The organism is Caulobacter sp. GW822-FHT01G02 (assembly GCF_058802865.1).
This window is the reverse complement of record NZ_JBXAON010000001.1, coordinates 340,272-396,495: the sequence shown is the minus strand read 5'-3', so window position 1 is coordinate 396,495 and position 56,224 is coordinate 340,272. Positions and strand designations below refer to the sequence as shown.

The 56,224-nt window shown below is 66.6% G+C and carries 52 protein-coding genes (2 of these 52 only partly in view); 35 read left to right on the top strand and 17 right to left on the bottom strand.

Annotation, left to right across the window (positions count from 1 at the left end; genetic code table 11):
• The 14 genes from infC to AC1RNC_RS01685 form a co-directional block, all read left to right on the top strand.
• Window positions 1–346, top strand: partial view of a translation initiation factor IF-3 gene (gene infC, locus AC1RNC_RS01750; protein ID WP_099580303.1) — the 3' portion only. The gene continues 176 nt to the left of window position 1, outside the view; 346 of the gene's 522 nt are visible here — the last part of the coding sequence; the start codon falls outside the window, past its left edge; the stop codon is at window positions 344–346.
• A 138-nt stretch (window positions 347–484) separates the two neighbouring features.
• Window positions 485–2,416 carry an alpha/beta hydrolase family protein gene (locus tag AC1RNC_RS01745; RefSeq protein ID WP_492883209.1) on the top strand — a complete coding sequence of 644 codons (1,932 nt, stop codon included), beginning with the start codon at window positions 485–487 and terminating at the stop codon, window positions 2,414–2,416.
• A gap of 110 nt (window positions 2,417–2,526) precedes the next feature.
• Window positions 2,527–4,575 (top strand): alpha/beta hydrolase family protein, encoded by a 2,049-nt coding sequence (locus AC1RNC_RS01740; RefSeq protein WP_492883207.1) that lies wholly within the window; start codon window positions 2,527–2,529, stop codon window positions 4,573–4,575.
• Window positions 4,572–5,804, top strand: coding sequence for an MFS transporter (locus AC1RNC_RS01735; RefSeq protein ID WP_492884368.1), 1,233 nt, complete (start codon window positions 4,572–4,574; stop codon window positions 5,802–5,804). Before AC1RNC_RS01740 ends, AC1RNC_RS01735 begins: the two co-directional genes overlap by 4 nt.
• 130 nt (window positions 5,805–5,934) lie before the next feature.
• Window positions 5,935–6,135 (top strand): 50S ribosomal protein L35, encoded by a 201-nt coding sequence (gene rpmI / locus AC1RNC_RS01730; protein ID WP_018061454.1) that lies wholly within the window; start codon window positions 5,935–5,937, stop codon window positions 6,133–6,135.
• A 15-nt stretch (window positions 6,136–6,150) separates the two neighbouring features.
• Entirely contained in the window at window positions 6,151–6,510 is a 360-nt protein-coding gene (gene rplT / locus AC1RNC_RS01725) for a 50S ribosomal protein L20 (RefSeq protein ID WP_099580311.1), read from the top strand.
• A gap of 120 nt (window positions 6,511–6,630) precedes the next feature.
• Window positions 6,631–7,704 carry a phenylalanine--tRNA ligase subunit alpha gene (gene pheS, locus AC1RNC_RS01720; RefSeq protein ID WP_492883204.1) on the top strand — a complete coding sequence of 358 codons (1,074 nt, stop codon included), beginning with the start codon at window positions 6,631–6,633 and terminating at the stop codon, window positions 7,702–7,704.
• A 123-nt stretch (window positions 7,705–7,827) separates the two neighbouring features.
• Window positions 7,828–10,266, top strand: coding sequence for a phenylalanine--tRNA ligase subunit beta (gene pheT, locus AC1RNC_RS01715; RefSeq protein WP_492883201.1), 2,439 nt, complete (start codon window positions 7,828–7,830; stop codon window positions 10,264–10,266).
• Window positions 10,267–10,553: 287 nt separating this feature from the next.
• Window positions 10,554–10,700, top strand: a complete 147-nt coding sequence (locus AC1RNC_RS01710; RefSeq protein WP_492883199.1) for a hypothetical protein — start codon at window positions 10,554–10,556, stop codon at window positions 10,698–10,700.
• A gap of 123 nt (window positions 10,701–10,823) precedes the next feature.
• Complete coding sequence (locus AC1RNC_RS01705; protein ID WP_125156234.1) at window positions 10,824–11,120, top strand: hypothetical protein; 297 nt, start codon at window positions 10,824–10,826, stop codon at window positions 11,118–11,120.
• On the top strand, window positions 11,105–11,392 hold the full coding sequence (locus tag AC1RNC_RS01700) for a hypothetical protein (RefSeq protein WP_492835177.1): 288 nt from the start codon (window positions 11,105–11,107) through the stop codon (window positions 11,390–11,392). The genes AC1RNC_RS01705 and AC1RNC_RS01700 overlap by 16 nt, the downstream gene beginning before the upstream one ends.
• 55 nt (window positions 11,393–11,447) lie before the next feature.
• A complete protein-coding gene (gene msrA, locus AC1RNC_RS01695; RefSeq protein WP_492883197.1) occupies window positions 11,448–12,038 on the top strand; it encodes a peptide-methionine (S)-S-oxide reductase MsrA in 591 nt (196 codons plus the stop codon).
• 76 nt (window positions 12,039–12,114) lie between these two features.
• Window positions 12,115–13,509 (top strand): DUF4139 domain-containing protein, encoded by a 1,395-nt coding sequence (locus tag AC1RNC_RS01690; RefSeq protein ID WP_492883195.1) that lies wholly within the window; start codon window positions 12,115–12,117, stop codon window positions 13,507–13,509.
• Window positions 13,510–13,511: 2 nt separating this feature from the next.
• A complete protein-coding gene (locus AC1RNC_RS01685; RefSeq protein ID WP_492884366.1) occupies window positions 13,512–15,089 on the top strand; it encodes a DUF4139 domain-containing protein in 1,578 nt (525 codons plus the stop codon).
• Here the strand turns inward: AC1RNC_RS01685 and AC1RNC_RS01680 are convergent.
• Window positions 15,086–15,826 (bottom strand): DUF1134 domain-containing protein, encoded by a 741-nt coding sequence (locus tag AC1RNC_RS01680; protein ID WP_492883193.1) that lies wholly within the window; start codon window positions 15,824–15,826, stop codon window positions 15,086–15,088. The genes AC1RNC_RS01685 and AC1RNC_RS01680 overlap by 4 nt on opposite strands.
• Before the next feature lie 162 nt (window positions 15,827–15,988).
• On the opposite strand from AC1RNC_RS01680, the gene lepA reads away from it, so the two are divergent.
• A complete protein-coding gene (gene lepA, locus AC1RNC_RS01675) occupies window positions 15,989–17,797 on the top strand; it encodes a translation elongation factor 4 (protein ID WP_492883191.1) in 1,809 nt (602 codons plus the stop codon).
• Between the two features lie 62 nt (window positions 17,798–17,859).
• Here lepA and AC1RNC_RS01670 read toward each other — a convergent pair whose 3' ends face one another.
• Window positions 17,860–19,383: an anti-phage dCTP deaminase gene (locus tag AC1RNC_RS01670; RefSeq protein WP_492883189.1), complete on the bottom strand. Its 1,524-nt coding sequence runs from the start codon at window positions 19,381–19,383 to the stop codon at window positions 17,860–17,862.
• A 284-nt stretch (window positions 19,384–19,667) separates the two neighbouring features.
• Here AC1RNC_RS01670 and AC1RNC_RS01665 point away from each other — a divergent pair, with 284 nt between their 5' ends.
• The 4 genes from AC1RNC_RS01665 to AC1RNC_RS01650 all read left to right on the top strand — a co-directional run bounded on the left by AC1RNC_RS01665 (window position 19,668) and on the right by AC1RNC_RS01650 (window position 23,061).
• Window positions 19,668–20,084 (top strand): very short patch repair endonuclease, encoded by a 417-nt coding sequence (locus AC1RNC_RS01665; RefSeq protein WP_492883187.1) that lies wholly within the window; start codon window positions 19,668–19,670, stop codon window positions 20,082–20,084.
• Window positions 20,081–21,244 carry a DNA cytosine methyltransferase gene (locus tag AC1RNC_RS01660; protein WP_492883185.1) on the top strand — a complete coding sequence of 388 codons (1,164 nt, stop codon included), beginning with the start codon at window positions 20,081–20,083 and terminating at the stop codon, window positions 21,242–21,244. Before AC1RNC_RS01665 ends, AC1RNC_RS01660 begins: the two co-directional genes overlap by 4 nt.
• Before the next feature lie 47 nt (window positions 21,245–21,291).
• Complete coding sequence (locus tag AC1RNC_RS01655; RefSeq protein ID WP_492883183.1) at window positions 21,292–22,071, top strand: Eco29kI family restriction endonuclease; 780 nt, start codon at window positions 21,292–21,294, stop codon at window positions 22,069–22,071.
• A 114-nt stretch (window positions 22,072–22,185) separates the two neighbouring features.
• Window positions 22,186–23,061: a hypothetical protein gene (locus AC1RNC_RS01650; protein ID WP_492883181.1), complete on the top strand. Its 876-nt coding sequence runs from the start codon at window positions 22,186–22,188 to the stop codon at window positions 23,059–23,061.
• Window positions 23,062–23,083: 22 nt separating this feature from the next.
• Here AC1RNC_RS01650 and AC1RNC_RS01645 read toward each other — a convergent pair whose 3' ends face one another.
• Both AC1RNC_RS01645 and AC1RNC_RS01640 read right to left on the bottom strand, forming a co-directional pair.
• A complete protein-coding gene (locus AC1RNC_RS01645; protein ID WP_492884364.1) occupies window positions 23,084–23,860 on the bottom strand; it encodes a protein NO VEIN domain-containing protein in 777 nt (258 codons plus the stop codon).
• A 39-nt stretch (window positions 23,861–23,899) separates the two neighbouring features.
• Window positions 23,900–24,469, bottom strand: a complete 570-nt coding sequence (locus AC1RNC_RS01640; protein ID WP_492883179.1) for a hypothetical protein — start codon at window positions 24,467–24,469, stop codon at window positions 23,900–23,902.
• 63 nt (window positions 24,470–24,532) lie between these two features.
• Here AC1RNC_RS01640 and AC1RNC_RS01635 point away from each other — a divergent pair, with 63 nt between their 5' ends.
• A complete protein-coding gene (locus AC1RNC_RS01635; protein ID WP_492836079.1) occupies window positions 24,533–24,706 on the top strand; it encodes a hypothetical protein in 174 nt (57 codons plus the stop codon).
• On the top strand, window positions 24,703–25,323 hold the full coding sequence (locus AC1RNC_RS01630; RefSeq protein WP_492883177.1) for a glutathione S-transferase family protein: 621 nt from the start codon (window positions 24,703–24,705) through the stop codon (window positions 25,321–25,323). The genes AC1RNC_RS01635 and AC1RNC_RS01630 overlap by 4 nt, the downstream gene beginning before the upstream one ends.
• On the opposite strand, the gene AC1RNC_RS01625 is transcribed toward AC1RNC_RS01630, so the two are convergent.
• Window positions 25,253–26,335, bottom strand: a complete 1,083-nt coding sequence (locus AC1RNC_RS01625; protein ID WP_492883175.1) for a D-alanyl-D-alanine carboxypeptidase family protein — start codon at window positions 26,333–26,335, stop codon at window positions 25,253–25,255. The genes AC1RNC_RS01630 and AC1RNC_RS01625 overlap by 71 nt on opposite strands.
• Window positions 26,336–26,424: 89 nt before the next feature.
• Here AC1RNC_RS01625 and AC1RNC_RS01620 point away from each other — a divergent pair, with 89 nt between their 5' ends.
• A complete protein-coding gene (locus tag AC1RNC_RS01620; protein WP_492883173.1) occupies window positions 26,425–27,513 on the top strand; it encodes a L,D-transpeptidase family protein in 1,089 nt (362 codons plus the stop codon).
• A 140-nt stretch (window positions 27,514–27,653) separates the two neighbouring features.
• On the opposite strand, the gene AC1RNC_RS01615 is transcribed toward AC1RNC_RS01620, so the two are convergent.
• Window positions 27,654–28,415, bottom strand: a complete 762-nt coding sequence (locus tag AC1RNC_RS01615; RefSeq protein WP_492883171.1) for a class I SAM-dependent methyltransferase — start codon at window positions 28,413–28,415, stop codon at window positions 27,654–27,656.
• 164 nt (window positions 28,416–28,579) lie between these two features.
• Between AC1RNC_RS01615 and AC1RNC_RS01610 the strand changes: the two genes are divergently transcribed.
• From AC1RNC_RS01610 to AC1RNC_RS01595, 4 genes are all read left to right on the top strand, one after another.
• The gene (locus AC1RNC_RS01610) at window positions 28,580–30,682 is read left to right on the top strand and encodes an acylase (RefSeq protein ID WP_492883169.1); all 2,103 of its coding nucleotides are present in this window, start codon (window positions 28,580–28,582) and stop codon (window positions 30,680–30,682) included.
• Window positions 30,683–30,775: 93 nt separating this feature from the next.
• A complete protein-coding gene (locus AC1RNC_RS01605; protein ID WP_492883167.1) occupies window positions 30,776–31,402 on the top strand; it encodes a beta/gamma-crystallin in 627 nt (208 codons plus the stop codon).
• 12 nt (window positions 31,403–31,414) lie between these two features.
• The gene (locus tag AC1RNC_RS01600; RefSeq protein WP_492883166.1) at window positions 31,415–31,825 is read left to right on the top strand and encodes a beta/gamma crystallin-related protein; all 411 of its coding nucleotides are present in this window, start codon (window positions 31,415–31,417) and stop codon (window positions 31,823–31,825) included.
• Between the two features lie 81 nt (window positions 31,826–31,906).
• The gene (locus AC1RNC_RS01595) at window positions 31,907–32,044 is read left to right on the top strand and encodes an entericidin A/B family lipoprotein (RefSeq protein WP_099580356.1); all 138 of its coding nucleotides are present in this window, start codon (window positions 31,907–31,909) and stop codon (window positions 32,042–32,044) included.
• Window positions 32,045–32,047: 3 nt separating this feature from the next.
• On the opposite strand, the gene AC1RNC_RS01590 is transcribed toward AC1RNC_RS01595, so the two are convergent.
• Window positions 32,048–32,218: a hypothetical protein gene (locus AC1RNC_RS01590; protein WP_492883163.1), complete on the bottom strand. Its 171-nt coding sequence runs from the start codon at window positions 32,216–32,218 to the stop codon at window positions 32,048–32,050.
• Window positions 32,219–32,507: 289 nt separating this feature from the next.
• Here AC1RNC_RS01590 and AC1RNC_RS01585 point away from each other — a divergent pair, with 289 nt between their 5' ends.
• The 5 genes from AC1RNC_RS01585 (at window position 32,508) to AC1RNC_RS01565 (ending at window position 37,493) form a co-directional block, all read left to right on the top strand.
• The gene (locus tag AC1RNC_RS01585) at window positions 32,508–32,903 is read left to right on the top strand and encodes a DUF983 domain-containing protein (protein WP_492883161.1); all 396 of its coding nucleotides are present in this window, start codon (window positions 32,508–32,510) and stop codon (window positions 32,901–32,903) included.
• 105 nt (window positions 32,904–33,008) lie between these two features.
• On the top strand, window positions 33,009–33,164 hold the full coding sequence (locus AC1RNC_RS01580; protein WP_099580360.1) for a DUF3309 family protein: 156 nt from the start codon (window positions 33,009–33,011) through the stop codon (window positions 33,162–33,164).
• Window positions 33,165–33,264: 100 nt separating this feature from the next.
• Entirely contained in the window at window positions 33,265–34,707 is a 1,443-nt protein-coding gene (locus AC1RNC_RS01575; protein ID WP_492883159.1) for an MFS transporter, read from the top strand.
• A 41-nt stretch (window positions 34,708–34,748) separates the two neighbouring features.
• Window positions 34,749–35,498, top strand: a complete 750-nt coding sequence (locus AC1RNC_RS01570; RefSeq protein ID WP_492883157.1) for a DUF599 domain-containing protein — start codon at window positions 34,749–34,751, stop codon at window positions 35,496–35,498.
• A gap of 705 nt (window positions 35,499–36,203) precedes the next feature.
• Complete coding sequence (locus AC1RNC_RS01565; protein WP_492883155.1) at window positions 36,204–37,493, top strand: glycosyltransferase family protein; 1,290 nt, start codon at window positions 36,204–36,206, stop codon at window positions 37,491–37,493.
• Here AC1RNC_RS01565 and AC1RNC_RS01560 read toward each other — a convergent pair.
• The 10 genes from AC1RNC_RS01560 to AC1RNC_RS01515 all read right to left on the bottom strand — a co-directional run bounded on the left by AC1RNC_RS01560 (window position 37,490) and on the right by AC1RNC_RS01515 (window position 52,007).
• Window positions 37,490–39,019 carry a TolC family protein gene (locus tag AC1RNC_RS01560; RefSeq protein ID WP_492883153.1) on the bottom strand — a complete coding sequence of 510 codons (1,530 nt, stop codon included), beginning with the start codon at window positions 39,017–39,019 and terminating at the stop codon, window positions 37,490–37,492. The two genes, AC1RNC_RS01565 and AC1RNC_RS01560, sit on opposite strands and share 4 nt — an antisense overlap.
• Window positions 39,020–39,135: 116 nt before the next feature.
• Window positions 39,136–40,173 (bottom strand): glycosyltransferase family 4 protein, encoded by a 1,038-nt coding sequence (locus AC1RNC_RS01555; RefSeq protein ID WP_492883151.1) that lies wholly within the window; start codon window positions 40,171–40,173, stop codon window positions 39,136–39,138.
• Window positions 40,174–40,183: 10 nt separating this feature from the next.
• A complete protein-coding gene (locus tag AC1RNC_RS01550; protein WP_492883149.1) occupies window positions 40,184–41,221 on the bottom strand; it encodes a glycosyltransferase family 4 protein in 1,038 nt (345 codons plus the stop codon).
• 3 nt (window positions 41,222–41,224) lie between these two features.
• Window positions 41,225–42,340, bottom strand: a complete 1,116-nt coding sequence (locus AC1RNC_RS01545) for a DegT/DnrJ/EryC1/StrS family aminotransferase (protein WP_492883147.1) — start codon at window positions 42,338–42,340, stop codon at window positions 41,225–41,227.
• Window positions 42,337–42,969, bottom strand: coding sequence for an acetyltransferase (locus AC1RNC_RS01540; RefSeq protein ID WP_492883145.1), 633 nt, complete (start codon window positions 42,967–42,969; stop codon window positions 42,337–42,339). The genes AC1RNC_RS01545 and AC1RNC_RS01540 overlap by 4 nt, the downstream gene beginning before the upstream one ends.
• Entirely contained in the window at window positions 42,969–43,946 is a 978-nt protein-coding gene (gmd, locus tag AC1RNC_RS01535; protein ID WP_492883143.1) for a GDP-mannose 4,6-dehydratase, read from the bottom strand. The genes AC1RNC_RS01540 and gmd overlap by 1 nt, the downstream gene beginning before the upstream one ends.
• A gap of 139 nt (window positions 43,947–44,085) precedes the next feature.
• Window positions 44,086–45,396 (bottom strand): HlyD family type I secretion periplasmic adaptor subunit, encoded by a 1,311-nt coding sequence (locus AC1RNC_RS01530; RefSeq protein ID WP_492883141.1) that lies wholly within the window; start codon window positions 45,394–45,396, stop codon window positions 44,086–44,088.
• Window positions 45,397–45,458: 62 nt separating this feature from the next.
• Window positions 45,459–47,189 carry a type I secretion system permease/ATPase gene (locus tag AC1RNC_RS01525; protein WP_492883139.1) on the bottom strand — a complete coding sequence of 577 codons (1,731 nt, stop codon included), beginning with the start codon at window positions 47,187–47,189 and terminating at the stop codon, window positions 45,459–45,461.
• Window positions 47,190–47,516: 327 nt separating this feature from the next.
• Window positions 47,517–49,049, bottom strand: a complete 1,533-nt coding sequence (locus tag AC1RNC_RS01520) for a methyltransferase regulatory domain-containing protein (protein WP_492883137.1) — start codon at window positions 49,047–49,049, stop codon at window positions 47,517–47,519.
• Window positions 49,050–49,184: 135 nt separating this feature from the next.
• Window positions 49,185–52,007: a beta strand repeat-containing protein gene (locus AC1RNC_RS01515; protein WP_492883135.1), complete on the bottom strand. Its 2,823-nt coding sequence runs from the start codon at window positions 52,005–52,007 to the stop codon at window positions 49,185–49,187.
• Between the two features lie 263 nt (window positions 52,008–52,270).
• On the opposite strand from AC1RNC_RS01515, the gene AC1RNC_RS01510 reads away from it, so the two are divergent.
• The 4 genes from AC1RNC_RS01510 to AC1RNC_RS01495 all read left to right on the top strand — a co-directional run.
• Window positions 52,271–52,570, top strand: a complete 300-nt coding sequence (locus AC1RNC_RS01510) for a helix-turn-helix domain-containing protein (protein WP_492883133.1) — start codon at window positions 52,271–52,273, stop codon at window positions 52,568–52,570.
• Between the two features lie 66 nt (window positions 52,571–52,636).
• Window positions 52,637–54,121, top strand: coding sequence for a hypothetical protein (locus AC1RNC_RS01505; protein WP_492883131.1), 1,485 nt, complete (start codon window positions 52,637–52,639; stop codon window positions 54,119–54,121).
• Between the two features lie 79 nt (window positions 54,122–54,200).
• Window positions 54,201–55,454 carry an FkbM family methyltransferase gene (locus AC1RNC_RS01500; RefSeq protein ID WP_492883129.1) on the top strand — a complete coding sequence of 418 codons (1,254 nt, stop codon included), beginning with the start codon at window positions 54,201–54,203 and terminating at the stop codon, window positions 55,452–55,454.
• An 11-nt stretch (window positions 55,455–55,465) separates the two neighbouring features.
• Window positions 55,466–56,224, top strand: partial view of a glycosyltransferase family 4 protein gene (locus AC1RNC_RS01495; protein WP_492883127.1) — the 5' portion only. 546 nt of this gene lie beyond the right edge of the window; the window shows 759 of its 1,305 coding nt (coding positions 1–759); the start codon lies at window positions 55,466–55,468; its stop codon lies beyond the right edge, outside the window.

Here is a 56,224-nt window from a genome sequence, read left to right as displayed (position 1 = left end):
GCCCGTCTGCAAGATCCTGGACTACGGCAAGTTCAAGTTCCAGGAGCAGAAGAAGAAGAACGAGGCGCGCAAGCGGCAGAAGGTGGTCGAGCTCAAGGAGATCAAGCTCCGGCCGAACATCGACATCCACGACTATGAAGTGAAGGCGAAAGCCATGACTCGCTTCTTCGAGGAAGGCGACAAGGTGAAGGTCACCCTGCGCTTCCGCGGTCGTGAAATGGCGCACCCCGAGCTGGGCATGAAGCTGCTCCACAAGGTCAAGGCCGACTTCGACGAAGTCGCCAAGGTCGAGTACGAGCCGCGCATGGAAGGCCGTCAGATGATCATGATCCTGGCCCCGCGCTAAGATCCGATCACGGGTAGACATCGAAGCGCCCCGGCCCCTGCGGCCGGGGCGTTTTGTTTTGGGCGCTTGTCGCTCTTCGAGCGCCTCGACACACCCGCACCCTCTGGTAGAGTTTGGCGCAGTTGGGGGAGCTGTCGCGTGTTGAAGTCCATCCTGGCCGCCGGTGCGGCCTGTTTCGTTCTGCTGTCGGGTCCGGCGCGCGCCGCCGACAAACCCGGTCTTGCTGTCTACGGCCAACTACCGACCATCGAAGGGGTCGAAATCTCGCCCGACGGCACGAAGCTGGCGGTTATCCTGACCAATGGCGAGCAGCGCTCCCTGGTCGTCCGCCAGGTCGGCGGCGGTATCCTCGCCGGCATCAATGCCGGCCCCACCAAGTTGCGCGGGGTCACCTGGGTCGGTGAGGACCATCTGCTGATGGTGGCCTCCCAGACCGCCGACGTGATGGGCCTCTCGGGTCCGGCGCGCGAGTACTACATGGCCACGGACTTCAATCTGAAGACCAAAAAGCAGACGCCTCTGCTGCGCAACCAGCCGTCGGCCATGAACGTGATCATCGGTCCGCCGATGCCGCGCATCATCGACAACGAGCCGTTCGTTTTCCTGGAGGGCATCCAGTTCATCGACAATCAGGGCGTGGACATGCTGTACCGCGTCAACCTGCGCACAAACGTGACACGGGCGCTGGATCGAGGCGCGCGCATCGACACCGACGGCTGGCTGGTCGACACGCAGGGCGAGCCGGTGGCCCAAACCCTGTACGACAGCAAGCGCGGCCACTGGTCGCTGCGCATGAAGCTGAACAACGCCTGGCGCACGGTCGACGAGGCCGACACGCCGATGGGCTCGTACGGCATCGCCGGCTTCGGCCGCGACGGCAAATCGGTGCTGGTCTGGCGGACCGACGACAAGAACAAGGACTTCCTGCGCGAATACGGCGGCGACAAGCATGTCGACCTGCCCAACGACCTCGACCTCAGCAGCCTGATCCACGATCCAGCCACCCTGGCCCTGCTGGGCGGCGTCACGCTCAAGGGCGATGACCTGACCTACACCTTCTTCGACGAGACCAGCCAGAAGGCTTGGAACGCGGTGATCAAGGCCTTCAAGGGCGACCGCGTCTCGCTCGCCTCCTGGTCAAAGGACCGCAAGCACGTGGTGGTGCTGGTCGACTCGCCCGAGGCCGGGCAGGCCTATGCCCTGGTCGATCTCAACGCCAAGCGGGCCGTTTGGCTGGGCGACGTCTACGAGAGCCTTACCCCCGCGGCGATCTCGCCGGTCCGCGCGATCAAGTACAAGGCCGCCGACGGCCTGGAGATTACCGGCTATCTGACCCTGCCCAAGGGTCGCGATCCGAAGAACCTGCCGCTGATCGTGCTGCCGCACGGCGGCCCGGAGGGCCGCGACACACCCGGTTTCGACTGGTGGAGCCAGGCCTTGGCCTCGCGCGGCTATGCCGTGCTTCAGCCCAATTTCCGAGGCTCCGAAGGCTTTGGCTGGGACTTCGTCAAGGCGGGCTTCGGCGAGTGGGGCAAGAAGATGCAGACGGACCTGTCCGATGGCGTCCGCGACCTGACGAAACAGGGCGTCGTGGATCCTAAACGCGTCTGCATCGTCGGCGCCAGCTACGGCGGCTACGCGGCCCTGGCCGGGGCGACGCTGGATCGCGGCGTCTATCGCTGCGCTGTCTCGGTGGCCGGGCCGTCGGACCTGAGGAAGATGCTGCTGTCCGTTCGCGACGCCAACAACGGCGAAACGGGCCCCTCCCAGCGCTACTGGCTACGGTTCATGGGGGCCGACGGGATAAGGGATCCCGACCTGGCCGCCATCTCTCCCGCCCAGCAGGCCGCCAAGGTCGACATCCCCGTCCTGCTGATCCATGGCAAGGACGACACCGTGGTGCGCTACGACCAGAGCCAGGCCATGGCCGCCGCCCTGAAGAAGGCCGGCAAGCCGGTCAGTTTCATCACCCTGGACGGCGAGGACCACTGGCTGTCGCGCGGCGCCACGCGCCTGAGGATGCTGACCGAGACCGTCGCCTTCGTCGAAAAGAACAACCCGCCCGACTGATCCCCACGGACAAGGCGCTCACCTCGCGGCCGGCGAGATCAACTTAAGATTTACAGATCTAGCCATTTCGCGGCACTCTTCACTCGAGTTCATGGGCCGAGGAGTTTGTGATGCTGAGGATCATCGTGGCGGCGAGCGTAGCCGCCGTTCTGAGCCTGGCGGCCCCCGCCGTCGCGGCGGACAAGCCCGACCTCGCCCTCTACGGCGCCCTTCCCAAGATCGAAGAGGTGGTCATCTCGCCGGACGGCACGAAGCTGGCGGTGGTCACCACTGACGGTGAGCAACGCTACCTGACGGTGCGCAAGACCGAAGGCGGCGGCATCGCCGGCGTCGCGCTGAAGGCCAACAAGCTGCGCAGCGTCATGTGGGCGGGCGAAGAACACGTCGTGCTGGTCGTCTCGCAGGCCTCCCAGGGCATGAGCCTGGCGGGCCCGCCCCGCGAATATTTCATGGCCAGCGACTTCAACATCACCACCAACATACTCCGGCCGCTGCTGGACGGCTCGAAGAAGACCAGCACCAAGATCGGCGTGGAGCAGACCTTCAACGTCATCGTCGGTCCGCCTCAGGTGCGCATGATCAAGGGCGACCCGGTGGTGTTCCTGGAAGGGGTCCAATACCTGCGCGGAACCGCAGCCGACACCCTGTTCGCCGTGAACCTGCGGACGGGGACGCAGCGCCAAGCCGAGAACACGCCACGCTACAGCACGGACGGCTGGCTGGTCGACGTCGATGGAAAGTCGGTCGCCCAATCCACCTACGACATCAAGAGCGGCCGAGGCGCTCTGCTGATCAAGGCCGGCGGCAACTGGAAGAAAGTCGACGAAGCCGACTCGCCAGCCGGCACGTATGGGATCTCCGGCCTCGGCCGCGACGGCAGGTCGGTGCTGGTCTGGCGGCGCGGCGACGACGACGTCCTGCGCGAATACAGCAGAGGCGGCGGGCGCGAGGCGTTGCCGGACGATCTTGATTTCGACGGCCTGATCCACGATCCGTACAGCGCCCGCCTGCTCGGCGGCTACACCCTGGACGGCGACGCGCTGCGCTACACCTTCTTCAATCCGGCCGTGCAGAGCGCCTGGTACGCCGCCATCAAGCCGTTCAAGGATGCGCGCGTCAGCCTCAAGTCGTGGTCCAGGGACTGGAGTCGCGTGATCGTGCAGGTGGATACGCCCACCGAAGGCCCGGCCTACTACCTGATCGATCTGCGGACCGGGAAAGGCTGGTTCCAGAGCCGGGTGTACGAGGATGTCAAACCCGAGGCGATCTCGCCGGTGCGCTCGATCAAGTACAAGGCCGCCGACGGCCTGGAGATCAGCGGCTACCTCACCCTGCCGCGTGAACGCCCGCCTACGAACCTGCCCCTGATCGTCCTCGCGCACGGTGGCCCCGAAGGCCGCGACGCGCCGGGTTTCGACTGGTGGAGCCAGGCCCTGGCCTCGCGCGGCTACGCCGTGCTGCAGGCCAACTTCCGGGGCTCGGCGGGCTTTGGAAAGGACTTCGTGAAGGCCGGTTACGGCGAGTGGGGCCGCAAGATGCAGACCGACCTTTCGGACGGCGTCCGCGACCTGGCGCGCCAAGGCGTCATCGATCCCAAACGCGTCTGCATTATGGGCGCCTCCTACGGCGGCTACTCGGCCCTGGCGGGCCCCACCCTGGACAAGGGCGTCTATCGCTGTGCGGTCTCGGTCAACGGCCCGTCGGACCTCAACCTAGTTCGCAAGGAGGTCATCTCGCCCAAGGAGGTCTGCATGTGGACCGGGTTGGGAACCCCGTGCCCGAAGTCGGGCGCCGGCCCGGTCAATCCAGGCCGCATGCTGTCGACGAACCTCGATGATCATGGCGCCCGCAGCTCGACCTCTCCGCGCTACTGGCTGCGTTTCATGGGATCGGACAAGAAAACCGACCTCGACGCCATTTCGCCGGTCAAGCTGGCTGACCGCGTGGATGTCCCAGTGCTGCTGATCCACGGTACGGACGACACCATCGTGCGCTTCGAGCAGAGTCAGGCCATGGCCGACGCGCTGAAGAAGGCGGGCAAGCCGGTCACTCTGGTGCCTCTGGAGGGCGAGGACCACTGGTTCTCGCGCGGCGAGGCGCGCGTGAAGATGCTGACCGAGGCCGTCGCCTTCGTCGAAAAGAACAACCCGCCCGACTGACAAGGCCGAGGTTCGGGCGTAAACCGCGCGTCCCTATGTCCGAACCCGCCCATAGTCCCCGCGCCCTGGCCGTCCTGCTCCTGGTTGTCTTCATCAACCTGGTGGGCTTCGGCGTGGTCATTCCGCTGCTGCCCTTCTACGCCAAGGCGATGCACGCCGCCCCGTGGCAGGTGACGACCATGTTCGCCGCCTACAGCCTGGGCCAGTTCTTCGGCGAGCCGTTCTGGGGGCGGATGTCCGACCGCATCGGCCGGCGGCCGGTGCTGATCGTCACCATCATCGCCAACGCCATCGCCTACCTGGCCCTGGCCTTCGCGCCGAACATCTGGATCGCCATGGCCATCCGCCTGGTCGGCGGTTTTGGCAGCGGCAACATCTCGACCATCCAGGGCTACATGGCCGACGTCACGCCGCCCGAGAAGCGCGCCGGGCGCATGGGCCTGCTGGGCTCGGCCTTCGGGGCCGGCTTCGTGATCGGCCCGTCGCTGGGCGGCCTGCTGGCCCATCCCAGCGCCGGCAGGCTAGGCTTTCAGATCCCGCTGTTCGTGGCCGCCGGCATGGCGGCGCTGGCGACGGTCGGCGTCCTGCTGTTCGTGGCCGAGAGCCGCGCGCCCTCCGCTCCGGGCGTCAAGCAGCCCGGCCGGCGCGAGGCCTTGAGCGCGGCCTCGGCCCACCCGATCCTGTCGCGCGTGCTGCTGGTCACCCTGGTCTCGACCGGCGCCTTCGCGGGCATGGAATCGATCTTCGGCCTGTGGGCCAACGCCCGCTTCGACTGGGGTCCGCGCGAGGTCGGCCTGTGTTTCGCGGTCATCGGCGTCATCGCCTCGCTGGGCCAGGGCCTGCTGACCGGACGCCTGGCCCGTCGCTTTGGCGAAGGCAGCGTGCTGACCGTGGGCCTCGTCATCATCTGCGCCAGCCTGTTCGTCTCGCCGTTCGTGACCCATCCCGTCCTGGCCATCGTCGCCGTCGGCTGCACCGCTTTTGGCCAGTCGCTGGTCTTCCCCTGCGTGGCGGCCCTGATCTCCCGCGCCAGCCCGCCGGACCGCCAGGGCCAGATGCTGGGTCTGAACATGGCCGCCGGCTCGCTGGCCCGCATCGGCGGTCCGCTGCTGGCCGGTCCGCTGTTCGGCCTCGCCATCGGCGGCCCCTACTGGTTCGGCGCGGCCCTGATGGTTCCGGCTATCTTCCTCGCCGTGACGATCGTCCACCGCGCGAAAGCGGCGGCCTGAGGCCTAAGCGCTTGCCTTCGGCGAGTCTTTCCCTTAGTAACGCCCCCTTTCCGGAACCGCCTGGCCAATTGGCATGCCATGGCGGTTCGTCTTGCTATCCCAGAGGACGGGGCGAAAGCTCCGACGCGAAATGCCTAAGTTGAAGACGAAGTCGGGCGCTAAGAAGCGCTTCAAGATCACGGCCACGGGTAAGCTGAAAGCCGGCGTCGCCGGCAAGCGCCACCGTCTGATCGGCCACAACGGCAAGTACATCCGCCAAAACCGCGGAACGAAGGTGATGAGCGAGGCTGACGCCAAGACCATCCGTTCGTACCTGCCCTACGGCCTTTAAGAGGAGCGCTGACACATGGCTCGCGTCAAACGTGGCGTCACCGCCCACGCCAAGCACAAGAAGGTTCTTGAACAGGCGAAGGGCTTCTACGGCCGCCGCAAGAACACCATCCGCACCGCCAAGGCCGCCGTCGATAAGGCCGGTCAATACGCGTACCGCGACCGCAAGGTGCGCAAGCGCGCCTTCCGCTCGCTGTGGATCCAACGCATCAACGCCGGCGCCCGCATCGAGGGCTTCACCTACTCGCAGTTTATCCACGGCCTGGACGTGGCGGGTGTGGTGATCGACCGTAAGGTCCTCGCCGACATCGCGGGCAACGACCCGGCTGCGTTCAAGGCTATTGCTGACAAGGTCCGCACCGCCCTGGCCGCCTAAGGTCTTTCTCGGGTCCGTCCCGATTGCGATCTAGAAAAGCCCTCCGGTGCGAACCGGAGGGCTTTTTGCTGCGCGCTCCCCTACTCCGCCCCGCCCGAATGCTCTAGACGGATGCCCGTCATGACCGATCTCAACACCCTCGAATCCGACGTCCTGGCCCAGGTGGCCGGCGCGACGGACCTCGCCGCTCTCGATGCGGTGCGCGTCGCCGCCCTCGGCAAGACCGGCTCGATCTCCGGCCTGCTGAAAACCCTGGGGGCGATGAACCCCGAGGAGCGCAAGACGCAAGGCGCCGCGATCAACGCCCTGCGCGACGCCGTCGCCGCCGCCGTCGCCGAAAAGAAGGCCGCCCTCGAGGCCGCCGAACTCGACGCGCGCCTGGCCAGCGAGACCCTGGACCTCACCCTGCCGGCGCCCTACCGCCGCAAGGGCAGCGTCCACCCGACCATGCAGACCATGGACGAGATGATCTCGATCTTCGCCGAGATGGGCTTCGCGGTCGCCGAAGGTCCGGACATCGAGGACGACTTCCACAATTTCACGGCCCTGAACTTCCCGCCGAAGCACCCGGCCCGCGAGATGCACGACACCTTCTTCTTCAATACGAAGGAAGACGGCGAACGTATGCTGCTGCGCACCCACACCAGCCCCGTGCAGGTGCGGACCATGGTGTCGCAGAAACCTCCGATCCGCATCATCGCGCCGGGCCGCACCTATCGCGTGGACAACGACGCCACCCACACGCCGGTGTTCCACCAGGTCGAGGGCCTGGTGATCGACAAGGGCATCCACATGGGCCACCTGAAGTGGACCCTGGAGACCTTCCTGGCGCGGTTCTTCGAGACCGACGCGGTCACGACCCAGTTCCGGCCGCACCACTTCCCGTTCACCGAGCCGTCGGCCGAGATGGACGTGCAGTGCGACCGCTCGGGCGGCGAGATCAAGATCGGCCAGGGCACGTCGTGGCTCGAGATCCTGGGCTGCGGCATGGTTCACCCGAACGTGCTGCGCGCGTGCGGCATCGATCCGGACGAGTACCAGGGCTTCGCCTTCGGCATGGGCGTCGACCGTCTTGGGATGCTGAAGTACGGCATGCCGGACCTGCGCGACATGTGGTCGTCCGACGTCCGCTGGCTGGCGCACTACGGCTTTAGCGCGTTCGCCGCGCCGAACCCGGCGTCGGGATTGAGCTAGACCTGAACCCTCCCCTCCCCCTTGCGGGGAGGGGCCGGGGGTGGGGGTGAAACACCGCCATCTCCGAGCACGCACCCCCACCCCAACCCCTCCCCGCAAGGGGGAGGGGCTTGGAGACCGAAAATGAAATTCACCCTCTCCTGGCTCAAGGATCACCTTGAGACCACCGCCACCGTCCCCGAGATCGTCGCGGCCATGACCATGGCCGGGCTCGAGGTCGAGCACGTCATCGACCCGGCGACCAAGCTGAAGCCCTTCACGGTCTGCAAGATCGTCGAGGCCGCGCGCCACCCCAACGCCGATCGCCTGCAGGTCTGCCAGGTCGACACCGTCGACGGCCGCAAGGAGATCGTCTGCGGCGCGCCGAACGCCCGCGCGGGTCTGACCACGATCTACGCCCCGATCGGCGCCTATGTGCCCGGCCTGGACGTGACCCTGGTCGAGAAGCCGGTGCGCGGCGTCATCTCCAACGGCATGCTCTGCTCGGCCGCCGAGCTGGAATACGCCACCGAGAGCGCCGGCATCATGGAGCTGCCCGACGCCTTGCCTGTCGGCACGCCGGCCGTCGACGCCCTGGGCCTGGAAGCCGTCATCGACTTCGAAGTGACCCCAAACCGTCCCGACTGGCTGGGCGTCGTGGGCATCGCCCGCGATCTCGCCGCCGCCGGCGTGGGCAAGCTGAAGGACGTGTCGATCGCGTCGATCCCCGGGACCTTCCCGTCGCCGATCACCGTCAAGGTCGACGGCGAGGCCTGCCCGGTCTTCGCCGGCCGTTACATCCGCGGCGTCAAGAACGGCCCCTCGCCCAAGTGGCTGCAGGATCGCCTGACCGCCATCGGGCTGCGTCCGATCAACGCCCTCGTGGACGTCACCAACCTGATCACCTACGACCGCGCCCGCCCGCTGCACGTCTATGACGCGCACAAGCTGTCGGGGACCGAGATCTCGACGCGCCTGGGCCGCCATGGCGTCCACGGCGACGAGCACCTGATCGCCCTGGACGGCAAGACCTACGAGCTGACGCCCGAGATGTCGGTGATCGCCGATGCGTCCGGCGAGCGCCCGATCGGTCTGGGCGGCGTCATGGGCGGCGAGAGCACCGGCTGCTCGGAAGAGACCACGGACGTCTTCGTCGAGAGCGCCTGGTTCGACCCGATCCGCACGGCCCAGACCGGCCGCGCCACCGGCATCGCCAGCGACGCCCAGTACCGCTTCGCCCGCACGGTCGACACCGGCTCTCTGGTCCCGGGCATCGAGCTGGCCACCAAGCTGATCCTGGAGCTGTGCGGCGGCGAGCCGTCGGAAGTGCTGCTGGTCGGCGAGGCCCCGGCCGCGCCCAAGCCCGTACTGTTCGACCCGGCCTATGTCGGCCAGCTGTCGGGCCTTGAGATCGAGCCCGAGCGTAGCCTGAAGATCCTGGCCGACCTCGGTTTCAAGATCGAAGCGCCCAAGGACGTCTCGACGACCGAGTTCGCGATGCACGCCGAAAGCGTGGTCTGCGTGACCCCGCCCACCTTCCGCCGCGACGTGGAGGGCAAGGCCGATCTGGTGGAAGAAGTCGCCCGCATCGCCGGCTACGGCGCCCTGCCCTCGACGCCGCTGCCGGAAGTTCCGCGCGCCGTCGGCGGCATCCTGACCGCCAAGCAGGCCCGCGCCCGCACCGCCCGTCGCGCCCTGGCGGCGGCCGGCTATTCGGAAGCCGTGACCTTCAGCTTCACCAGCCACGAGACCGCGCGGCTGTTCGGCGGCGGCCAGCCGGAGATGCTGCTGGCCAATCCGATCGCCTCGGAACTGGACTGCATGCGTCCGTCGCTGCTGCCCAACCTGATCGACGCGGCCGGCCGCAACGCGCGCCAGGGCTTCCCCGACGCGGCCCTGTTCGAGATCGGCCCGACCTTCCACGGCGAGCGCCCCAACGACCAGCGCACCGTGATCTCGGCCATCCTGGTCCCCAAGGCTCCGCGCGGCTGGGACAAGGCGGCGCAAGACGACGTGTTCACGGTGAAGGCCGACCTGCTGGCCCTGCTGGAAGAGCTGGGCGCGCCGGTGGCCTCGCTGCAGACGGCGCAGGGCTCGGCCTCGTCCTGGTGGCACCCCGGCCGCTCGGCGCGCCTGCAGCTGGGTCCCAAGGCGGTAATGGCCGAGTTCGGCGAGATCCACCCGGCGATGCTGAAGGCTCTGGACGTCGCCGGCCCGGTCTACGGCTTCGAGATCACCCTGGAAGCGATCCCCGAACCCAAGAAGAAGTCGATCAAGTCCCGCCCGGCCTTCTCGCCCTCGGCCCTGATGCCGTTGACCCGCGACTTCGCCTTCCTGGTCGAGAAGACCAAGGCGGCGGGCGATCTGGTCAAGGCCGCGGCCGGCGCCGACAAGGCGCTGATCACCGCCGCGCGCGTGTTCGACGTCTATGAAGGCCCCGGCGTGCCGGAGGGCTTCAAGTCGATCGCGATCGAGATCGTCGTGCAACCGCGTGAAGCGACCCTGACCGAAGTCGAGATCGAGGCCCTGTCGGCCAAGATCGTGACGGCGGCCGAGAAGGCCGGCGGCAAGCTGCGGTCGTAGTGCTTTGGGGGCCGGCTTGGCGCTGGCCCCCTCCACCGCCGTTCGGCGGTCCCCCTCCCCAATGGGAGGAGGAGATGCGCCCTGCCCTTCTCCGCCCCGCTTGGGGGCGGACAGACCTGCGCCAGCAGGTCAGGTGGGGGCCTGTGCTGAGTTTCCGGGCACGTCGCCTCGAACAGGGCAAAACGCGCCCCTCCCGCGACCGATCGCCCATCTCGCAGGCAAGACCTTGCGCGATGGCCAACGTCACGCTACCTGTAACAAGCGCTAACTGGACTCATAGCTTCCACATGCAATCGACCTTCGCCTTCGCCGCCTTCGTGACCACCGGCCTCGCCGCCGTGGGTGCGATGTCGTGCGTGGCGATGTGGAGCATGATTAACAACCAGATTAAAACCGTGCGAATTCGAACGGGGCAAAATCGGCGCAAGCGGTAGGAAACCTACCCTCCACACAGCCGAAGGATCGCAAGATCTCCAAAAGCCCCGCTCCCACGAGCGGGGTTTTTTGTTGCGCGGTTCCTCGGTCCTCCAAGTCTCTCATGCACAGGACCAACTCCAATGAGCTACCTGCCCTCCCCACCATCCTTCCATAGCGACCAGGAAGGCGTCACCGTCCACCAACTGCTGCTGGCCGCCCAGGACGCGCCCAGCGCCCTTGAGGCCGTCCGCCAGGGCCTGAGCGACAGCGGCGCCGAGCTGTGCGGCCTGACGATGAAGCCGGTTGGCCAGATCGTCGAAGCCAGCCTGCGCGTCCGCCATCTGGGCGACCAGGCCGCCCGCCTGCTGGCCCGCGACCTGGCCGCCTGGCCCGGCGTCAACTCGGCCTCGGTAGAGCACCAGTGGTTCCGACCGTGAGCGACCTCGTAGACCCTCCCAAACCGGACGAAGAGAAACGCCGCCTCTTCCTCGTCACCACCGACGACACGCCCGACGCCCTGATGCGGGTGCTGGGCGTGGCCTCGGTGCAGCAGACCCGCCTGCGCGCCCTGTCCGCCGCTCCCGAAGGTCAGCACATGGCCATTCGCCTCGAGATCGACGACCAGGGCGACGCCCGGGCCGAGGTGCTGGCCTCGCGCCTGGCGGCCTGTCCCAGCGTGCGTGGCGTCGGTTTCGGCTGGCGGGCGTAACCTTTCGGCGCTTCCCTGCGTATCTAGGATCAAGTCCGCTTCTGGAGAGACTTCGATGCGCCGCCTGCTCGCCCTCCTCGCCACCCTCTTCGCCCTCACCGGCGTCGGCGCATCCGCCGCCGCGACGCTTAAGACCGAGACCGCCGTGTTCGCCGGCGGCTGCTTCTGGTGCATGGAGCACGACATGGGCGGCATCCCCGGCGTCTTGAAGGTCGAGAGCGGCTACACCGGCGGCCACGTCAAGAACCCGACCTATCGCGACGTCACCAGCGAGCGCAGCGGCCACTACGAGTCGGTGCGCGTCACCTATGACCCGGCCAAGCTGGACTACGGCTTCCTGCTGTATCGCTACTGGAAGCTGGTCGACCCGACCGACGACGGCGGCCAGTTCTGCGATCGCGGCCCGTCCTACCGCCCCGCCGTCTTCGTCACCCCCGCCCAGCGTCCTATCGCCGAAAAATCCCAGGCCGAAGCCGCCAAGCGCCTGAAGTCCGGCACGATGAAGGCCCAGATCCTGCCGCTGCAGGTCTTCTATCCCGCCGAGGAATATCACCGCGACTACGCCAAGCGGCACGCGCTGGACTACAACCTCTACCGCGCGGGCTGCGGGCGGGATGCGCGCCTGAAGCAGGTGTGGGGCGGTTAGGTTTAAGCTCAACCTAGCCTAGACTCCGCCGTAATCCCGTGCTGTTTTACTTTTGTAAACACACGGGAGGACGTCGATGCATCGTCGCGCTCTGCTGGCTTCGGCTGGCCTGCTGCTGGTTCCTCTCGACGCGGCCCGCGCTCAGGCGCGAGAAGTCTCGATCACCATCTACAACTCCGACCTGGCGCTGGTCGAGGACGCCCGCCCGCTGGACCTGAGGGCCGGCCGCCAGAAGCTGGAGTTCAAGGACGTCTCGGCCCAGATCCGTCCCGAGACCGTCAGCCTTTCGGTCCCGGGCGTCAGCATCCTGGAGCAGAACTTCGACTACGACCTGCTGACTCCCGACAAGCTGATGGAAAAGGCGGTCGGCCAGCAGGTGAAGATCGTCCGCACCAATCCCGGCGACGGCAAGGAGACCACCGAGGTCGCCACCGTGCTGGCCGCCAACCAGGGCGTTGTGCTGAAGATTGGCGACCGCATCGAGGTGCTGCGCGACGACGGCGTTCCCACGCGGGTGATCTTCGACAAGGTGCCCGAGACCCTGCGCGCCCGCCCGACCCTGTCGGTCAGCATCGAGGCCGCCAACGCCGGCCCGCGCCAGGCCAAGCTGAGCTACCTGACCTCGGGCCTGTCGTGGAAGGCCGACTATGTCGCCCTGTTCGACGAGGCCAGGAACGCCTTGGACCTGCAAGGCTGGATCACCCTGTCCAACACCTCCGGCACGCCGTTCGAGAACGCCAAGACCCAGTTGGTGGCCGGCGACGTCAACCAGCTGACCTCGACCAACACCTATCGCCAGCCCCGTCGAGTCACCCCCGGCGGCGTTCCCGGCGTGGTGCGCGCCGGCGCGGAGAACGGGACCGGCGCGCGGATCGCGGACTACTATGTCTACCCCCTGCCCGAGCGGACCACGATCGCCTCCAACCAGAACAAGCAGGTCGGCTTCCTGTCGGCCCAGGGCGTCGCGGCCAGGAAGGTCTACGAGGTGCGCGAAGGCTGGTTCTCCACCCAGGCCGAGCCGGTCAAGGCCGTGGTCGCCATCCAGTTCAGCAACGGCAGGCTGGGCGGCCTGGGCAGCCAGCTGCCGGCCGGGGTCATGCGGGTCTACATGCGCGACGCGGCGGGCGATCCGAAGTTCGTCGGCGAGAACGCCATCGGCCACACGCCGGCCGGCTCGGAGCTGTCGATCAAGACCGGCGAGGCGTTCGACGTCTCCAGCCAGGCGACCCTTGTGGCCGAAACGCGGGTCTCCAAGACCCGCACCCGCTACGAGATGAAGTACCTGCTGCGCAACGCCAAGGACCAGCCGGTGACCGTCGAGCTGCGCCAGGGCGGCCTGTGGCGCGATGGCGAGGTCAAGGCCGAGAGCCTGAAGAGCCGCGTCATCGACGCCCGCACCCTGGGCTGGAGTGTGCCGGTCCCGGCCAACGGCGAGACGACCCTGACCTTCACCGTGGAGACTGGGTGGTGAGGATGCGCGCCCTGGCGGGCGCGCTCGCTTTCGCCGCCGCGCTCCCAGCCCATGCAGACACCATCGCCTCCCGCGCGCCCGAGACGGTGGCCGTCACGCTCTATCGCGACGGCGACGGACCGTTCCAGGCGCTGAACGCCTGGCAGCGCGCCCAGGCCGCTGAAAAGGGCCTGATCCTTGTCACCGAAACGCGCACCGTCGACCTGCCCGCCGGCCGCCACACGATCCGCTTCGACGGCGTGGCCGAGGGCCTGATCCCGCAGAGCGCGGCGGTCGAGGGGCTGCCGGGCAAGGCTGTCGAGCGCAACTACGACTACGCTCTGCTCAGCCCCGGGACCCTGGTCGAACGGTCGCTGGGCCAGCCGATCCAGGTGGTCCGCACCAACCGCAAGACCGGCCGCCAACGGACGGTCGACGCTATGCTGCTGCAGGGACCCAACGGTCTGATGATCCAAACGGCCGAAGGCGTCGAGGCCCTGGGCTGCTCCGGCGGGCCCGAGCGCCTGGTGCTGTCGTCGGTTCCCGACGGCCTGACCGACAAGCCCAGCCTGTCGACCATCGTCGATGTCCCCGCGCCCGCCCGCGTGAAGCTGACGCTGTCTTACCTGGCGCTGGGTGTAAACTGGCAGGCCGACTATGTCGCGCGCATCCATCCGGACGGCAAGCGGCTGGACCTGACCGGCTGGCTGACCCTGGTCAATAGCGGCGGCAGCCAGTTCGCCGACGCCAGAACGCAGGCCGTGGCCGGGCGGTTGTCGCGGCGGTATGTGCGCGTCGACAGGGGCCGCCCCCTGTCGATCAGCCGCAACTGCTGGCCGATGGACACCACGCACCGGATCGAGAGTGACGCGGGCGTCCAGGTCCAGGCGCGCGCGGACTTTGGGCCGCCGCCCCTGCCCATTCCGCCGGTCATCTCCGCCGCGCCGCCGGTTCCGACCGTCACCGGCGCGCGCGTCAAGCTGGCCGAGCAGTCGAACCTGGGCGACTACAAGCTCTACACCCTGCCCGCGCCGGTCACCCTGAACCCACGCCAGACCAAGCAGGTGGCCTTCCTCGACCAGAAGGATGTCGTCTTCCAGCGACTCTATGTCGTGACCATCAATCCGTGGGACAGCGGTCGTGAGGATGAAGGTTTCCGCGCGCCGGCCGTGACCCTGCGCCTGGACAACACGGTACGAAACGGCCTGGGCAAGCCCCTGCCCTCCGGCGCGCTCTCGGCTATGGAGACGATTGACGGCCGCCCGACCTTCGCCGGCGAGCAGGCCGTGCGCGACGTCGCCGTCGGCGAACCGCTGGATCTGGTCATCGGCCAGGCCGTCGACATCCTGGCCCGACCGCGCCTTGTCGCCGAAGAGACGCTGAGGAAGGGTCGCGTGCGCCGGACCTACGAGGTCGATCTCTCGAACGCCAAGACCATCCCGGTGACCATCGAGGTGCGGCAGAACCCGAACCTGCCGGCCTTCCGGGTGACCAGCGAACCGCGGAAGCACGACATCCGCCAGGGCATGGTCGCCTGGCGCGTGACGCTGGATCCGAACCAGTCGCTCGGCTTCCGCTACGCGATCGAGTACGACGGCTAAAGCGGCATCCAGCGGCGTTTGCGGCTGTAGCCGAGGTAGCCGACATTGGCCCCCAGGCGCAGGCCGACGCCGGCGCGGATCGGGGCCAGGGTGATGTCGTCGGCCTTCTGGTAGTTCACGCCCAGGCCGCCGATCAGATAGGCGCTGCCCTCCACGCCAGGGAAACGGCGGAAGATGGCGTCGGGGTACTGCAGATTATAGCAGAGGGTGAAGACCCGGCTGGCGTTGCCGCCCCAGTCCCAGCCGATGGTCGGCCCCTGCCAGAAGGTCTCGAGGGTCGGACGGCCCTTCATGTAGAGCAGGCCGCGGCCGTAGCGCAGACCGGCCACGAAGGCGCCCGAACCCTCCTCGCCGGCGATATAGGCGGTGGGCTGGCCCTTTTCCTTGAAGATCTTCTCGATCGCCGCGCCGGCGCTCTCGGCCGTCACGCCGAGGAAGTCGGACGTGGCGCGGATCATCTCGTCGGCCGAGTAGGTCTGGGCGCGGCCGGTGTCGTAGGCCGGCGTAGTGCCGTTCGAGGCCGGCGCCGGAGACGGGGGCGGGGAGGCATAGGCGTCCCGCGCGACGGGCCGCGGCGGCGAGGACGCGTACGGGTCGGCTGGAGCGGGGCTCGCCGGACCGATCGGCTGCGGCGGCGGCAGTTGTTCGCTGTAGCGGCTTTGGCGGGCCAGGGCCTCGGTCGCCACGGTGCTCAGACCGACGGCGGCGCCCGAGAGGATCAGCTTGCGACGGTCCATGTCAGGCCCTCTGGATCAGTTTCATTGCAACACTGTTGCAAGCCATTGAGACCGGTTTGCGGCTCCAAACTTAACGACCGGTTAAGCATGCCCAAAGCGTCGCCGCGGACGGGACATGTTCAGGCCCTCGCGAAGCGGGCCAAATGTGATATGCGCACGGCCATGACTTCGACGCCTCTCGACAAGATCCGCAACTTTTCAATCGTCGCCCACATCGACCATGGGAAGAGCACCCTCTCCGACCGTCTGATCCAGGAGACCGGGGGCCTGACCGCGCGCGAGATGAGCGCCCAGGTTCTCGACAACATGGACATCGAGAAGGAGCGCGGCATCACCATCAAGGCGCAGACCGTGCGCCTGAAGTACCACGCCGACGACGGCGAGGACTACATCCTCAACCTGATGGACACGCCCGGGCACGTCGACTTCGCCTACGAGGTCAGCCGCAGCCTGGCCGCCTGCGAGGGCTCGATCCTGGTCGTCGACGCCAGCCAGGGCGTGGAAGCCCAGACCCTGGCCAACGTCTATTCGGCCATCGACAACAACCACGAGATCGTCCCGGTCCTCAACAAGATCGACCTGCCGGCCGCCGAGCCCGAGCGCGTGCGCGCCCAGATCGAGGACCTGATCGGCCTGGACGCCAGCGACGCCGTGCTGGCCAGCGCCAAGTCGGGCCTGGGCATCCACGACGTGCTGGAAGCCATCGTCAAGCGCCTGCCGCCCCCCAAGGGCGAGCGCGACGCGCCGCTGAAGGCCCTGCTGGTCGACGCCTGGTACGACGCCTATCTGGGCGTGGTCGTCCTCGTCAGGATCTTCGATGGCGCGCTGAAGGCCGGCCAGCAGGTCCGCATGATGCAGACCGGCGCCACCCACCGCATCGACAAGGTCGGGGTGTTCACGCCCAAGGCCACCGACGTGCAGGAGCTGGGCCCGGGCGAGGTCGGCTTCTTCACCGCCTCGATCAAGGAAGTCGCCGACGCCGCCGTCGGCGACACCATCACCGACGAGAAGAAGCAGACCGCCCAGGCCCTGCCGGGCTTCAAGGAAGTCCAGCCGGTCGTGTTCTGCGGCCTCTTCCCGGTCGACGCCGCCGACTTCGAGGACCTGCGCGCCGCCGTCGGCAAGCTGCGCCTGAACGACGGCAGCTTCACCTACGAGATGGAATCCAGCGCCGCCCTGGGCTTCGGCTTCCGCTGCGGCTTCCTCGGCCTCCTACACCTGGAGATCATCCAGGAGCGCCTGTCCCGCGAATTCGACCTCGACCTGATCGCGACGGCGCCCTCGGTCGTCTACAAGATCCACATGCGCGATGGCACGGAGCGGGAGCTCCACAACCCCGCCGACCTGCCCGACGTGATGCAGATCGAGAGCATCAGCGAGCCCTGGATCAAGGCCACCATCTTCACCCCCGACGAGTATCTCGGCGGCGTGATCAAGCTGTGCCAGGACCGTCGCGGCATGCAGCGCGAGCTCAGCTATGTCGGCAACCGCGCCATGGTCGTCTACGACCTGCCGCTGAACGAGGTGGTGTTCGACTTCTACGACCGCCTGAAGTCGATCTCGAAGGGCTATGCCAGCTTCGACTACCAGGTCGAGGACTACCGCGTCGGCGACCTGGTGAAGATGTCGATCCTGGTCAACGCCGAGCCGGTCGACGCCCTCTCCATGCTGGTCCACCGCGACCGCGCCGAGAGCCGCGGCCGGGGCATGTGCGAGAAGATGAAGGAGCTCATCCCGCAGCACATGTTCGTCATCCCGATCCAGGCCGCCATCGGCGGCCGCATCATCGCCCGCGAAACCGTCCGCGCCCTGCGCAAGGACGTGACCGCCAAGTGCTACGGCGGCGACGCCTCGCGCAAGCGCAAGCTGCTGGACAAGCAGAAGGCCGGCAAGAAGCGCATGCGCCAGTTCGGCAAGGTCGAGATCCCGCAGGAAGCCTTCATCGCGGCCCTGAAGATGGACGAGGATTGATCGGATATTTTCCGCGACAGAAGATGGATAATAAAGCACCAGCTATCGCCAATACCAAGGCGTTAATTCTCTGGGGCAACCACGTTGATGGATGCACCCAAAAGAGTTGACTGAAGCTCTTGGCGGATAATCGCTTCAGCTTCGGCGTAGGCCGGAGCTGGGGTTTTTCTGACAAAAGTCGCAGTGCCCTTCTTGAATTGCGGCACCATCCCATCAGTCGACTTCCATTTCTTCTTCTCAAAGACGCGGCCAAACATCGGCCCCGTAATCCCAACGAATTGCGAAAAAACCACGCGTCCGGAAACCGGGCCATCGGGATCTACAGATATAGAATCCGAAAATAGGTCTTCAGCATAGCTTTTAGGAAAGGGCATATTATATATGACCCTTGTTATGCCGCTAGCGATTATATGCTTTGCGCAGTTGTGACACGGAAATGTATTGGAATATAATGTGCAATTTCTAACTGAATGACCACCCCTAGCGGCATCAGTAATTGCATTCATTTCAGCATGTATCGTTCTACCGTATTCTAAAGAATCCATCATTTGAGAATCTGAGATTATTTTATCAGACCGGTCAAATAACAAAGCCTCCAACGAGGAGGGGTCGTTAAAATCATTTCTTACAACTCCTATTTCCCTCAATCTTTCAACTAGATCGCGCAACACCTCCCTTTTTCTCTCATCATTGCTGTCACGCCCTAGCTGAAATTCACGTTGGTCCCCCGCATCCCCCTCCCAATAGGTCCCGCCACCCGCACGCGGCACCTCATTGCAGCCAAGCGCTTGAACCTCGTGCCACTGATTAAGTATCGCGGCACCAACTTGGCGCGAAAGATCGGCAGATCTCAAAGAAGCCGTGCGAGCGAGCTGCATGCCATACTCTTCAGAAGTAGGCGTAACTCTCGGATCACCAAAAAGCGCGCGCAGAAATCTATCGATTGATGACAATATGCCCTTTTCTGTCTCAGCTTCGATTATTACGTCCGAAGCCGGAAAGGCATCCCTTAACCGTTGCCCCCATCGGTTTTCTTCCTCTATTTCATCCCTTCGAATGAGCGCCCGCGCTTCGATTGTCCTATCCGACCCCTTAGGTTTTCGTGGATTGTCGTTCGATATCAGCTGAGCAAGCCTATGCTCTCGAACACCCTGTCTCGCATGACAAGCGATTTGAACATACTGTTCTCCATAAAGAGATCTCAGCAGCTCACCCTCTTCGGGCCTTTTTAGTTGGTTCACAATATAAGCAACACGACCGATCCTGGAACCAGTTTCATCAATCGATAGCCGTTCACTTGTTATTCTAGATATGGCAAATTTCGCCATTATGTCGTTTTGTCCCGTTAGCTCCCTTAGTTTATTACATGCTGAAATCAAGTTTTCGTATCTATCTTTAGATTTTGCAGTATCAATAGTCGAGAATTTGTCCAATTCTCGGATCGCATCAGTGGCTTTTATTTCAACCGGCGTATATTTATATTCACGAAGGATTTTTTGAATTGCAGAGACAACTAACTTTGTGTCGACGCCGATGCGCGCAACAATACCAATCACAAGCTCGGCCTCTGAAGATCGTAGAGCCATTTTTCCTCGCAAATTGTGATCGTTAGCGCTGTTTCAATTAGCGATTCGAGGGATTAAGCTTTCTCATCGCAGGGTGGAAGGTTCAACATGTCACAACCACAAAGACAAACGTCAACCGGGTGGCTTCACAATTCATTCGAAGATGCTCGACGATATGTTGAAGAAAATCAAACAGCTGTAGCCCGAGTGCGCTCCAGCTTAAAAGACCCGGACGACAGAGAGCCAGGTCCGGAAAAAAATCTAGAGATTGATTAGCTTCGAATAGCCGCCACTTGCACCTCAGCGTGGTCGACCCCCTCTCCCCCGCCGAACGCAGCGCCCGCATGGCTCGCGTCAAGGGCAAGGGGTCCAGCGCCGAGATGCTGGTGCGGCGGCTGGTCCACCGCCTGGGCTACCGCTACCGCCTGCACGGCGCGAAGCTGCCCGGGCGGCCGGACCTGGTGTTTCCCGGCCGGAGGAAGGTGATCTTCGTCCACGGGTGTTTCTGGCATCGCCACCCCGATCCGGACTGCAAGCTGGCGCGGCTGCCCAAATCACGGCACGAGTTCTGGATCCCGAAGCTGGAGGGGAATCGCGCCCGCGATCTTCGCAAGCTGGCGGAGCTTGAAGCCCTGGGCTGGAGCGCGCTGACCCTCTGGGAATGTGGGCTCAAGGACGAGGCTTTCCTTGAGAACGAAATTAGAACATTCTTGGACTCATGAAGTCGATCGAACTGTTCGCGGGAGCCGGGGGGCTGGGCATCGGCCTGTGCCAGGCCGGGTTCAAGCCGGCCAAGGTGGTCGAGTGGAACCGCTATTGCCGCGAGACCATCGCCGAGAACCGCCAGAGTCCGGCCTCGCCCATGGCCGGCTGGCCCGAGGTCGAGGGCGACGTGCGCCATGTCGACTTCAAGGGCCTGGAGGGCCAGGTCGACCTGGTCTCGGGCGGTCCGCCCTGCCAGCCGTTCTCGCTGGGCGGCAAGCACCGGGCCTATGACGACACCCGCGACATGTTCCCCCACGCGATCCGCGCCGTGCGCGAGACGCGGCCGCGGGCCTTCGTGTTCGAGAACGTCAAGGGCCTGACCCGGGCCAGCTTCCGCAACTACTTCGAATATATCCGTCTGCAGCTGGAGCATCCGGAGGTGGTCGCCCGCCCGGACGAGGACTGGTCCGAGCACCTGGCGCGGCTGGAGGAGCATCATCTGCGTGGCGCGCGCGACGGCCTGGCCTATCGGGTCGTGGCCCGGGTTCTGAACGCCGCCGACTATGGCGTGCCGCAAAAGCGCGAGCGGGTGATCTTCGTCGGCTTCCGCGACGACCTGGACCTGGAATGGTCGTTCCCGGTCGCCACCCACTCGTCCGACGCGCTGCTATGGGCGCAACATCGCTCGGGCGACTATTGGGACGCGCACCAGGTCGCCAAGGCACGGCGCCCAGATCCTTCCGACGCGCCCGCCCGCGCCCTGGCGCTGCGCGACAAGCCGAGCGAGGTCGCCTGGCGCACGGTGCGCGACGCGATCGCCGACCTGCCCGATCCCGAGCTGGACCCGAGACGCGCGGCCAAGGTCGCCTACCACCGCTTCCAGCCTGGCGCGCGGTCCTATCCCGGCCATACCGGCAGTCCACTGGACGAGCCCGCCAAGACCCTGAAGGCCGGCGTCCACGGCGTGCCCGGCGGCGAGAACATGCTGGCCCGCCCCGATGGCACGGTGCGCTATTTCTCGATCCGGGAAAGCGCGCGCCTGCAAACCTTCCCCGACAGCTTCATCTTCCATGGGGCCTGGAGCGAGGTCATGCGCCAGCTCGGCAACGCCGTGCCGGTTCGCTTGGCCGAGGTCATTGGCAAGGACGTCGCCAGGAAGCTACGCTACGCGGCGTGAGCAGAACCAATTCCCTCGACGCCGAGATCGCCGCGCTGCGCGAGCGCGTGGCCGCCCTGACCAGCCTAGCTGATACCGCGCCTTTTTCACCGGTCGCGCGCCGCAAGGTCGATCACGAGCTTCGCGACGTCATAGAGACTCTGGAAGCCGCGCTGCGGCGACTGGACCCGATCGCCATGCCGCGCTCGGTCTTCGACCCCAGCAATCCCAAGGTGATCGGGCGGTTCACGGCCCTGGCGATGGTGGCGCAGGAACGCGCGCCCCTGAGTACGATCGGCCAGTTCTACGGATCGGGCGTCTACGCGATCTACTATCGGGGCGCTTACCCGCTCTACGCTCCGCTATCCGGGACGGAGACGCCGATCTATGTCGGCCAGGCCGCGCCCGCTCAGCAGGGCGCTCATAGCGCCCGGGATCAAGGCCCCCGGCTCGCGGCGCGCTTGAACGAGCACCGAAAGAATATCGGCAAGGCCGTCTCGACCTTGGATGTAGCCGACTTCGACGCACGCTTTCTCGTCGTTCAATCGGGCTGGGAAACGGCCGCCGAGGACTATCTGATCCATCTGTTCAAACCGATCTGGAACAACGAGACGAACCTGCTCTACGGCTTGGGCAAACACGGCGACAGCGCCACCACGCGGGCGAACAAGCGCTCTCCTTGGGACACCCTGCACCCTGGTCGGGCGTGGGCCGCCAATTCGACGGAAGACGCGCGCGCGCCGGAGCAAATCGTCGCCGACGTCACGGCTCATTTCAGCCGACATACTCCCTACCGCGAACGCGCGACCTTGCTCGAGGACTTCTTCACGGAGCTTCGGCAAAGCTGAACGCCCGCCGATACACTCCTAGTTCGAGCGCTTGAGACCCCGCCTTTTCAACGCCTTGTCGATTTTCGACGCCGTTCTGTCCCCGCCGTCTCGCGCGGCCGCAGACTGGCGGGCATGACAAAGACACATCCCGACGCCCGCCCGACCTGGTTCCGCCTCTCGGAGGATTCCTGGGCCAAGATCGCCGCGGAGTACAAGAACGGCGCGACCGCCGCCGAGCTGTCCGCCAAATGGAAAGTCTCGACGCGCAGCATCTATAGTCGCGCCGGCGCCAAGGGCTGGACCAAGAAGGCCAACAGCGACGCCGTCGCGCGCGCCCACGCCGACGCCCAGACCGAGGCGGAGACGGCCGCGCGCCTCCGGCGGCCGACGCCCCTGCCGGGCGAGGTCTGGCTGACGGATGACGACGCGGTGGAGGCTTTCAACGCCGCGCCGCTGTCGACCGACCCGTCCGCCCTGCGCAACGCCGCGATGGCCCGGCTGGCGGCGGCGATCCAGGACGGGCGCGACCACGAGGCGCTGCGGCTGACCACCCTGGCCGATCGGCTGGCGCGGCTGACCGCGCCGCAGCCGCCTTCGGAGGCCGCCCTGGCGGGAGCGACGGCCGACGGCTTCGACGGCGAGCGCGCCAAGCTGCTGATGACGGGCTTCGTCGACTGGCGGCCGACCAAGGCGGCGGTCGAGCACGAGACCGACCTGATGTTCCGCAGCATCTACCTGCTGGCCCTGGCCATGCTGCTGAAGCCCGAAAGCGTGCCGGCGCTGTTCAAGCGGCGGGTGATGCGCTTTCGCCGCGACTATCTGGGCGAGGACGACGCCGACGCCCTGGAGGCGGCCGACCGCACGACCGCCTACGCGTTGAAGGAGCTGGACATCACGATCATGGACTTCAACGAGCCCGAGCCGCGTCCGGCGCGCAAGGTCCCGGCGCGCACCTGGCCGCCATCCCGTCCGCCCTATCCGAGCCGGCGGCGCCTGGCCGCGTCCTAGCCGCTCCGGAGTCCGGAAGCCCTCACCCGAACGGCGGCTTCATCCGGTAGAAGCGCGCCTCGCCCAGCAGGTCGTAGACCCGGCGGATGCGGAAGGCCTCGGGGCGGGCCTCGGCGAGGTCGAACTCGGCCTGGCTGAGTCCGAACGGAGAGACCTCGCCCGAGAGGGTGGTTTTGACCACGATCAGGCGCGGGGTCTCGTCCAGGCCAAAGCCGATCACGTCGCAGCCGTCCGGGTCGCCGTCGCGGGAGGGGCGGATCTTCGCCGCCAGGTCGGGGCGACCGCGATCGGACAGGCGGCGGGCCTCGAAGGCGATGATGCTGGAGACGCCCAGCCCCTTCAGAAACCGGTCGTCGGCCTCGCGCCCGCCCATGTCGAAGCGCTGGATCACCCGGATCAGGCGCTCGTCCATCGGCATCGGCCGGGGCGGCGCGGCCTCGATCAGCGGCACGGCCGGCGGGGCGGTGAACAGCGAGGCGGGGCGGACGGCGGCGCTGAGCAGGGCCGGCTTGGCGGCCAGCTGCTCCTCGACCGCCTCCAGCAGCGCGGTGTCGTACGACCAGCGCGGCGGCTGGTCGCGCAGGATCGGCAGGCCGATCAGCGACAGCACCGCCGAGATCTCGCCCTGTTTCCAGGTGATCGGCATGTCGGACTTGCCGGTGACGAAGCGGACGGTGCGATCGTGAGCGCCGCGATCGACCGGCTTGCCGGCGAGCGTCTTCTCCAGCTGGGCGACATAATCGCCCACCACCACGGCGAGGTCAGCCCCCGTCCACTCGCGCCCCGATTCCCCCGTCATCGGACGATGATGCGTCACGACGGAGTGTTACGCCACAAGCTAGGGTAAACTTGGCTGTTTCATCGCGCCCGCCACGGCCATGGGCGCGTCCTGCACCGGCATCTGGTCGGCCTGCAGCTTGGCGGCCTCCATGGCGCGGCGCACGGTGGTCACCGGCGCGTCGGCGTCGACCTTGAAGGTCAGCACCGCGGTATGGGCCGGGTTCTCGCCGAGATTGGCGAAGCCGCCGGTCCGCTCGGCGTTGAAGGTCACGCCGTAGGTGCGGTTGGCCAGCACCCGGCACAGCAGGACGAAGGTCTTCTGGTCGCCCAGCAGCCGGGGCGTCTTCACGCAGTCCATCGGCTCGGCGCCCGGCGCGGCGGCGTAGTTCCAGGCGCTCGGCGACATCTGCTGGTCGAAGGCGGCCTTGAGGATCAGCACGCCCGGCGGCACGGTCTGGTCCTGGGCCGGATAGGTCGAGACCAGGTTCGGCGGCGAGGTCGGCGGCAGGATCAGGACGGGCGAGACGGTGTTGGGGCCTTCCGGAGACGGCTTCGTCTGGGCGTGCGCGCCCGCGGCGGCCAGCACGGCGAAAGCGATCAGGACGGGAACCGAACGGCGGCGCGACATCTTTCCAAAGTGACCCTCAAGCGCGGCCTTCTCAAGGCGTCTTTACAGGCCTACATCGCCTTCATGACCGACAAACCCGAAGTCCCGGCCGATGAAACGCCGATGCAGCGCGCCCTGCGCCTGAAGAAGGCCGCCCAAGGCAAGCACGGCCACGGAGCCAAGGCCTCGACCGGCAAGATCGAACGCTCCAGCGTCGCGGCCCCGACCGGCAAGTCCAGACCCTGGATGACCCGGTGACGATCCCCAAGGTCCTCGGCCGCGTCTCGTCCATCAACGTCCGCAAGGTCCTCTGGACCCTGGACGAACTGGGCGTGGCCTATGAGCGCGAGGACTGGGGGCAAGGCTTCGCGCCCACCAGCGACCCGAAGTTCGTCGCGCTGAACCCCAACGCCCTGGTGCCGGTGCTGATCGATGAGCACGGCCCGGTCTGGGAGAGCAACGCGATCTGCCGCTACGTGGCGGCCGACACCCCGCTGTTCCCGGCCGACCGCCGCCAACGCGCGCTGGTCGATCAGTGGATGGACTGGCAGTGCACCGAGCTGAACACCGCCTGGCGCCACGCCTTCGCCGGCCTGGTGCGCAAGACGCCCGGCTTCGACGATCCCAAGCAGATCGCGGCCAGCGTCGCGGCGTGGAACACGGCCATGGGCCTGCTCAGCGCGCGGCTGCTGGACACCGGCGCCTATGTCGCGGGCGACACGTTCACCCTGGCCGATATCGTGCTGGGCCTGTCGGTCCACCGCTGGCTGTTCAGCCCGATCGAGCGCGAGGACTGGCCGACGCTCACCGCCTATTACGAGCGGCTGAGCCAGAGGCCGGCGTTCCGGACGTGGGCTGATCCGCGGGTTCCGTGATCGGCTCGGAGCCTTCCTGGGGCAGGCTCGAGATCGGCACGCCCGGCAGCAGCGGCTCGCCCGTCCACTCCCAGTGCCAGGGCTCGTAGGCGTAGTTGACGAAGCCGAACCGCGGCGCGTTCACGACCATCCAGCGATAGACCGACGAGCGCGCCATGACGAGCCGGTTGGCGTCGGCTGAACTGTCCGGTCTAGAGCCCGGCGCGGCGTCGATGACCAGGTCCACGGCCAGGCCGGTGCGGTGGGCCGAGCAGATGGTGCGCCTCAAGCCCTGGCAGTTGTTGTCTCGCGCGCACCGCTGGGCGTCGGCGTCCGGGGCGCGGAAGCCCGAGAAGATCGTCAGCGACTCCGGCCGAGGCAAGACGCCCGCCGACCGCGCCTCGGCGACCATCCTCCGATAGGCCTCCAGCGCGCCGGGCGTCAGGCGGATGGCCTTGCCGCCATAGCTCTCCTTGGGACCGGCCTGGGCGAGACTGGCCTCGGGCGGCGCGCCGGGGCACATGCCCACGCGGTTCACGCGCACGAACGGTCGCGCCAGATGCCAGCGGACCAGCATGACGCCGAACACCGCGGGGTCGACGACACCGGTCTGCCGCAGGCCATGCGCGCCCTGCCAGCGCGCCAGGGCCGAGGCGAAGCCGTTCGAGCCTGGGCCACAGGTCGTGCCGATCTCGGCGGCGATCCGTGGGGCGTAGATCTCCCATCCGGTCTCTGGCTTGCCGAACGGGGACCAGGCCAGGGTCGACAGCGAGGCGGCGTTGACGGCGGCGGCGGTGTCGGGGGCGTCGGTTCCATCGCAGGTCTCCGCCGCGCCAGCCAGCGGCGTTGGGGCCGACGGCGGGTCGATGGAGGTGAAGTGCTGTTCCGCCGGCGTCGCGTAGGCGCTCTCGTCGCGCGGCTGAGCGGGTCTTGGAGGGGCTCCGCCGCTGGGCCACGTCACCCATAGCCAGAACCCGCCGCCCGCCAGCAACAGAAGGCCAAGGCCCCAAAGCCATCGTCGCAGCGCCCTCAAGTCGATCCCCGCATTTGGCCTCGCGATCCCACGGAACTTCGCCATGGCTCAAGCCTTGAGACGGGGCAGTCGTTCCGTCTGGAGTTCTTATGACCGTCCTGGTTTCCCGTTTCGCCCTGATCGCCGTGCTGGCCCTGTCGGCCTGCGACGACAAGCCACCGGCCAAGCCCGCGCCGGCCAAGACGGTCCAGAAGTCCGCGCCCGCTCAGCCACCGGTCGTCGCCGCGCCGGCGGCTGTCGCGGCCAGCTCGCCGCTGGCCCAGACGATCAACGCCGCGACCTTCGATCCCGCCGCCACCGATCCCGAGGCGCGCCGCAATCTGCTGGTCCGCATCCAGACCCTGCTGGACCGCGCCCACTTCTCGCCGGGCGTCATCGACGGCCGCGATGGTACGAACCTGACCCTGGCGATCAAGGCCTTCCAGACCTCGCGCAGCCTGACGGCCGACGGTCAGATCACGCAACAACTGATCGACACCCTGACCGCCGGAGACGCCGGGCCGGTGCTGGTCGACTACACGATCACCGCCCAGGACGAGGCCGGCCCGTTCTCGCCGCCGATCCCCAAGGACGACTACGAGGCGATGGCCAAGCTGCCGGCCCTCGACTACATGACCCCGCTCGAAATGCTGGCCGAACGCTTCCACATGGACGAGGCGCTGCTGCAGGCGCTGAATCCCGGCGTCGACTTCGGCGCGGCGGGAACGACGATCGTGGTGACGTCCGCCGGCGCCGACACCTTGGATCGCAAGGTCGACCGCATCGAGATCGACAAGGCTCTGGGGCAGGTCCGCGCCTTCGACAAGGACGGCGCCCTGCTGGCGACCTATCCGGCGACGGTCGGCAGCACCGAGCGTCCCGCGCCGACCGGCGAATGGGCCGTGCGCACCCTGGCGCCCAGGCCGACCTACACCTACGACCCGTCGCGCCTGACGTTCGGCAAGCCCAAGGGCAAGCTGACCATCAAGGCGGGGCCGAACAACCCAGTCGGCTCGACCTGGATCGACCTGACCAAGGACACCTACGGCATCCACGGCACGCCCGATCCCAAGCTGGTCAACAAGCGCGCCTCGCACGGCTGCGTGCGCCTGACCAACTGGGACGCTGCCGAGCTGGGCTCGGCCGTGAACAAGGGCGCCAAGGTGGTGTTCATGGGCGCGGAGGCGCGGGCGAAGTAGCCCTTCCACACGCACCAAAACTTGTCATCCCGGAAAGCCTGCAAGGCTTGTCCGGGACCAGGGGGTGCATGAGCGTCGTGCCGGCCGCCCCTGAGTCCCGGACAGCCTCTACGAGGCTTCCGGGATGACAAGGGTTTGCATCACTTCGGCTTGCGGAACTTCAGGATGAACTGATCCGTCTTCCCGCGAATGCTCGGGTCGAACACGCTCGCCGTATGAGGATCGGCCGCGCTCGCCAGCAGCGGGCTCTCGGCCTCCAGCTTGAACCCGGCGGCCTCGACCTCGCTCTTCACCTGGGCGATGTCGATGCGGTGCAGGGCGTCCGGCGCCGTGGTCGCGCCGGGCAGGGCCGCGTGGTCGATGACCAGGAAGACACCGCCCGGCTTCAGCGACTTGAAGATCTCGGCATTGGCCTTGGCCGCGGTGTCGACCGGAAACGGTTTCAGGTGCTGGTCGTGATAGTTCTGGACCGTGATCGCCACGTCGGCGCCGTCCGGCAGGTCCAGCGCGGTCATCGGCCCGTTCAGCGGCTTGACGTTGGCGAGAGCGGCCGCGACCGTCTTCTGGTCCTCGCCGTACTGAGCCTTGAACTTGATGAACTCGGCCGGCTGATAGGCATAGACCACGCCCTTGGGACCGACGGCGGCCGACAGGATGCGGGTGAAATAGCCGCCGCCCATGATGTAATCGATGACCGTGTCGCCGGGCTTGACCTCGGCCAGGGCCAGGACCTCGCCGGGGTGGCGGGCGGCGTCGCGGGCCGTATGGGCGGCGGGACGCGACGGATCAGCCAGGGCCTTCTCGATATTGGCCGGAACCTGGGCGAACGCGCCGCCGCCGACGCTGAGCGCCCCGAAAGCCAGAACGCCGGCGAGTACCGAAACCAAGTGCTTGCGAGCCATGGGCCGCCTCCCTCTTTGCTTAAATCGAACCTAGCAGCCCAGTTAGGGATGGCGAACGACGTTCTCGCGACGTTTCAGCCAGCTTTCGTCGAAACCGGCCCTAGGCACGACCAAGCGCGCCCCGCATGATCGTCGGTAACAAATAATGGGCTGGGGAGGCTCGGATGAAGTGGATCCTGCGCGGGATCGGCGCCTTGCTGGCGCTCGTGGCGCTGGCGGCTGCGGGCTTGATCGTCATCGACCAGGCCAGCCTGCCCAAGGCCCCTGCCCGCCAGGCCTTGCTCGACAAGGCCAAGACCTACGACGTCCGCATCCGTCGCGACGACTGGGGCGTGCCGCACGTGCTGGGCAAGACCGACGCCGACGCCGCCTTCGGTCTCGGCTACGCCCAGAGCGAGGACGACTTCGCCACCCTGCAGGACGTGGTGCTGGCCACCCGGGGCGTGCTGGCCCGCGACAAGGGCAAGGCCGCCGCGCCGACCGACTATGTCACCGCCCTGCTCGACGTCTGGCCGACGACCAACGCCCACTACGGCGAGCTGCCGGCCGAGCTACGCAAGATCATGGAGGCCTATGCCGACGGGGTCAGCGTCTATGCCGCCAAGCACCCGGAGAAGGTCAAGGCGGGCCTGCTGCCTCTGACCGGGCGTGACATCGAGGCCGGCTTCGTCTTCAAGCAGCCGTTCTTCTACGGCCTGGACGGGGAGCTGAAGCGCCTCACGACACCGGACGCCCCGCCGCCGCCGGCCAAGGGCTCGAACGGCCTGGCGACCGCGCCTTCGCGCAGCGCCGATGGGGCCACGCGGCTGCTGGTCAATTCGCACCAGCCCTATACAGGCCCGGTCGCCTGGTACGAGGCCGTGGTCGAGAGCGGCGAAGGCTGGCACGTGGCCGGCGGCTTCTTCCCCGGCGCGCCGTTCATGCTGCACGGCCACAACGCCAATCTGGGCTGGGCCAATACGGTCTCCAAGCCCGACCTGGTGGACATCTACCGCCTGACCCTCAACCCGGCGAACAAGAACCAGTACAGGCTGGACGGCCAGTGGAAGGACTTCGACAAGCGCTACGTGACCCTGCGTGTGAAGCTCCTGGGCCCGATCGTGCTGCCGGTGAGGAAGGCCGTGCTGCGCTCGGTCCACGGACCGGTGCTGGAGACCGATCACGGCGTCTTCGCCATCCGCTACGCCGGCATGGGCGAATGGCGCCAGCCGTTGCAGTACTGGCGGCTGAACCGCGCCCGCACCGTCGAGGAATGGCGCGCCGCCATCGCCACCCACGCCATCCCCAGCCTGAACTACGTCTATGCCGACAAGGCCGGGAACATCGGCTTCGTGCATAACGGCCAATACCCCAACCGCACCGTCGACGCCGACTGGAAGGGGATCTTGCCCGGCGACCGCTCGGACCTGATCTGGCGGGGTTACCGTCCGCCTGAGCAGACGCCGCAGCTGTGGAATCCGAAGTCGGGTCTGGTGTTCAACTCCAACAACAGCCCCTTCCAGGCCAGCGAGGCGGCCGACAATCTCAGGCCCGAGGCCTTCCCCGCCTCGATGGGCCTGCAGACCAACATGACCAACCGCGCCTGGCGGGCGCTGGAGACCTTCGGGACCGACCATGCGATCACCGACACGAGCTTCCGCGCCCATAAGTTCGACGTGGCGTTCAGCGACCGCTCGTCGGTGATGGAGATGGTCCGCGAGGTCACCGCCATCGATCCGAAGGGCGACGCCGATCTCGCCAAGGCCCAGGCCATTCTGCGCGCGTGGGACAAGAAAGCCGACGTTCATGATCGCGGCGCGGCTCTGGCGGCGCTGATGACCCAGCCGATCCTGTTCGCCCGCTCGAACGGTGATCCGGCCCCGACGCCGCTGGCCAGCCTCCAGGCGGCGATCAAGAGGCTGAAGACCCACTTCGGTCGCCTCGATCCCGAATGGGGTCAGGTCAACCGCATCCGGCGCGGAAGCGTGGACCTGCCGATCGACGGGGCGGCCGACACCTATCGCTCGGTCTGGGGCAAGCCGGAGACGGATGGCACGACCACGGCCGACGGCGGCGACACCTTCATCATGTTCGTCACCTGGGACAGAGCCGGGACGCTGCGCTCGGAGAGCATCCACCAGTTCGGCTCGGCCACCCTCGACGCCGCCTCGCCGCACTATGCCGACCAGACGCCGCTGTTCGTGGCGATGAAGACCAAGCCGGTCTGGTTCACCGAGGAACAGCTGAAAGGACACGTTAAGGTCGACTATCGCCCGGGCGAGCGTTAACTTTCAGAGCTAGACCGTTCAGGCGCCGTTCAGTTGGGGGACGGTTAGCTGGGCTTCACACGACGAAGCCTTCCTTGGTGGGGAAACAGAGACATGCGCAAGACCCTTGGCCTGATGGCCCTTTCCGTTGTCGCGTTCGCGGGCGCGGCCTCGGCCCAGGTGCCGAATTGGAACGGCCGCTACGACGATCCGCCGCGCGGCTCCTACACCCAGTCCTGCCGCGAGATCACGGCCTTCAACGGCCAGGTCTGGGCCCGTTGCCAAACCAGCCGCGGCGGCTGGGAGTGGACCAGCGCCCGCGCGCGCGACTGCGGCGGCCAGGGTCTGGAGAACCGCGACGGTCGCCTGGAATGCGCGGGCTTCAACGGTCCGGGGCAAGGCGGCGGCTGGGGCGGCAACAACGGCGGCGGCTGGAATAATGGCGGCGGCTGGAACAACGGCGGTGGCGGTCGCCCCGGCGGCTCGCGCGACGGGGTCGTGCTGTTCGAGGATCCCAATTACCAGGGACGCGCCTTCGAGGTGAACGGCGACATGCCCGACCTCGGCGCCGTCAAGTTCAACGACAAGGCCTCGTCGATCCAGATCGGCCGCGCCGGCGGCCGCTGGGAGATCTGCGAACACGCCAACTATCAGGGCCGCTGCAGCCGCCTGGACGCCGACCAGGCCATCCTGCCCCGCGAATGGAACGACGCGATCAGCTCGATCCGTCGCGTCCGCTAGGAGGTCGCCATCATGCGCAAGATCGCCTTTCTGATCGTCTGCGGGGCCATCGCCCTGGCGGCCACGGGCGCCGTCGCCCAGGACCGCTACCAGGACCGCGACGACCGCTATGATCACCGCGACGACCGTCGCCATGACCGTTGGGACGATCGCCGTGACGGCCGCTGGGGTCCTGGGGGCGAGGTGGTGCTGTTCGAGCACGACGGCTTCCGCGGCGAGGCCCGCCCGCTGCGCGGCGACGTGCCGGACCTGTCGCGCCTCGGTTTCAACGACCGCGTCTCGTCCATGCGCATCCGGCGCGGATCGTGGGAGTTCTGCGAGCACGCCTACTATCAGGGCAAGTGCTGGCGATACGACTACGATATGGCCAGCCTGCCCAGGAAGCAGAACGACCGTTACAGCTCGGTCCGCCGGGTGCGCTGATCCTTAAGCCGCGTTGGGCTCTTGAAGCTCGGCGCGGCCCACGGTTAAGGTCCGCCGCCTTCCAAGCTGGAGCTCTGATCTATGCGTAAGTTCGTCGTCCTCGCCGCCGCCGCGGCCGCCCTGCTGGTCTCGGCCTGCAACACCATCGAAGGCGCGGGTCGCGACGTCTCGTCGGCTGGCAAGGCCGTCGCCGGCGCCGCTCGCGACGCCAAGCACTAGCCGCTAAGCGTCTTCCTCGCGCGAGGTCTCCGCGCCGATCGCCTGCTTCTCATGCGGCGCGACGGCGCTGTCCGACGCGTGACGGACGGCGTGTTCGGCCTTGGAAGCGCCAACGCCCTCGCGTGGCGGCGTTTCCGGGCCGGGATCGGGTTCGGTTGGGCGTTCTGGCGTCATGGCGCGTCTCGTCTGCAATCCAGACGATTAACGCCGCCTCCCGACAACTGTTCCAGAGACGTCCGATCAAGGACTCACGGTCCCGAACGCAGCTTCTGAAATAACGGGCGTTGACCAGAACCAGTGTACGAGCCGTCCGGATATCGTTTGCATCGCTTGATCGAGACTGATTTTAAGGGGCGCCACGTTCTACCGGCGGCAAAAATCTACAAGATCTTACAGCAAGTTTGGACATAACGTCGCCGTGCGACGGCTGGTCGCCCTTTTCCCGCCGGATCCGAAAGCGCATATGAGCGGCATGTCAGAGTTCCAGTCCTCCGCACCGCCCATGCTCGTCGGCCTTACGCGCGGCGTGCGGCATCACTGCCCCAACTGCGGCGAGGGCCGTCTGTATCGTGGTTACCTGAAGGTCGAGCCGGTGTGCGAGGCCTGCGGCCACGAACTGGGCAGCTATCCGGCCGACGACGGCCCAGCCTATTTCACCATCCTGCTGGTCGGCCATCTTGTCGTGGCCCCACTGCTGTTGTTTCCGGTGATCTGGGAGGGGCCGCCGCTGATCGTCGTGCCCGTCTGCCTGACGACGCTGGCCACCCTGACCCTGCTGCTGCTGCCGCGCGTCAAGGGCGCGGTGATCGGGGCGCTGTGGGCCATCCGCCTGCGCAAGGCCGAGGACACCCCAGCCTAGGCGGAACCAAACGGCGCGGAACCGACAAGCGCCGCCGAGAATTCCCGAAAGCAAGACCCTAGCGTCGCCGTGGTGGCGGACGCAGGCTTCAAGGACTTTCGGACCATGCTCGGCACGATCCTCATCATCATCCTGATCCTGGCTCTGATCGGCGCGCTGCCGACCTGGGGGCACAGTCGTTCGTGGGGCTATTTCCCCTCGGGCGGTCTGGGCCTGATCCTGATCATTCTCATCATCCTGGTTCTGCTCGGCCGCATCTAGCGCCTCTTTCGGAGAGCCGGGTCATCCATTCTGATGACCCGGTGGTTGCTCCGGAACGCCGTTCGCCTAAGCTCCCCTCCCAAATGGGAGGGGAGTTCACATGACGGCGACCGCCGACGCGACATCCGGAGCGCGCCTGTCGCCCGTGGCCCGCGCCAAGGCCATCCTGGGCGGCTCGGCCGGCAATCTCGTCGAATGGTACGACTGGTTCGCCTACGCCGCCTTCACCCTCTATTTCGCGCCCGCCTTCTTTCCCAAGGGCGACCAGACCGTGCAACTGCTGCAGGCGGCGGCGGTCTTCTTCCTGGGTTTCGTGGCCCGGCCCATCGGCGCCTGGCTGATGGGGATGTACGCCGACCATGCCGGCCGTCGCGCCGCGCTGTCGGCGTCCGTGGCCCTGATGTGCGGCGGGGCGCTGATCATCGCCGTCACCCCCGACTTCGGGACCATCGGCCTGTGGGCCCCAGCCATCCTCCTGTTCGCGCGCGTGCTGCAGGGCCTGTCGGTCGGCGGCGAGTATGGCGCCAGCGCCACCTATATGAGCGAGATGGCCGGCAAGACCCGCCGCGGCTTCTGGTCCAGCTTCCACTACGTGACCCTGATCGCCGGGCAGCTTATCGCGCTGGGCGTGCTGATCGTGCTGCAACGGACCCTGGGCGAGGCCGAGCTGAAGGCCTGGGGCTGGCGCATCCCGTTCGTCATCGGCGCGATCCTGGCCGTGGTGGTGTTCTGGATCCGTCGAGGCCTGGAGGAGAGCATCGCCTTCAAGCGCTCCGCTCAGCGCGAGAGCCTGTCACGCGGTCAGGTGGCCAGCGCGGCGGTCTTCCTGGCGCTGACGGTGATCGCCGGCGTCATGGGCGTCACGACTGGCCCGCTGGCCAAGCCCGGCCAGTATCTGGGCGCGTTGTTCCTGCTGGCGTTCTTCGTGTCGCTGATCGTGCCGCTGGTCCGCCGCCATCCGCGCGAGAGCCTGCTGATCATGGGCCTGACGGCGGGCGGTTCGCTGACCTTCTATGTCTACACCACCTACATGCAGAAGTTCCTGGTCAACACGGCCGGCTTCAGCAAGGGGCAGGCCTCGGAGATCAGCGCGCTCAGCATGATCGGCTTCATGCTGGCCCAGCCCCTGGCCGGCTGGCTGTCGGACCGTTTGGGCCGCAAGCCGATGTTGATCCTGGCCTTCGGCGGCGGCGCCCTGACCATCTGGCCGATCATGACCGGCATCAGCCACGTGACCTCGGTGTCGAGCGCCCTGATTCTGATCCTGGCCGGCATGGCCTTCCAGTCCTGCTACACCTCGATCAGCGCCGTGGTGAAGGCCGAGATGTTCCCGGCCGAGATCCGCGCCCTGGGCGTGGCCCTGCCCTACGCCCTGGCCAACGTCCTGTTCGGCGGCACGGCCGAGATGGTCGCCCTGGCCTTCAAGCACGAGAAGATGGAGAGCACCTTCTATCTCTATGTCGCGGCGGTGATGACGGTCGGCCTCGTCTGCTCGCTCCTCCTGAAAGACACGATGCGCCATAGTCTGATCCACGAGGATTGATCGGCGTTTTCCGACTCTCCGCGTCCAGCTAGGTTGGCGTCATGCCGTTGCTCGACATTATCGTCCTGACCGTCTTCGCCGCGTGCTGGCTGCTGTACGAGCCTCTGCTCAAGCGGCTGGGCGAAGGCGGCGGCGTGCTCAACACCGACATGACCGTCATCCGCCGCCGGTGGATGCAGGAGATGGCGGTGCGCGAGGTGGCCCTGCTGGACGGACAGCTGTTGGGCCACGCGATCAATTCGGCCAGCTTCTTCGCCTCGTCGAACCTTATCCTGATCGCCGCCGCCGCCGGGGTGCTATTCGGCGGCGACAGCGCCTGGAAGAGCGTCGAGGGCCTGGCCGTGCTGGCCAAGACCTCGCCGATGATGTTTCAGATCAAGCTGGGCCTGGTGCTGGTGGCCCTGGCGCGTGGCCTGCTCGACTTCATCTGGGCGATCCGCCAGATGAACTACTGCCTGGCCGCCATCGGCGCCGCGCCGATGTGGGCGCCGGCCGCCGTGCTGGCCGAATACGCCGAAGCCGCCGGCGGCATCCTCAACCCCGCCCTGTCGGCCTTCAACGCTGGCGTTCGCGCCTACTACTTCGCCCTGGCGGCGGCCGTGTGGCTGCTGGGGCCCGCGCCCTTCCTGGTCGCCACCGTCGGAGCCATGAGCCTGCTGCTCTGGCGCCAACGCCGCAGCCGCGCCTCGATCGCCGTGCACAAGGTTCGCCAGATTCTGGAGCGCCAGCCCGTCGTCCACGGCCCGCATCTGGCCCATCTCGACGACGCGCCGCCGGAAGATCGAATTTAGGAAGATCGCGTTCGGCAAGCGGGGCCGGAAGGCCGCTGACACCCGCGCGGCGTTCTCCTGGCCGCGCCTCCAAAGACCTCAGCCAAGCTCCTCAATCGGCAGCCCAGATGCAATAAGCCCCGCCGGCGAATCGATCACCGGCGGGGCTAATGGGAAGTCTTGTGGGTAGACAAGACATTCTTACCTCAACTTGGGCGGCTTCGCAACCGCCCTGCGGCGGGAATCTGACATTTCGTTGTGAATTCGGTACGCAACTTACGATATTGTAAGGCGAGACTGAGTTTCCCACCCGGCGGTTGGTAATATCGAACCAAAACCTCCACCAGCCAACGAAAGAAATCCGGATTTTCGTTTTACAGAGTTACCTGAAACAGCATTAATTCTTAAGGCGACAATCAAAAGCGAAACTATGAAACTCTACTTTCCATACCCCGCTAAATAAGATCAATGCAGCACGCTTTTCTGAACATTGATTACACCCAAAGCCGGGCGAAAATTTAACGATCATTCCCCGGCCAGGCGAAGCCCGTTGCGGTTTCTCGCCGGAGCGAGCGGTCCATCGCTGATCCAATAACGCCCGACTCCCGCATAGCGCGTGAATTTGAGGAACGGCGTCGCTATGGCGCTGTTTGTGGTCTCGCGTGCGGGCGACGCGGTATAGATTTCGCGACCTGATCTTTGCGGACCGTCCTTTCGCCGTTGCCCATGAAATCCCACCTGCTCGCGCTTTGGCGAAACCTTCCGGCCCCGCTCCGCCACGCGGCCCACGCGACGGTGCAGGCGCCCGGCGCTCTGACGAGGGCCGCGACCGAGGCGATCGAGAAGGAAATGGAAGCGGCCGCCGAGCGCCGCGCCGAGGCGCGCGCCCGACGACGCGCCCTGCGGCGCGACCTGCCCGCGACGCTGCCCGTGACCATCATCGGCTTCCATGGCGCCGTCCACGGCCTGGGCGAAGGCGCCCGCATGCTGGCGCGCGGGTTCGACGACGCCGGCCTGCCAACCCGGGCCGTGGACCTCTCGGCCCAGGTCGGTTTCCCGGTTGAGCTGCCCGCCGCCTTCCCCCCGCCCGCAGACGGCGAGACGGGCGTGGTCATCTCGCACATCAATCCGCCCGAGCTGCTGCGCTGGACCCGCGACACCGAAGGCCGACCGCTCGAAGGCCGCCGCCACATCGGCTACTGGGCCTGGGAGCTGGAAGACGCCCCGCAGGACTGGATACCCGCCTTCGATCTGGTCGACGAGGTCTGGACTCCCTCGGCCTTCGCCGCGAACGCCATCCGCAAGATCGCGCCACCGCGCGTCAAGGTCACGCCCGTCCCCTACCCCCTCTATCTGAACCCGCGCCCACCGGCCGACCGCGCCCGCTTTGGCCTGCCGAACGACCGTGTGGTGGTGCTCATGGCCTTCGACCTGCGCTCGACCGCCCAGCGCAAGAACCCGCCAGGCGCGCTGCGAGCCTTCCAGGAGGCCGTCAAGGCGGCCAACAGGCCCGCCCTGCTGGTCTGCAAGGTGGTCGGGGCGGATCTCTACGCCGAGACCTTCGAAACGTTGCGGCTACAGGTCGCCGACGATCCTTCGATCCGGCTGATGACCGAAAACCTGTCGGCGCAAGACATGGCGATACTGACGCGCAGCAGTGACATCGTGTTGTCCCTGCACAGGTCCGAGGGCTACGGCCTGCTGCTGGCCGAGGCCATCTGGTTGGGCAGGCCGACCCTGGCGACGGGCTGGTCGGCCAACGTCGAGTTCATGGACCCGGCCTCCAGCCGCCTGGTCGACTTCGAACTGATCCCGGTCGAGGGCGACGGCGCGATCTATCGAACGGGCCGCTGGGCCGCCGCGGACGAGACCGACGCGGCCGAAAAGCTGGCGCGCATGCTCCGTGACGACGCCTGGCGCTCAGAGCTCGCCGCCGCGACGGCGCGCAATGGCCATGTCTCGTTCGATCGTGACGCCTGGCTGGCGATGACCGCTGGGCTTTTGCCGCTCGCCTAGCCCTTGGGCGCGGTCGCGACCGGCGCGTCGTCGCTCAAGGACTTCAGGTCGTTGATCGACTCCGGCGGCTTCACCTTGTCGGCCGATACCGGCGGGGCCGGCAGATCGGAGGCCGGCGGCCGGATCGGCGTCGTATCGCCAGCCTTGGGCTTCTTCGCCGCCATCGGCAGGGAGACATGGTCGAGCGTCTGGATGATCAGCTCAGTCGGCAGCATGCCCTTGTATCGAACCTTCCTGAAGTTCCGCTTCGGATCGTACGACTGGACGCCCGGCGCCAAGTCACCGACCTCGAGCGTGCCGAGTTGGGCCAACAACTGGACGCGACCGGTATATTCGATCGCGCGGCTGCGCACGAAGTTCAGTTGAGCGTTCAGCAGTTCGGCCTGGGCGTTCAGCACCTCGATCGTGCTGCGCAGGGCGAAACGCTCTTCCTCGCGGACACCGTAAAAGGCGACCGTGTCGGCCTTCATCTCAGCCTCGATCGTCACCAGGGTCCTCCGCGCGGCGACCAGATTGTCCCAATACTGCGAGACGCTGAGCACCATGTTGCGGCGCGCGTCCTCGATCAGCAGCTTGTCGCGGTTGTTCTCCTCCAGCGACTGGCGAACGGAGGAATTCAGCTGGCCACTGCTGAACAGCGGCTGGGTCAGGGTAATGCCCGCGGTGAGCGTGTCGGTGCGAAGGGAGGGGCCAACGTTTAGGGAATTGTAAGGGCTATTTGAATAGTCGGCACGCGCGGTGACAGAGAACAGGCGTTGCGCGCGCGCTTCGGCGACGCCCAGTCGCGACGACTCCTCGGTGTAGAGCGCGGCCATCAGCGACGGATTGTTCTTTTCGGCCGTGTCGAACGCTTCGTCCAGCGTGGCGGGCAGGCCGTCGATGTCAGGCTCCGGCTCCAGTTGCTCGGGCACGTGGCCCACCAGTGACGCGTAGTTGGCGACGCTGACGTTCAGCTGAGCCTGGGCGTTGGCGACCTGGGTGCTGGCGGCCGCGAGACGGGCCTTGGCCTGCTCAACGTCGGTCAGAGTGACCAGGCGCACCGAATATTTGTCCTGGGTGTCCTGTAACTGCTTGGCCAGCCAGGACTCGGCGCCGCTACTGATCCGCAGAACTTCGCGGTCGCGGTGAACCGATACGTAGGCGCTGGTCACCCGGACCAGCAGATCCATCTCCAGGCGACGCAGGCTCTCGCGCGAAGACTTGATCTGGGCTTCGATGCCGCCGAGACGCGCCGCATAGCGACCGTTCGTATAGAGGGCCTGGCTGACCGAGAGCTGGTTGGTCTGGGCCGCCCCCTCATTGGCGGTGTCATTCGGCAACCGCGCCAACTTCTGCCGGGTATAGTTCTCCGACACCGAGGCGCTGGCCTGCAGGCCGTAGGCCGCGCGCGCCTGGGTGTAGTTCTCGTCCAGGGCGCGCATGGCCGCGCGCTGGGCCTGGATGTTCGGATTGCTCTGGTAGGCGGCGGTGATCGCGTCGGCCAAGGTCTCGGCGTGGGCGAGCTCGGCGCGACCGCTCACGGCCATGGCAAGGGCCAAGGCAATGACGGACGAACGAACGGACAGGACTTTCGACAGCACTCGCGTTTCCTAGACTTGGGCGGAACTCACCGTAACCCGGCCTTCAACCCAAAATTTGTGGCTTAATCAAGAAGACGGCGGACCGTCTCCTCCCATGTGACATTCTTGTCGCGCCAGAGATCGCGCGCGGCGCTCCCCAATGACTTAGCCCGAACCTTGTCCGACGTCATGCGATCAAGCGCCTGCGCCAGAGCCTGGGGCGTAGGCTCGGCGACCGCGCCCGTGGCGTCGCTGACGATCTCCAGCAGGCCGCCGGAGTCGGTGACGGTCAGCACGGCCTTGCCCGAAGCGAAGGCCTCCATCGTGACGTAGCCGACGCTGTCCTCGTCGAAGGGCAGGTAGGCGCAGGCCAGGGCGTCGTTGGCCCACCGCGCGATGTCGGCCCGCGGATGGAAGCCAAAGCGCAGATCGACACGGTCCTTCAGGTCCAGGTCCTCGACCAGCTTGGTCAGCCGGTCGGCATAGGCCTGGTTCTCCGGCGGACCGGCGATGACCAGGCGTGGGCCGTTCGGCAGCAGCGCCAGGGCCTCGATCAGCAGATGCTGACGCTTGCCCGCCGCCACCCGGCCGCCGGCGAAGATGTAGTCGCCATAGTCGCCGCCGGTGAACAGCTCGCCGTCGTTCAGCGGCGGGTACAGAACCTCGCTGGACACGCCGTTGAACTTCATCAGCCGGTTCTGGGTGACCGGCGAGTTGCAGTAGATCTTCTTGCACTCAGCGAAGCAGGCGTTATCGGCCGCGCGGATCGCCGCCTTCACCGCCCTGCCCGTGTCGTCGAAGTCGAGGTGGCTCTGGCCGGCCTCGGACAGGTCATAGGCCTGGCGGAACTGGTGCAGCAGCCACAGCACCTTGTCCTGGTGCGGGATCAGATAGGCCGGGAATTTCAGGCCGATCACGCGGTCGACATTGTAGAGCCGCATGCCCTTGGAGATCAGCATCTCCTCGATCAGGCGCTCGGCGGGCTCCCAGGTGAACGGTACGCGCACCAGCTCGGACTGCACGCCGGGCGTGGCGTTCAGGCGGCGGACCAGATGGTCGGCCAGCTCCTCGGCCCCGCCGCGCTGGAAGGGCGCGGCGTTGTTGACGACCAAGACCTTCATGCGAGCACCTTCATGCGGTCAGCCGATCCACGACGGTGCTCCAGTCGATCTTCATCTCGGCCAGGCGGTTCAGCGAAGCGGTCCCCATCTTGGCGACGCCCTGCTTGTCCGCGTGCAAGCGGTCGAACTGCTCGGCCAGGGCCCGAGGATCGGGCGCGCTGATCAGGCCGTTGCGGCCGTGCTCGACCAGTTCCAGCACGCCGCCGGAGTCGGTCGTCGTGATGATCGGCTTGCGGGCGTGGGCCCCTTCCAGCGACGGATAGCCGTAGCTGTCCTCGTCCTTGGGCAGGTAGGCGATGGCCAGCGCTTCCTTCAGCATCTCCGCCTTCTCGTCCTCGCTGATCCAGCGATCCTCGAGAATGACGCGGTCCTGGACGCCGAGGTCCTTGGTCATCTGCACGAGTTGGCGGCCGTATTCGGCGCTCGACGCCGTGCCGGCCAGGCGCAGTTTCACGCCCGTCTTCACGTGCTGCATGGCCTCGATCATCAACGCCTGGCGCTTGTGCGGCTCCAGGCGCGAGATGGCGACGATCTCGTCACCATAGCCCGTGTGGGTGAAGCGCTCGGGCTGGTAGATCGGCGGATACAGCGGCGTGGCGTCCAGGCCGTTGAACGTCTTCAGGCGGTCGGCCACCACCTGGGAGTTGGTGAACACCGCCCGCGCTTCCGAGATCGCCCGCGTGTCGAGGGCCCGCAGATTGTCGCGGATCGCGCGGTGATGAGCGTCGTCGGGCATGCCGCGATAGGGCGTATCCCAAAGGTCGTAGAAGGTGCGGATGTGGTGGATGAACCACAGCACCTTGTTGGGGTGATCGACCACATAGGCGGGCGGCCGGAAGCAGATCACCCGGTCGCACCATTGCGTCAGGTCCATCATCCGCCAGGTGGCGATCTGGTGCAGGATCTCGTTCGGATCATCGACGAACGGCAGATAGAACCGCTCGACCTCATGGCCGGCCTCGAGGAGCTTCTCCTCCAACCACTCGACGATGAAGCGCGCCCCGCCGTTGATGAACGGCACGATCGAGGACAGCAGGACGATGCGCATGGCCTAGACCAGCACCTGGTCCAGGGCGGCCACGACGCGGTCGATATCCGCTTCGGAGAGGCCCGCGTGGGTCGGCAGGTTCAGGCCATCGGCGCCGCAGGCCTCGGCCTGCGTCAGGTCGCCGGTCGCCAGATGGGCGTAGGGCGGCATGACGTGCATCGGATGGAACACCGGCCGGCTCTCGACGCCCAGGGCGTCCAGATCCTTGATCACCTGGTCGCGCGAAGTCGAGAGGCCCTCGCCCAGGCGTACGGTGTACATCCAGAACACATGGCGGCCGGTGTCGGCGACATACGGCTTGATCACCCGATTGCCCAGGCGGGCCAGCTTTTCCTCGTACCAGGCCACGACGCGCTCGCGGGCGGCCAGGTGATGCTCGACGCGCTCCAGCTGGGCCAGGCCGATCGCGGCCTGGATGTTAGTCATGCGGTAGTTGTAGCCGATGATCGGGAACCAGTAGCGGCGATTGGGATCCATGCCCTGGCCGCGCAGCAGGCGCATCTTGGCGGCCAGTTCATCGTCGTCCGTGGTGATCATCCCGCCTTCGCCGGTGGTGATGATCTTGTTGCCGAAGAAGCTGAAGGTCGCGCAATCGCCCAGCGAGCCGGACATCTTGCCCTTGTAGGTCGCCCCGACCGCCTCCGCCGCGTCCTCGATGACCATCAGGTTGTGCTTGCGGGCGATCTCCAGGATCGGATCCATGTCGGCCACCTGGCCGTACAGGTGGACCGGCATGATCGCCTTGGTGCGCGGCGTGATCTTGGCCTCGATCAGGGCCGGATCGACGTTGAAGGTGCGCGGGTCGTTGTCGACCAGCACCACCGTGCCGCCGCAATAGGTCACGGCGTTGCAGGAGGCGATGTAGGTCAGGCTGGGGATGATCACCTCGTCGCCCGGGCCGATGCCCATGGCCACCAGGGCCAGGTGCAGCGCCGTCGTGCCGTTGTTGCAGGTGATGGCGTGCTTGACGCCGCAATAGTCGGCGAAGGCCTTCTCGAAGTCCGTGATGAAGCGGCCGGCCGACGAGATCCACGTCGAGTCCATGCACTCCAGCACGTAGTCGCGCTCGTTGCCGTCGAGGCTGGGGGCGGCGACGGAAATCCGCGGCAGGCTGGTCAAGAACGCTCTCCTTTGATCTGGGCCGGCACGCCGATCGCCACGACCGCGTCCGGAAGGTCACGCACCACGACGCCGCCGGCGCCCAGGATCGTGTCGGCGCCGATGCGCACGCCCGGGATCACCCGCGCGCCCACGCCAAGGAAGGCCCGCTCGCCGATGGTGACGCCGCCGGCCAGGGCCGAGGCGGGCCCCAGATGGCAGGCCGCGCCGAGGTCGCAGTCGTGGTCGACGACTGCGCCCGTATTGATGATGGCCAGGTCGCCGATCCGGCTGTCGGCGTTGATCGCCACGCCCGCCATCACCGCCACGCCTTCGCCGATCCGCGCCGACGGCGAGATCACGGCCGAGGGGTGGATGGCGTTGACCAGGGTGAAGCCGAGCTCACGCGCTTTGACGCCAAGCTTCTGGCGCAGGCGGTTGGAGCCCAGCGCCACGAACAACTCGGAAAAGCCCTGCGCCTTCAGGCCGGGCAGTGCGAGGTCGTCGCCGACCACCGGAACGCCCAGCACCTCGCGCGGCGTCGAATCGGCGTCAACGATCACCGCCACGGTCTTGCCAGAGGCGCGCAGGCTCTCGATGACCACCTTGGCGTGGCCGCCGCCGCCGATGAGGACGACGCCGGCGCTCATCAGTTCCTGGACCGACGGGCGATGTCGGCCTCGACCATTTCGGCGATCAGTTCCTGCATGGAGATCTTGGGCTCCCAGCCCAGCTTTTCCTTGGCCTTGGCCGGATCGCCCAGCAGCAGCTCGACCTCGGCGGGTCGCAGGAACTTCGGATTGATGGTGACGTGATCCTGATAGTTCAGGCCGGCGGCGGCGAAGGCCACCTCGCACATCTCGCGCACCGTCCAGGTCTTGCCGGTGGCGACCACATAGTCGTCCGGCGTCTCCTGCTGCAGCATCAGCCACATGGCCTCGACATAGTCCTGGGCGTGGCCCCAGTCGCGCTTGGCGTCCAGGTTGCCCAGCTCGACCGTCTTCTGCTGGCCCAGCTTGATGGCCGCCACGGCGTCGGTGACCTTGCGGGTCACGAACTCGATGCCGCGCAGCGGGCTTTCGTGGTTGAACAGAATTCCGGCCGAGGCGTGCAGGCCGAAGCTCTCGCGATAGTTCACCGTCATCCAGTGGGCGTACATCTTGGCCACGGCGTACGGCGAGCGCGGATAGAACGGCGTCTTCTCCGACTGCACCGGATGCTGCACTAGGCCGTACATCTCCGACGACGAGGCCTGGTAGAAGCGGGCCTGGGGGCACTCCAGCCGCACGGCTTCCAGCATGTTGGTGGTCCCCAGCCCGGTGACCGAACCGGTCAGGTGCGGCTGGTCCCACGAGGCGCCGACGAAGCTCTGGGCCGCCAGGTTGTAGACCTCGTCCGGCTGCAGTCGGCGCATCAGGCGCGACAGACCGCCGGCGTCCAGCAGGTCGCCCAGTTCCAGGCGAACGTCGTCATAGACGCCGATCCAGCGCAGACGGTCGCCGATCACGTCGGCCGAGGCCGAGCGGCGCAGCATGCCGTGAACGGTGTAGCCCTTCTCCAGAAGAAGCTTGGCGAGATACGCCCCGTCCTGACCGGTCACGCCGGTGATCAACGCCGTCTTCGCCACGCTCTTGCAAACTCCAGTAACAACGAAGGGTCCTGACTACACTATTGGCGCCGATTGAAAAGCGGCGCGCGCGACATTTCCGTCGACGCGCGCCGCCCTCCGAAAGACGTTCGGAATCAGGTTGTTAAAAACCCGCGCCCTACTCCTCGCGCATGGTGGTGCGCAGGGTCTCGCGCAGCGGCGAGAAAAGGTATTGCAGCACCGTCCGCTCGCCGGTCGGCACTATGACCTGGGCCGGCATGCCGGCGGTCACCCTGTTGCGGAACTTCGGCGGCAGTTGCTTGACGTCGACGCGCACGATCCCGAGGAAATAGACCGTCTTGCCTTCCGGATCGGAGAGCCGGTCGCTGGAGATCGACTCGATCTTGCCGTTCAGGATCGGAATCTCGCGCGAGTGGAATGCCGGCAGGCGCACCTCGGTGGTCATGCCCGCATGCACATTGTCGACGTCGGTCGGCGCGAAGTGCGCCTGGATCACGAAGCCTTCGTCGTTCGGGGCGATGTCGACCAGCGGCTCGGCCGGGCGAACCACGGCGCCTTCGGTGAAGAAGTGGAGGTTCTGGGCCGTGCCGTTTACCGGCGAGACGACATTGATCCGGCGCTGCTGATCAGAGGCGACCACTTCCTTTTCCGTCACCTCGGCCAGCTTCACGCGGGTCTCGGCGATGTTCTGGCTGACCTCTTCATAGAAGGTCTGCTTGATCTGCCGAATCTTCAGCTGGGTCTCGGCCATGCCCTGCACCGACTTGGCGCGGTCGGCCACCAGGCGGCCGATCGAGCCGGAGAGGTTGGCTTGCTCGCGCTCCAGCGCCAGCAGCCGCGGCCGCGGCACCAGGCCCTTGTCGTAGATCTTGCGCAGGTCGCCCAGTTCGTCCTGGATAAAACCTAGCTGATCCTTGAGGCCCTGGGTCTGGCGATCGATGCCCTCGATCTCGCTGCGGTATTGGTCCCGCTGCGAATTCATCAGGTCGACCTGGCCCTGAAGCGTCTGACGGCGCTCCTGGAATTGCGCCTGCTCGTCGGCCAGCACGCGCGCGACGATCGGATCCGAGCGCTGACCCAGCAAATCGGCGGGGAACGCGATCGAGCCCCGCTGATCGCGCTCGGCCAGAAGCCGGGCTTCCATGGCCTTGAGCGCGACGTACTGGCTGCGCGTGATGCCGGCGGCGGCGTTGGCCTGGGTCGGATCCAGCTCGAACAGCACCTGGCCGGCCTTCACCTTGTCGCCCTCGCGAACGAGGATCTTGCGGAGGATGCCACCTTCAAGGTGCTGGATGGTCTTGCGATTGCCCTCGGCGGAGATCACGCCGTTGGCGATGACCGCGCTGTCCAGCGGCGCGAAGGCGGCCCAGCCCAGCAGACCCACGAAGGTCACCAGGATGACGCCGTAGCCGATCCTGGCCACGCCTTTGTAGTTGTCCGTCGGACGCTTGATCGTGGGAAGCTTCATCTTGTTCTTGGGCCTGCTGGGCGCGCCCGCTGGCGCGCCTCTGGGAAAAGGACGAACGACGGTTAGTGGGCGCCCTGGATCGGCGTGGGCGCCGGCGACGGCGGTTGGGGCGGCGCGGCGCCGGTCAACTTGGCCAGCATCACGTCACGCTCGCCGAAATCGGCGATGACACCCTGGTTGACCACCATGATGTAGTCGGCCTGGGACAGCAGGTTCACCTTGTGCGTCGCGAAGATCACGGTGCGCTTGGCGGCCTTGAGACGATTCATCGCCTCGGCCAGCGCTATTTCACCCAGCTGGTCGAGACTGGCGTTCGGTTCGTCGAGGACCAGAAGGGCCGGCATCCGGAACAGGGCGCGCGCCAGGGCCACGCGCTGGCGCTGGCCGCCCGACAGGGACGCTCCGCCCTCGCCGATCGGCGTGTCGTAGCCGTTGGGCAGGGTCTGGATCAGTTCATGCACGCCGGCCAGGGTCGCCGCCTCGATGACTTCCTGCGGCTGGAACTCGGTGAAGCGGGCGATGTTCTGAGCGATCGTGCCCGAGAACAGCTCGATGTCCTGCGGCAGATAGCCGATGTGGCGTCCGAGCTTTTCCGGGTCCCACTGCTTGATGTCGTAGCCGTCGAGGCGGATGACGCCCGCGGTGCAGGGCCAGACGCCGACGACGCCGCGCAGCAGCGAGGACTTGCCCGCGCCGCTGGGACCGACAATGCCGACCGAGGTGCCGGCGTCGATGCGGAAGCTGGCCTGGCGCAGGGTCGGGGTCTGCGCGCCGGGCGGCAGGATCGACGCGGCTTCGGCCGAAAGTACGCCGCGCGGGTCGGGCAGCGGCATGTGATCGCTGGTGTCGCGTTCCTCGCGCAGCATCGCTTGCAGGCGATCCCACGAGCTGCGCGCGCCCAGCAGGCCCTTCCACTGGCCCACGGCGCCTTCGATCGGGGCCAGGGCGCGGCCGACCAGGATCGAGCCGGCGATCATCGAACCGGCCGAGATCTTGCCCTGGATGGCCAGATAGGCGCCGCCGCCCAGGATCAGGGTCTGGACCACCTGGCGAAACACCTTGATGCCCGACATCACCGCGCCGCCGGCGTCGCTGGCCGAAGCCTGCCAGGCCACCTGCTCGTCGCGGCGAATGCGCCAGCGCGCCTGCAGGCCGCCCCACATGCCCATGGCCTTCATGACCTCGGCGTTGCGCAGGGTGGAGCTGGCGTCGTTCTGGGCGGCGATCGAGGCCATGGTGGCCATCTGGATCGGCTCCTTGGTGGCGCGATCGTTCATCACGGCCAAGCCAAAGATGATGATGCAGCTGATGATGGCCAGGACGCCGAAAAAGGGATGCAGCATCCACGACACGATGATGAACACCGGGGTCCAGGGCGCGTCGCAGAAGGCGATCAGGCCGCCCGTCATGAACTCGCGCACACTGTCCATGTCGCGGAACGCCTGGGCGCCCTGCCCGCGGCGATTCAGCGTCGAATCGAGCACCGCCCGGAAGATCGGATCGCGCACTAGGCCGTCGAACTTGAGTCCGCCCCGCACCAGCACCTGGGTGCGCAGCGCCTCAAGCAGGCCATAGATCACGAACAGGAAGATGCAGATCAAGGTCAGCACGACCAGCGTCGCGACGTTGCGGCTGGAGAGCACGCGATCATAGACCTGCAGCATGTACAAGGGGCTGACCAGCGCCAGGATGTTGATGAAGAAGCTGAACACCATGGCGGTGATCACCGCCGGTTTGGCGACTTCTACAGCTCGGTCTAGAGGCGTCTGAGCTGCAACGATTTTACTGGCCATGGCTTGCCTTGAAGAGTGAACGCGGGCGTGCGTCGGAACAGAAAACAACGCTTGGGCGCGGGATGATCATGTAAATGCGGCCGAACTAAGCACTACAGGCTCATACAGCAAAAACGCAACCTCCGACCTTGCGTCACCTGCGGCGGGATGGGTTTGGCGCCACGATTTGCGAAGGTCGCCTTGGCCTCCCGGCGGGTCCGTTGCGTCCTGCCGGACACGGCTGCGAGGAGAAACCATCCTGACCTCCGTCCGCCGCCACGCGCCGCGTGGCCGGGTAAGGCCGGTGTCATAGGCGAACCTCAAGCCGCGTCCAAGCCGGATCGCGCCTCAGGCGACGCCGAGAGCGCGCAGGATCGGCAGACGCTTCTCCATCGCGGTCGCGCGTTCGAACAGCTCGGCGAGGTTTTCCTCCGGCGTCGTCAGGGTGCGCCCGTCCTTCAGAAGCTGCTGCCCTTGTGAGGCCAGGAGGTCGTGTACGCCCTTGGCCCAGTCGGCCGGCGTCTTGCGGCCTTGACCGCGCATCACGAGGAACAGCTGCTCGAAGCGGTCGACAGCCACGCCCCCGCCGGTCACGGGACTGGCCAGATAACCGGTCTCCGATCGCGACCGGCTCCGATGCGCCAGGAAGGCGTTGAGTTTCTCGACGTTGGACTTGGCCTTAGAGATAGTCTTGTCGTCCTGGACCACGGTCACCGTTCCGGCGCCCGTCAGGATGGCCATCGCGGCTGCGACTTGCGGCAGGCTGAGGCCCGCCGCCTGCCCGGCCACCTCGATCTGGATGAAGGTCTTGATCTGGTGGTCGGCCAGGAAGTCCAGCAGCGGACCATAGACGTTCTGATGGAGGCTCACCTCGCCCTGCGCGGCGCTCAGGCTCAGCTTGACGTCAGCGCGGGGCGTGGTGAGCAGGAAACGCTGGCTTCGAATGAACTCGGCCTGCTCCAGCGAGGACAGGACACGGGCGCCGCGCACCCAGAGATCGCGTCGGAATTGCTGGGATGTCAGGAAGTCTCGCACCGTCTCGCGCAAGACGGGATCCTCTTGCGCCGCGACCAGCTGGATCTGCGCAGGGGTCAGGTTGATGCTGTCCTGCTGGTCGAGCAAACTCGCCGAACACGCGTAGGAAACCTTGGCCGGCTCCAGCCACTCGGACATTTCCGAGAAGTACATCGGCTTCCAGTCACGGTTCATGTACTCGTGCGCTAGGTACTGTCGATTCATCCCCTTCAGCTTGTCGAACCGGTCGGTTAGCCCCGGATTGCCCCGGATGTAGGCCGGATCGGCGGCCACAAGTTGATCCATGAAGGCGAAGGCCTCATCGATGCGTTGGGTGACCTTGGTCGATGGCGAACCCCTCAGGTCGCCGTGCTGCTTCATCAGGTGGCGCAACGGCGCGGCAGCGGACCATCCCGGCAGGGTATTGTAGCTGATGTAGAGAACGCCGCCGACGGCGAGCTTGCGGCGCACGAAGTCGACGATGATCTGGCGGTTCTCGTCGGAGATCCACGACCAGATGCCGTGCAGCGCGATGAACTCGAACTCCGGCAGGTCGTCGCGACCACAGAATTCCGCGAACGCCTGGTCATAGAGCCGCGCGTTCGAACCGCTGCGCGCCGCCAGTTCCTGGGCGTAACCGGCCTGGGCCGGATTGAAGTCGGTGCCCCACCATTGCACGCCCGGTTGGGCGGCGGCGTGGATCGCGACGGACAGCCCTTGGCCGAAACCCAGTTCGCACGCATTGCGCAGCGGCGGGGCCACCGCCCCGGCCATCGCCAGGCCGTAGTTCGTTCGAACCGGGTTGAAATCCGGATAGTAGCCGAAGGTGTAGTTGACGTCGGTGACGTAGCCGGCGTTCCAGGACATGCGCGGATTCCTTGATGAGCCTCTCGCATAGCGTGGGTTTTCGACGGTCCAAAGCCCAAAGATCACCAAAACGAAAAAGGCCCCCGGATTGCTCCGGGGGCCTTTCCCTTAGTTCAACTCAAACTTGGGAAGCGATTAGCTGCCGAAGTTGAAGTCGGTGGCGACCAGCGCGGTGCCCGGGCCGGTAACCAGCTGGACGACCATGTCGGTGCCGGCGGTGTAGGCGCCATCGTGGTTGACGTCGACAACCACGAAGTGGGTCGTCGCGGTGCCGGTGAGCTGGATGTCCAGCACGCCGCGCACCAGACCGCCGCCGTCCTTGAACAGGTTGGCAGTGCTGGTCAGGTAGGTGCCGACCGCGGCGATGTCAGCGACCGTGGCGTTGGCAACGCCCTGAGCCGAACCGACGAAGCCCGCGATCTGGGTCAGGTCGAGCTTGTCGACGCCAGCGCCGTTGAAGCCGGTGATCGTGTCCATCGTGCCCTTGTTGCCAACGCCAGCGGCGTTGGTGGCGTCGAAGGTCGAGTCGCCAGCCTTCAGGTTCACGATGTCGTTGCCGGCGCCGAGGGTGACCGCGTCGCCGCCCTTGCCCGCGTTGATCGTGCCACCAGCGCCACCGGCCGTGATCGTGTCGTTCGCAGCGGTGCCGATGATGTTCGTGATCTTCGTGGTCGAACCCGTCGCCGTCAGACCGCCGGTGTTGGCGCTGGCGTCGATGCCGATCGTGCCGCTGGTGATGGCGGCGGCGTTCACGGTGACCGTACCGTTACCCGTCACATTGACCTGCTTCAGAGCGTCGGAGCCGGCGCCGAAGGTCAGGCTGTTGGTCGAGGTCGAGGTGCCAGCCAGCGAGTTGATGTTGACCGTCTCAACGCCCGCGGCGGTGTAACCCGTCACGGTGGCGCCGCCCTTGCCGGCGGTGCCCAGGTTCAGGTTGATGACGTCCGACGTACCCGTGGCCGTGGTCAGGGTGGTGGTCAGAGCGGTCGTACCGGTCGTGGCGTTGAAGGTCGCGTTGGCGCCGATGCCCGTCAGAACGACAGTGCCGCCCGTGACGTTGATGTTGGCGAACGAGGTCAGCACGCCGACGTCGTAGTTGGCGCCGTTGATGGCGGCATTTTCGAAGCTGACGAACTGAGCCTTGTTGCCGGCAGTCACGATGCCCGCGGCGTTGAGGCCCAGGGTATCCGTACCGTCACCACCGTTGATCGTGGCGCCGGCGGTCGGAGCGTTCGACAGGACCAGGGTGTCAGCGCCGGCGCCGAGGTCGACGACGGCGGTGGCGCCCAGGGTGCCCGTCAGGGTCAGGGTGTCAGCGGCAGAGCTGCCCTTGACGCTCGTCAGAGCCGAGCTGGCCAGGGTAGCCGTCAGGCCGCCGGTCGAAGCCGAAGCGTCGACGGTCTTCAGCGCGGTGCTGCCGATGGTGCCGAGGCTCACGGCGCCAACGCCGGTGACGTTCACGGTGGCCAGGGTGTTGGCGGTCGTTTCCACGATGCCGACGCCGTCACGGGTCGAAGCGCCGTTGTTGGCGAACACGGTGTTCGAGTACGTGCCGTTCAGCGTGATGGCGCTGGTGGCGGCGACGTTCAGGGTGGCGACAGCCGAGCCGACCTTCAAGGTGCTGACGGTAGCAGCGGCCGAACCGGTGTTGCGCAGCGTCAGCGAGGTGCCGGTGCCGCCCGAGGTGTCGATCGCCAGGTTGCCGAACGTGTTCTGGGTGTTGCCCGAAACGTCGACCGAGGTGGCGCCAGCGCCCGTGATCGTCTGGGTGACGATGGTGTTGGCGGTCGGAGTGGCGTCGCCGACGGTGCCGTTCGTGGTGGTGTTCAGGGCGCCGAGGGTGACCGAACCGATGTTGGTGACGGTCAGGTTGCCCGTGCCGCCGGCCGAGATCTTGCTGACGCCCGAGAAGCCCGAAGCGTCGACCGTGATCAGGTTACCGGCGCCGGCGGCGACGGTGTTGTTGACGACGACGTTTTCAACGCTCTTCAGCGTCAGGCCCGACACCGAGGTGCCGCCCGTGATGTTGCTGACGACCGTCAGGGTGTCGGTGCCCGAACCGCCGTCGATCGAGTCGCCGAGGTTGACGGTGGTGGCCGTGGCGCCCAGGGCGTCCAGGCTGCCGACGAAGGTGTCGTCGTTGGCGGTGCCGATCAGGGCGTCCAGGCCGACCTTCAGGGCGAAGGCTTGGCCGGGGGTGCCCGGGGTGCCGCTGCCCGAAGCGCCGTAGGCAGTGAACAGGTTGATGCCGGCGGTGTTGTTGGCGGTCAGAACGCCGTCGTCAGCCAGATCCTTGATCAGGTTGTTGGCGGCGGCGGCGTACGAACCGACGCCAGCGCCGTTGTTGTACGTCGTGGCGAGGTACATGATTTCGCCAACGATCGCGGCCTTGACGGCCAGATCGAGGTCAGCGGCGCTGGTGGTGGCCGGCAGGTTGGCCTTCACGTAGCTGGTGTAGTAGGCGATCGACGAAGCGCTGGTCAGGAAGCCAACGGCCGAGTCGACATTGATGCCGGCGGCGGCGGCCGCGGCGTTGCCGATGATGATGTTGTAGGCGGCCTTAGTGGCGTCAGCGACCGACAGCGAGCCGTACGAGGCCGAGAACGAGGTCTTGGCGGCCGCGTTGCCCAGGGCCAGAGCGACCGATTGAGCGATGAAGCGGTTTTCGCCGTTCAGGTTGGCTTGAGCGCCCGTGCCGACGAAGGCGGCGTTCAGGAACTTCAGGCCGTCTTGGCTCGGCGCGACGCCGGTGAAGAAGGCGTAGGTTTCAACGCTGACGGCCGTGGTGATGTCCGAGGCCAGGTCGATGGTCTGAGCCAGCGCTTGCGCGTCGGTCAGGGTGCCAGCGGCGTTCTGGTTGGCCAGAGCGGTCAGGGTCAGGGTTTGAGCGGCGCTCGGGGCGGTGCCGGCATTGGCGTTCGCGAAGAACGTCTGCAGCTGAGTAGTCGTATAAGCCATTTGGCTTGTCTCCCAAAAAGATCCCACACCCCCCGCGACCTATTGGCACGCATGGGAGCAGCGACGGCTATAGAGCAAACGTCATACGTCGACAATAGCCGAATTCGTGGGGTACAGCATTTTTCTAACCGGTACAGCAAATTCCTATGTCGCGTTCCTTGAACCCCCGCGACGAACCGGGTATATAAGATAAGGATTTCGGACGTCGGTGATCGAGCGCGCGCACGCGCTCCGCACGGCGGACGGGGCGTGAGGTCTTTATTATGTATGGTAATCCGCAACGCCGCAGCACCTCGGAGGTGCAAGACCTCCGCCGCGAAGGGGGGCGCTGGCTGAAGGAGCGGCGCGAGGCCGTCGGCCTGTCGCAGCGCCAGCTCGCGGCCAAGGTCGGCGCCGACTATTATACCTTTATCTCACAGCTTGAGACCGGCCGCGGCCGCATTCCGCCCGATCGTTATCGGGATTGGGCGCAAGCGTTCGAGGTTCCCGAAAAGACCTTCGTCCGCGAGCTGCTGCGCTTCTACGATCCGATCACCTACGAAATCCTGTTCAGCGAAGCGTAGTTCGGTTAGTGTCGCCCTGCCGGTGGGGGCCGGCGTTGTTCTTAGGCGTGGGGAAACCACCACCGCATGACCGCTCAGGTCCTTTCGTTCTTCCAGCGCTCGCCGCGCTACGCGCCGAAGCCGGCCGACTGGACTCAGCAGGAACTGGCTGAGTTCTATCGCGTCGAGAGCGCCCTGATCCGGGCGGGCATCCGCGTCGGCACCGACCGCGGCATGAGCGACGAGAACGAACCTTGGTTCGTCTTTTATCGGTCGGACGACGGCGAGGTGGTCATCCACTTCGCGCGTATCGACGGCGAGTACATCATCGCCGGCCCCGCCTACGAAGAGATCGCTCGCGGCTTCGACTTCACGGCCCTGGTGCGCAACATGGTGTCGCGCCACCCGCTGATCCGGCGCGCGGATAGCGGCAGCAACATCTCGGTCCACCCCGCCGCCCTGCTGGTGGCCGTGGTCGGCACCGCCTTCTTCAAGACGGGCGAGGCCCGCGCCGGCGAAACCGGCGCCAGCAACGCCCAGTCGGGCCACAGCCGCCCCGTCCTGCTGTCGTCCAGCTCGAGCGCCGGCCTCAGCAACGGCGTCGCGCCGGTCGCCGCCTCGCAAGCATCGACCTACGACACCGTCCAGCTTCCCGCCAACCAGGCCGTTCTGGTGCTGGCCGCGGCTCTACTGGCGTCCGACTACAAGACCCAGACCGTGGCCATCGATCCGTCGGCGAGCGCCGCGATCACGTCGGCGGCCGCCTCGCTGGACTTCAGCGGCGTCACGCAGCCCGCCGTGGTCACTGCGGACAGCGGCCTGTCGCTGAACAACGCGCCCCACGTCACCGCCGTGGACAACACGCCCGCCCAGACCGTTTCGTCGGTGCTGTCGCTGGTGGCGATCCTTTCGACCCTGCCGCAGACCTCGACCGCGGCCGAGGCCGTCGTCGGTGAGACCAGCAAGGGCGGCCACGACCACGTCTCGGGCCTGCCCGCGCCGCCGACGGACAGCGCCAGCTGGACGATCGATGTTCGCCTGGACCTGTCTTCCGGCAGCCTGCCCTCGGTCGAGGCCGTGCAGTTGGTTCGCGCCGTCCTGGGTGACCAGGGCGACCGCAAGATCACGGTCATCGAGGTCTCCAAGCTGCCCGACGTGCTGGCCGACATCGTCGGACGCGGCCAACATTACTCGACGACGCCCGCGCCTACGGATCTTGGCGGGCCGGCCGCGCCGGAATCCCCGACCACGCCCACCTTGCCCGTCGACACCGGGGACTCGAACACGCCGATCGTCGATGTGACGCCGCCGGCCGAGACGCCGAAGCCGGAAGCTCCGGCCTATGCATCGCCGGACATGGTCAAGCAGTTCATCGACTACTTCATCGCCCACGCCCCCGTGGTCGAGATTGTGGTCAACGGCGCCGAGATCATCATCCTCGACAGCCGCGTCCTGCATAACATCAATCTGATCAGCCACCTCGACAGCATGACGTTCGATTTCGCGGACGGCAGCACGATCAGTCTGGTCGGCGATCATTCGTCGTTCCTGCACGACGGGAATCTGATCTAAACAGTCGCGGTCGCGCTCTGGTAGCGGGCGTCGCGGTTATTCGGCCGGGACTTGTCGAGAACGGCTTAGGAAAATTGACTTGAGGCCCGTACGCCTGGACATGGCGATCCGCTCCGCCATGCGTCCCCCGCAGTCCGCGACCTCGGTCGCCGACCCCGCACCGCAACCCGCCGGCCCGCCGCCGCGCCGCCGCTTCGGCTTCGCCCGGCGACTGCTGGGGCCGGTGCTGTCGCCTGTCGCCAACTATGCGCGTCGCTATCTTCAGGCCAGCGTCGAGCATGAGCTGCGCGAGACGCGCGGCCACTTGAACGCGCTATCGGCCGAGTTGCAGGCGGTCAACCTGCGGCTGGACCAGACGCACGCCCTGCTGCACATGGCGCTCAAGCAGAGCGATGAGGCCACCCGCGCGCTGTCGGCCCATCTTTCACGGCTGGAACCGCCGCTGGCGCGCTTGGAAATGCGCGGCGACCAGTTCGGGTCGGAGCTGGCTCGTCTGCCCGGCCTGTTCGGCCCGCGCTTCGACGAGCTGGAGATCAAGGCCCGACCGCTGATCCACTACGACGCCGAGTCGACCGCCATCCGCATGCGCGACGGCTACATCCTGGCCCCGACGACCCTCCCCACCTTCGTGACGATGCTGGCCAACGCCACCAGCCGTGGCCTGGAGCCCGGCACCGGCGACGTCCTGCGTCGCCTGGTCCAGCCGGGCATGGTCGTCGCCGATGTCGGCGCCAATATCGGCCTGCTTACTCTGATCATGGCGTGGGCCGCTGGCCCAGCCGGCAAGGTCATCGCCTTCGAGCCCGAGGCGATCCCGCGCGCGAACCTCGAGAAGATGCGCCACCTCAATGGCCTATCCTGGGTCGAGGTCCGCGATCAAGCCGTGGGCGCGCAGGCGGGCCAGCTGACCTTCCACGTCAGCGACATCATCGGCCACAGCTCGCTCTACGCCTTGCCCGAGACCGAGGGCTCGCGCGAAATCCAGGTCGAGGTCGTGCGCCTGGACGCCGTGGCGCAGCGCATGGACGTGGTCAAGATCGACGTCGAGGGCGCCGAGCTGGACGTGCTGGCCGGCATGTCGGGCCTGATCGCCAAGAACAAGGACCTGGCCATCATCGCCGAGTTCGGCCCCGAGCACCTCAAGCGCGTCGGCCAGACTCCGGCCCAATGGTTCAAGGCTTTCGCCGATTCCGGCTTCAAGGCCTACATCATCGATGAGGCGACGGGCGCGGCCGAGCCGACCAACGCCAAGGCCGCCGCCAAGGTGGTCTCGGCCAACATCGCCTTCGTGCGCGCCGGCGGCGACGCCGAGAAGCGTCTGCTGCGGCGCTGAGGACCTCGCCCATGAAGATCTGCTGGGTGACGCCCTTCGTCCTGCGCTCGTCGATCGGTCGCGTCGGCGCCGAGGTGTCCAAGGCCCTGGCCCAGCGAGGCCACCAGGTCGAAATCCTGCGCTGCGAGGACAAGGACGACCCGGCCGAGCCGCTGCACCCGACCGCCCTGCGCGTGCATCACTGGCGGTCCTACGACCTCTCGCGCCTGCGGACCGAGTTCGACGTGGTGGTGGTCAATATCGGCGACAACTATCCCTTCCACGCCGGCGTGTTCGCGATCCTGGACGCCGCGCCGTGCCTGGGGATCTTCCACGACTTCTATATCTACAACCTGTTCTCGGGCTGGCTGCACTACAACGGCCTTGACTATCGCCGGCACGACGCCGAGATCGTCGCGACCTATGGCGAGGCGGCCCTGCCGCACGCCGTGGCCGTCCGCTCGGGCCAGATGCTGGACATGGGCGAGATCGCCCGGCATCTGCCGATGACCGAGTGGCTGGCCGGCCGCTGCGAGGCCGCCCTGGCTCACGCCCAGTTCTACGCCCCCAAGCTGGAGGCCGTCGTCCAAGGCCCGGTCGCCGTGACGCCGCTGTGCTGCCCCGATCGCGCCACCCCGCCGGGGCCGCCGAAGGCCAAGCGCCAGCTGACGATCACCACGGTCGGGGTGATGAACCCCAACAAGCGCGTCGACGACGTGATCCGCGCCATCGGGGGCTCCGACGCCTTGAAGGCGTGCGTCTATCGCCTGGTGGGACCGATCTCTGACGCG

What these genes read in the sequence shown, in the direction of transcription:
- AC1RNC_RS01740 (WP_492883207.1), top strand. Translation starts at nt 2,527, where the DNA reads ATGCTGAGGATCATCGTGGCGGCGAGCGTAGCCGCCGTTCTGAGCCTG.
- rpmI (WP_018061454.1), top strand. Translation starts at nt 5,935, where the DNA reads ATGCCTAAGTTGAAGACGAAGTCGGGCGCTAAGAAGCGCTTCAAGATC.
- rplT (WP_099580311.1), top strand. Translation starts at nt 6,151, where the DNA reads ATGGCTCGCGTCAAACGTGGCGTCACCGCCCACGCCAAGCACAAGAAG.
- pheS (WP_492883204.1), top strand. Translation starts at nt 6,631, where the DNA reads ATGACCGATCTCAACACCCTCGAATCCGACGTCCTGGCCCAGGTGGCC.
- pheT (WP_492883201.1), top strand. Translation starts at nt 7,828, where the DNA reads ATGAAATTCACCCTCTCCTGGCTCAAGGATCACCTTGAGACCACCGCC.
- AC1RNC_RS01710 (WP_492883199.1), top strand. Translation starts at nt 10,554, where the DNA reads ATGCAATCGACCTTCGCCTTCGCCGCCTTCGTGACCACCGGCCTCGCC.
- AC1RNC_RS01705 (WP_125156234.1), top strand. Translation starts at nt 10,824, where the DNA reads ATGAGCTACCTGCCCTCCCCACCATCCTTCCATAGCGACCAGGAAGGC.
- msrA (WP_492883197.1), top strand. Translation starts at nt 11,448, where the DNA reads ATGCGCCGCCTGCTCGCCCTCCTCGCCACCCTCTTCGCCCTCACCGGC.
- AC1RNC_RS01690 (WP_492883195.1), top strand. Translation starts at nt 12,115, where the DNA reads ATGCATCGTCGCGCTCTGCTGGCTTCGGCTGGCCTGCTGCTGGTTCCT.
- AC1RNC_RS01685 (WP_492884366.1), top strand. Translation starts at nt 13,512, where the DNA reads ATGCGCGCCCTGGCGGGCGCGCTCGCTTTCGCCGCCGCGCTCCCAGCC.
- AC1RNC_RS01680 (WP_492883193.1), bottom strand. Translation starts at nt 15,826, where the DNA reads ATGGACCGTCGCAAGCTGATCCTCTCGGGCGCCGCCGTCGGTCTGAGC.
- lepA (WP_492883191.1), top strand. Translation starts at nt 15,989, where the DNA reads ATGACTTCGACGCCTCTCGACAAGATCCGCAACTTTTCAATCGTCGCC.
- AC1RNC_RS01670 (WP_492883189.1), bottom strand. Translation starts at nt 19,383, where the DNA reads ATGGCTCTACGATCTTCAGAGGCCGAGCTTGTGATTGGTATTGTTGCG.
- AC1RNC_RS01660 (WP_492883185.1), top strand. Translation starts at nt 20,081, where the DNA reads ATGAAGTCGATCGAACTGTTCGCGGGAGCCGGGGGGCTGGGCATCGGC.
- AC1RNC_RS01650 (WP_492883181.1), top strand. Translation starts at nt 22,186, where the DNA reads ATGACAAAGACACATCCCGACGCCCGCCCGACCTGGTTCCGCCTCTCG.
- AC1RNC_RS01645 (WP_492884364.1), bottom strand. Translation starts at nt 23,860, where the DNA reads ATGACGGGGGAATCGGGGCGCGAGTGGACGGGGGCTGACCTCGCCGTG.
- AC1RNC_RS01640 (WP_492883179.1), bottom strand. Translation starts at nt 24,469, where the DNA reads ATGTCGCGCCGCCGTTCGGTTCCCGTCCTGATCGCTTTCGCCGTGCTG.
- AC1RNC_RS01635 (WP_492836079.1), top strand. Translation starts at nt 24,533, where the DNA reads ATGACCGACAAACCCGAAGTCCCGGCCGATGAAACGCCGATGCAGCGC.
- AC1RNC_RS01620 (WP_492883173.1), top strand. Translation starts at nt 26,425, where the DNA reads ATGACCGTCCTGGTTTCCCGTTTCGCCCTGATCGCCGTGCTGGCCCTG.
- AC1RNC_RS01615 (WP_492883171.1), bottom strand. Translation starts at nt 28,415, where the DNA reads ATGGCTCGCAAGCACTTGGTTTCGGTACTCGCCGGCGTTCTGGCTTTC.
- AC1RNC_RS01610 (WP_492883169.1), top strand. Translation starts at nt 28,580, where the DNA reads ATGAAGTGGATCCTGCGCGGGATCGGCGCCTTGCTGGCGCTCGTGGCG.
- AC1RNC_RS01605 (WP_492883167.1), top strand. Translation starts at nt 30,776, where the DNA reads ATGCGCAAGACCCTTGGCCTGATGGCCCTTTCCGTTGTCGCGTTCGCG.
- AC1RNC_RS01600 (WP_492883166.1), top strand. Translation starts at nt 31,415, where the DNA reads ATGCGCAAGATCGCCTTTCTGATCGTCTGCGGGGCCATCGCCCTGGCG.
- AC1RNC_RS01595 (WP_099580356.1), top strand. Translation starts at nt 31,907, where the DNA reads ATGCGTAAGTTCGTCGTCCTCGCCGCCGCCGCGGCCGCCCTGCTGGTC.
- AC1RNC_RS01590 (WP_492883163.1), bottom strand. Translation starts at nt 32,218, where the DNA reads ATGACGCCAGAACGCCCAACCGAACCCGATCCCGGCCCGGAAACGCCG.
- AC1RNC_RS01585 (WP_492883161.1), top strand. Translation starts at nt 32,508, where the DNA reads ATGAGCGGCATGTCAGAGTTCCAGTCCTCCGCACCGCCCATGCTCGTC.
- AC1RNC_RS01580 (WP_099580360.1), top strand. Translation starts at nt 33,009, where the DNA reads ATGCTCGGCACGATCCTCATCATCATCCTGATCCTGGCTCTGATCGGC.
- AC1RNC_RS01575 (WP_492883159.1), top strand. Translation starts at nt 33,265, where the DNA reads ATGACGGCGACCGCCGACGCGACATCCGGAGCGCGCCTGTCGCCCGTG.
- AC1RNC_RS01570 (WP_492883157.1), top strand. Translation starts at nt 34,749, where the DNA reads ATGCCGTTGCTCGACATTATCGTCCTGACCGTCTTCGCCGCGTGCTGG.
- AC1RNC_RS01565 (WP_492883155.1), top strand. Translation starts at nt 36,204, where the DNA reads ATGAAATCCCACCTGCTCGCGCTTTGGCGAAACCTTCCGGCCCCGCTC.
- AC1RNC_RS01560 (WP_492883153.1), bottom strand. Translation starts at nt 39,019, where the DNA reads ATGGCCGTGAGCGGTCGCGCCGAGCTCGCCCACGCCGAGACCTTGGCC.
- AC1RNC_RS01555 (WP_492883151.1), bottom strand. Translation starts at nt 40,173, where the DNA reads ATGAAGGTCTTGGTCGTCAACAACGCCGCGCCCTTCCAGCGCGGCGGG.
- AC1RNC_RS01550 (WP_492883149.1), bottom strand. Translation starts at nt 41,221, where the DNA reads ATGCGCATCGTCCTGCTGTCCTCGATCGTGCCGTTCATCAACGGCGGG.
- AC1RNC_RS01540 (WP_492883145.1), bottom strand. Translation starts at nt 42,969, where the DNA reads ATGAGCGCCGGCGTCGTCCTCATCGGCGGCGGCGGCCACGCCAAGGTG.
- AC1RNC_RS01530 (WP_492883141.1), bottom strand. Translation starts at nt 45,396, where the DNA reads ATGAAGCTTCCCACGATCAAGCGTCCGACGGACAACTACAAAGGCGTG.
- AC1RNC_RS01525 (WP_492883139.1), bottom strand. Translation starts at nt 47,189, where the DNA reads ATGGCCAGTAAAATCGTTGCAGCTCAGACGCCTCTAGACCGAGCTGTA.
- AC1RNC_RS01520 (WP_492883137.1), bottom strand. Translation starts at nt 49,049, where the DNA reads ATGTCCTGGAACGCCGGCTACGTCACCGACGTCAACTACACCTTCGGC.
- AC1RNC_RS01515 (WP_492883135.1), bottom strand. Translation starts at nt 52,007, where the DNA reads ATGGCTTATACGACTACTCAGCTGCAGACGTTCTTCGCGAACGCCAAT.
- AC1RNC_RS01510 (WP_492883133.1), top strand. Translation starts at nt 52,271, where the DNA reads ATGTATGGTAATCCGCAACGCCGCAGCACCTCGGAGGTGCAAGACCTC.
- AC1RNC_RS01505 (WP_492883131.1), top strand. Translation starts at nt 52,637, where the DNA reads ATGACCGCTCAGGTCCTTTCGTTCTTCCAGCGCTCGCCGCGCTACGCG.